Source organism: Bacteroidota bacterium (assembly GCA_020161395.1).
Classification (GTDB): Bacteria; Bacteroidota; Ignavibacteria; order Ignavibacteriales; family Ignavibacteriaceae; genus UTCHB3.
In genome coordinates, this window is sequence record JAIUOE010000002.1 from 1 (window position 1) to 57671 (window position 57671).

42 protein-coding genes, 2 tRNA genes and 1 pseudogene (1 of these 45 running past the window's edge) are annotated in these 57671 nt (G+C 42.6%); 20 read left to right on the plus strand and 25 right to left on the minus strand.

The genetic code is table 11. From position 1 onward, the window contains the following. Nucleotides 1–382: 382 nt before the first annotated feature. From LCH52_02625 to LCH52_02635, 3 genes are all read right to left on the minus strand, one after another. Nucleotides 383–1813: a T9SS type A sorting domain-containing protein gene (locus LCH52_02625; GenBank protein MCA0387371.1), complete on the minus strand. Its 1431-nt coding sequence runs from the start codon at nucleotides 1811–1813 to the stop codon at nucleotides 383–385. A 260-nt stretch (nucleotides 1814–2073) separates the two neighbouring features. Further along, nucleotides 2074–2268, minus strand: a complete 195-nt coding sequence (locus tag LCH52_02630; protein ID MCA0387372.1) for a hypothetical protein — start codon at nucleotides 2266–2268, stop codon at nucleotides 2074–2076. Nucleotides 2269–2283: 15 nt separating this feature from the next. Continuing rightward, nucleotides 2284–5502 carry a T9SS type A sorting domain-containing protein gene (locus tag LCH52_02635; protein ID MCA0387373.1) on the minus strand — a complete coding sequence of 1073 codons (3219 nt, stop codon included), beginning with the start codon at nucleotides 5500–5502 and terminating at the stop codon, nucleotides 2284–2286. A 329-nt stretch (nucleotides 5503–5831) separates the two neighbouring features. On the opposite strand from LCH52_02635, the gene LCH52_02640 reads away from it, so the two are divergent. Further along, entirely contained in the window at nucleotides 5832–6116 is a 285-nt protein-coding gene (locus LCH52_02640; GenBank protein MCA0387374.1) for a hypothetical protein, read from the plus strand. Here LCH52_02640 and LCH52_02645 read toward each other — a convergent pair whose 3' ends face one another. Further along, nucleotides 6117–6491 carry a GxxExxY protein gene (locus LCH52_02645; protein MCA0387375.1) on the minus strand — a complete coding sequence of 125 codons (375 nt, stop codon included), beginning with the start codon at nucleotides 6489–6491 and terminating at the stop codon, nucleotides 6117–6119. It abuts the gene before it with no gap. A 101-nt stretch (nucleotides 6492–6592) separates the two neighbouring features. Between LCH52_02645 and LCH52_02650 the strand changes: the two genes are divergently transcribed. Next, nucleotides 6593–6754, plus strand: a complete 162-nt coding sequence (locus LCH52_02650; GenBank protein ID MCA0387376.1) for a hypothetical protein — start codon at nucleotides 6593–6595, stop codon at nucleotides 6752–6754. A 210-nt stretch (nucleotides 6755–6964) separates the two neighbouring features. Beyond that, a pseudogene (locus LCH52_02655) lies at nucleotides 6965–8191 on the plus strand (IS256 family transposase). Nucleotides 8192–8422: 231 nt separating this feature from the next. Here the strand turns inward: LCH52_02655 and LCH52_02660 are convergent. The 4 genes from LCH52_02660 to LCH52_02675 all read right to left on the minus strand — a co-directional run bounded on the left by LCH52_02660 (nucleotide 8423) and on the right by LCH52_02675 (nucleotide 16397). Further along, nucleotides 8423–8614, minus strand: coding sequence for a hypothetical protein (locus tag LCH52_02660; protein MCA0387377.1), 192 nt, complete (start codon nucleotides 8612–8614; stop codon nucleotides 8423–8425). Between the two features lie 26 nt (nucleotides 8615–8640). Further along, nucleotides 8641–10980 carry a T9SS type A sorting domain-containing protein gene (locus LCH52_02665; GenBank protein MCA0387378.1) on the minus strand — a complete coding sequence of 780 codons (2340 nt, stop codon included), beginning with the start codon at nucleotides 10978–10980 and terminating at the stop codon, nucleotides 8641–8643. A 705-nt stretch (nucleotides 10981–11685) separates the two neighbouring features. Beyond that, nucleotides 11686–13044 carry a T9SS type A sorting domain-containing protein gene (locus LCH52_02670; GenBank protein ID MCA0387379.1) on the minus strand — a complete coding sequence of 453 codons (1359 nt, stop codon included), beginning with the start codon at nucleotides 13042–13044 and terminating at the stop codon, nucleotides 11686–11688. Nucleotides 13045–13553: 509 nt separating this feature from the next. Beyond that, on the minus strand, nucleotides 13554–16397 hold the full coding sequence (locus LCH52_02675; protein ID MCA0387380.1) for a T9SS type A sorting domain-containing protein: 2844 nt from the start codon (nucleotides 16395–16397) through the stop codon (nucleotides 13554–13556). A gap of 141 nt (nucleotides 16398–16538) precedes the next feature. On the opposite strand from LCH52_02675, the gene LCH52_02680 reads away from it, so the two are divergent. Further along, nucleotides 16539–17741 (plus strand): M24 family metallopeptidase, encoded by a 1203-nt coding sequence (locus LCH52_02680; GenBank protein ID MCA0387381.1) that lies wholly within the window; start codon nucleotides 16539–16541, stop codon nucleotides 17739–17741. Here the strand turns inward: LCH52_02680 and LCH52_02685 are convergent. Together LCH52_02685 and LCH52_02690 are read right to left on the minus strand one after the other, a co-directional pair. Further along, nucleotides 17722–18450 (minus strand): HAMP domain-containing histidine kinase, encoded by a 729-nt coding sequence (locus LCH52_02685; GenBank protein MCA0387382.1) that lies wholly within the window; start codon nucleotides 18448–18450, stop codon nucleotides 17722–17724. The genes LCH52_02680 and LCH52_02685 overlap by 20 nt on opposite strands. Before the next feature lie 11 nt (nucleotides 18451–18461). After that, nucleotides 18462–21533, minus strand: coding sequence for a putative Ig domain-containing protein (locus tag LCH52_02690; GenBank protein MCA0387383.1), 3072 nt, complete (start codon nucleotides 21531–21533; stop codon nucleotides 18462–18464). 202 nt (nucleotides 21534–21735) lie between these two features. Here LCH52_02690 and LCH52_02695 point away from each other — a divergent pair, with 202 nt between their 5' ends. Further along, a complete protein-coding gene (locus LCH52_02695) occupies nucleotides 21736–22350 on the plus strand; it encodes a hypothetical protein (GenBank protein ID MCA0387384.1) in 615 nt (204 codons plus the stop codon). An 85-nt stretch (nucleotides 22351–22435) separates the two neighbouring features. Then, a tRNA-Thr gene (locus LCH52_02700) sits at nucleotides 22436–22508 on the plus strand. Nucleotides 22509–22565: 57 nt separating this feature from the next. Here LCH52_02700 and menC read toward each other — a convergent pair. Both menC and LCH52_02710 read right to left on the minus strand, forming a co-directional pair. Next, nucleotides 22566–23765, minus strand: coding sequence for an o-succinylbenzoate synthase (gene menC / locus LCH52_02705; GenBank protein ID MCA0387385.1), 1200 nt, complete (start codon nucleotides 23763–23765; stop codon nucleotides 22566–22568). After that, complete coding sequence (locus LCH52_02710; GenBank protein MCA0387386.1) at nucleotides 23762–25117, minus strand: MFS transporter; 1356 nt, start codon at nucleotides 25115–25117, stop codon at nucleotides 23762–23764. The genes menC and LCH52_02710 overlap by 4 nt, the downstream gene beginning before the upstream one ends. A gap of 256 nt (nucleotides 25118–25373) precedes the next feature. Between LCH52_02710 and LCH52_02715 the strand changes: the two genes are divergently transcribed. From LCH52_02715 to LCH52_02725, 3 genes are all read left to right on the plus strand, one after another. Then, nucleotides 25374–27389: a histidine kinase gene (locus LCH52_02715; protein MCA0387387.1), complete on the plus strand. Its 2016-nt coding sequence runs from the start codon at nucleotides 25374–25376 to the stop codon at nucleotides 27387–27389. Between the two features lie 71 nt (nucleotides 27390–27460). Continuing rightward, nucleotides 27461–28093, plus strand: coding sequence for a response regulator transcription factor (locus tag LCH52_02720; protein MCA0387388.1), 633 nt, complete (start codon nucleotides 27461–27463; stop codon nucleotides 28091–28093). A gap of 93 nt (nucleotides 28094–28186) precedes the next feature. Beyond that, nucleotides 28187–28552 carry a response regulator gene (locus tag LCH52_02725; protein MCA0387389.1) on the plus strand — a complete coding sequence of 122 codons (366 nt, stop codon included), beginning with the start codon at nucleotides 28187–28189 and terminating at the stop codon, nucleotides 28550–28552. 436 nt (nucleotides 28553–28988) lie between these two features. Here LCH52_02725 and LCH52_02730 read toward each other — a convergent pair whose 3' ends face one another. After that, nucleotides 28989–31337 (minus strand): M28 family peptidase, encoded by a 2349-nt coding sequence (locus LCH52_02730; GenBank protein MCA0387390.1) that lies wholly within the window; start codon nucleotides 31335–31337, stop codon nucleotides 28989–28991. A gap of 203 nt (nucleotides 31338–31540) precedes the next feature. Here LCH52_02730 and LCH52_02735 point away from each other — a divergent pair. The 3 genes from LCH52_02735 to LCH52_02745 all read left to right on the plus strand — a co-directional run bounded on the left by LCH52_02735 (nucleotide 31541) and on the right by LCH52_02745 (nucleotide 33675). Then, nucleotides 31541–31614: transfer RNA gene (locus LCH52_02735), tRNA-Arg, on the plus strand. A 28-nt stretch (nucleotides 31615–31642) separates the two neighbouring features. Further along, nucleotides 31643–32935, plus strand: coding sequence for a phosphopyruvate hydratase (gene eno / locus LCH52_02740; GenBank protein MCA0387391.1), 1293 nt, complete (start codon nucleotides 31643–31645; stop codon nucleotides 32933–32935). A 221-nt stretch (nucleotides 32936–33156) separates the two neighbouring features. Further along, a complete protein-coding gene (locus LCH52_02745; protein MCA0387392.1) occupies nucleotides 33157–33675 on the plus strand; it encodes a hypothetical protein in 519 nt (172 codons plus the stop codon). 24 nt (nucleotides 33676–33699) lie between these two features. Here the strand turns inward: LCH52_02745 and uvrA are convergent, their stop codons facing one another. Beyond that, on the minus strand, nucleotides 33700–36507 hold the full coding sequence (gene uvrA, locus LCH52_02750) for an excinuclease ABC subunit UvrA (GenBank protein MCA0387393.1): 2808 nt from the start codon (nucleotides 36505–36507) through the stop codon (nucleotides 33700–33702). 19 nt (nucleotides 36508–36526) lie between these two features. Here uvrA and LCH52_02755 point away from each other — a divergent pair, with 19 nt between their 5' ends. Beyond that, on the plus strand, nucleotides 36527–37207 hold the full coding sequence (locus LCH52_02755; protein MCA0387394.1) for a YigZ family protein: 681 nt from the start codon (nucleotides 36527–36529) through the stop codon (nucleotides 37205–37207). 91 nt (nucleotides 37208–37298) lie between these two features. Here the strand turns inward: LCH52_02755 and LCH52_02760 are convergent, their stop codons facing one another. After that, nucleotides 37299–37886 (minus strand): hypothetical protein, encoded by a 588-nt coding sequence (locus LCH52_02760; GenBank protein ID MCA0387395.1) that lies wholly within the window; start codon nucleotides 37884–37886, stop codon nucleotides 37299–37301. Between the two features lie 102 nt (nucleotides 37887–37988). Between LCH52_02760 and LCH52_02765 the strand changes: the two genes are divergently transcribed. After that, nucleotides 37989–39542, plus strand: a complete 1554-nt coding sequence (locus tag LCH52_02765; protein ID MCA0387396.1) for a tetratricopeptide repeat protein — start codon at nucleotides 37989–37991, stop codon at nucleotides 39540–39542. 1 nt (nucleotide 39543) lies between these two features. On the opposite strand, the gene LCH52_02770 is transcribed toward LCH52_02765, so the two are convergent. From LCH52_02770 to gap, 4 genes are all read right to left on the minus strand, one after another. Next, a complete protein-coding gene (locus LCH52_02770; GenBank protein ID MCA0387397.1) occupies nucleotides 39544–39867 on the minus strand; it encodes a DUF4296 domain-containing protein in 324 nt (107 codons plus the stop codon). Nucleotides 39868–39880: 13 nt separating this feature from the next. Beyond that, entirely contained in the window at nucleotides 39881–40840 is a 960-nt protein-coding gene (locus LCH52_02775; GenBank protein MCA0387398.1) for a rhomboid family intramembrane serine protease, read from the minus strand. Between the two features lie 56 nt (nucleotides 40841–40896). Continuing rightward, the gene (locus LCH52_02780) at nucleotides 40897–42093 is read right to left on the minus strand and encodes a phosphoglycerate kinase (GenBank protein ID MCA0387399.1); all 1197 of its coding nucleotides are present in this window, start codon (nucleotides 42091–42093) and stop codon (nucleotides 40897–40899) included. Nucleotides 42094–42168: 75 nt separating this feature from the next. Beyond that, nucleotides 42169–43161, minus strand: coding sequence for a type I glyceraldehyde-3-phosphate dehydrogenase (gene gap, locus LCH52_02785; protein ID MCA0387400.1), 993 nt, complete (start codon nucleotides 43159–43161; stop codon nucleotides 42169–42171). 215 nt (nucleotides 43162–43376) lie between these two features. Between gap and LCH52_02790 the strand changes: the two genes are divergently transcribed. The 4 genes from LCH52_02790 (at nucleotide 43377) to LCH52_02805 (ending at nucleotide 47690) form a co-directional block, all read left to right on the plus strand. Further along, nucleotides 43377–44057, plus strand: coding sequence for a Crp/Fnr family transcriptional regulator (locus LCH52_02790; protein MCA0387401.1), 681 nt, complete (start codon nucleotides 43377–43379; stop codon nucleotides 44055–44057). Between the two features lie 3 nt (nucleotides 44058–44060). Continuing rightward, complete coding sequence (locus LCH52_02795) at nucleotides 44061–44882, plus strand: PHP domain-containing protein (GenBank protein MCA0387402.1); 822 nt, start codon at nucleotides 44061–44063, stop codon at nucleotides 44880–44882. Between the two features lie 71 nt (nucleotides 44883–44953). Next, the gene (ribE, locus tag LCH52_02800; protein ID MCA0387403.1) at nucleotides 44954–45421 is read left to right on the plus strand and encodes a 6,7-dimethyl-8-ribityllumazine synthase; all 468 of its coding nucleotides are present in this window, start codon (nucleotides 44954–44956) and stop codon (nucleotides 45419–45421) included. Between the two features lie 13 nt (nucleotides 45422–45434). Continuing rightward, nucleotides 45435–47690, plus strand: coding sequence for a hypothetical protein (locus tag LCH52_02805; protein MCA0387404.1), 2256 nt, complete (start codon nucleotides 45435–45437; stop codon nucleotides 47688–47690). Nucleotide 47691: 1 nt separating this feature from the next. On the opposite strand, the gene LCH52_02810 is transcribed toward LCH52_02805, so the two are convergent. The 6 genes from LCH52_02810 to LCH52_02835 all read right to left on the minus strand — a co-directional run bounded on the left by LCH52_02810 (nucleotide 47692) and on the right by LCH52_02835 (nucleotide 55759). Then, the gene (locus tag LCH52_02810; GenBank protein ID MCA0387405.1) at nucleotides 47692–48264 is read right to left on the minus strand and encodes a PepSY-associated TM helix domain-containing protein; all 573 of its coding nucleotides are present in this window, start codon (nucleotides 48262–48264) and stop codon (nucleotides 47692–47694) included. Between the two features lie 77 nt (nucleotides 48265–48341). Further along, on the minus strand, nucleotides 48342–48806 hold the full coding sequence (locus LCH52_02815; GenBank protein ID MCA0387406.1) for a DUF4920 domain-containing protein: 465 nt from the start codon (nucleotides 48804–48806) through the stop codon (nucleotides 48342–48344). Between the two features lie 104 nt (nucleotides 48807–48910). Next, nucleotides 48911–51838, minus strand: coding sequence for a PAS domain S-box protein (locus LCH52_02820; protein ID MCA0387407.1), 2928 nt, complete (start codon nucleotides 51836–51838; stop codon nucleotides 48911–48913). Then, entirely contained in the window at nucleotides 51768–52190 is a 423-nt protein-coding gene (locus LCH52_02825) for a hypothetical protein (protein ID MCA0387408.1), read from the minus strand. Before LCH52_02825 ends, LCH52_02820 begins: the two co-directional genes overlap by 71 nt. 606 nt (nucleotides 52191–52796) lie before the next feature. Beyond that, the gene (locus LCH52_02830; protein ID MCA0387409.1) at nucleotides 52797–54317 is read right to left on the minus strand and encodes a NapC/NirT family cytochrome c; all 1521 of its coding nucleotides are present in this window, start codon (nucleotides 54315–54317) and stop codon (nucleotides 52797–52799) included. Between the two features lie 17 nt (nucleotides 54318–54334). After that, nucleotides 54335–55759: a cytochrome c3 family protein gene (locus LCH52_02835; protein ID MCA0387410.1), complete on the minus strand. Its 1425-nt coding sequence runs from the start codon at nucleotides 55757–55759 to the stop codon at nucleotides 54335–54337. A gap of 334 nt (nucleotides 55760–56093) precedes the next feature. Here LCH52_02835 and LCH52_02840 point away from each other — a divergent pair, with 334 nt between their 5' ends. Together LCH52_02840 and LCH52_02845 are read left to right on the plus strand one after the other, a co-directional pair. After that, the gene (locus tag LCH52_02840; GenBank protein MCA0387411.1) at nucleotides 56094–57188 is read left to right on the plus strand and encodes a guanosine monophosphate reductase; all 1095 of its coding nucleotides are present in this window, start codon (nucleotides 56094–56096) and stop codon (nucleotides 57186–57188) included. 368 nt (nucleotides 57189–57556) lie between these two features. Next, nucleotides 57557–57671, plus strand: the start of a protein-coding gene (locus tag LCH52_02845) for a cytochrome c3 family protein (GenBank protein ID MCA0387412.1). It continues 2525 nt past the right edge of the window; 115 of the gene's 2640 nt are visible here — the first part of the coding sequence; the start codon lies at nucleotides 57557–57559; its stop codon lies beyond the right edge, outside the window.

The following is a 57671-nucleotide window of genomic DNA, read 5'->3' on the forward strand; positions in this document are numbered from 1 at the left end:
CTTGACACCCTCATGGAGATTCTATGTCCACCCTTTCGGTAACTAAGAGGACAAAGCGAATATATAAACGAAATTTGTGCAGAAAATGAAGAAAACTTGGGTGCTCCTATTGCTTTTTAACATAACAGTTATGAGTTATGAGTTTGAGACTTTTTGAGGTTCGAGGTTTAAAATTTGAGTCGTTAAAACCTTTATTTTTGGAAAAGGAGCGACAATCGTCCTCGATTGTCGAACCGCAAAAGCTCTTTTTTAAAACAGAACACGGATAATCCGGAAAATCCGTTTTATCCGTGTTCTGTTAAATTTCCCGGCACCCAACTCCGGTCAGTCTTTTCCCCCACCTTTATAAGGAGGGGGATCAAGGGGGCGGTACGGGCGGTACCTATTTCAACAACAACATCTTCCGGCTCGAAGTAAAATCACCGGCTTTAATCTCATATATATAAAGTCCGCTGTTCAACTTTGCAGCATTAAACTCAACCGAATGGTTACCCGCAGGCATCACACCGTTTACAAGTTCAGCAACTTTTTCACCAAGAGTGTTATACACTCTTAACGAAACATTTGAAGAAGAAGGCAATGAAAAACATATCACAGTTGATGGATTGAATGGATTTGGATAATTCTGTGAAAGATTAAATTCTACAGGAGTCATATCCACTTCAACCGACTGTGAGTACGAGGAAGTGCCGTCAAAATCAATCTGTTTCAATCTGTAAGCAATTTTACCCGAAACTGGGTTTTCATCTGCGAAGGAATACGATTTTGGAGCAGTTGTGGTACCGTTTCCTGCTACACTTCCTATTGTTCTCCAGGCTCCGTTATCTTTTCTCTCCACTTCAAATGCACGATTGTTCACTTCCGTTGCAGTCGACCATGAAAGGATAACCTTGCTTCCTGAAGTGGTGGCAGAAAATGAAGTCAGTTCAACCGGAAGTGGTGCGAGTTCCGAGGGAATCATCATCGCAGTAAGCCCGGCAGTTGGATTTACGGTGTTTACACTTCCCCAAACACCATCTGCATCGGTTGCAGCATTGGGATAGGCTGTTCCGTCCATCATTCTGGCTTCAATTCTTCTTACTCCCAACGGATTGGTATTGGGTATAATCACGCCCCATGATCCGGTGATTGCATTTACGCTGTCGCTGTAAAAGGGTGCGTATGAATTGGCGGTTGTGTTTGCCGTACCGTCATTTTCAACAAAAGTGGCGGCAAGGGGTCTTCCTGTTCCGGCTTCGTTGTCATAGAGCACAACAAAACTTTTCGCAGGAGCTGTAGATCTGCTCCAGAGTCCGGAACCTGCATTTGTTGGAGCAGTATCAAATTTTATTACCTGTGTCGAATCCGTTGATGTCAGTCTTGTGACAACAGTTGTTCCGTTCGCACCATCATTTATATTGATTCGCAGGAACACATAATTACCCGGGATAAAACGGGTTGCATTTCCTGTAGGTTCGTTTACAAACCAGCCGGTGTAGTTGCCGGTAGCATCGGTTGTGAATGTACCATAGTTGCCATAAGTGGCTAATGAAGGTCCCGAAGTTCTTACAAAATCACTGTCGGATCTTACAAAAATCACATTACCTGCTCCATTCGCCGTTGGCAGATCGGTTGAAATGACAAACTGATTGAAATATCTGTAGGTGGCATTTGGGGTAAGTCCTGATAGAGTCGCAAAATATGCAAAAGGCATTCTGGCAGCGTTTGTACCGTTTATACCCTCAATAAATTTTGGCTGGATGGTTACATTCAAGGTCTGACCGAACACCAAACCCGAAAACAACAAAAACAAAGGAAAAATCTTTTTTAACATTTTATGTCCATTTTTTTATAAATAACCGGGTCCCTTGCCGGAAATCGTTTATTTATCTTCGGCATAAAACCCAAAATTAAGTCCTTCAAACTTACGATTAACCTGCCTTACTAACAAGTCAATTAGAACGATAATAATTATTTAACAAACAATGACTTTGTGAATTGGCAAATAATTCAATTGAACCTTTGTCCTGACAGAAAATACAAACCCCCTCCGTTTTTGTCAGAGGGGGCAGTAGATGTGAGGTTAAAAACAATCTATTTTAAGGCAGCGTATGCCAGAATTTTCATAAAAACAAGCAAAGAAACTGACGCTGCACCGAACCACGAGAGAGCACGAACAATCCTGTCCCGCTTCAACCCGCGATGGTACAGCTTGTCATAATCGCCGTTTTTTCTGATATAGTCGCCTTTTTGCACATTCCATTTGTAATACGAATTTTCACTCATCATAATATAAACTCCTCCTTATTTCATTAAAATCATTTTTTTAATTGAACTGAAATCTCCTGTCTTTATCTCATAGAAATAAAGCCCGCTGGGGAGATTCTTTGCATCAAACGACACTTCGTGGTAACCTGCTTCCATCTGTCCGTTAAAAAGTGTAGCCACCTTTTCACCGAGAGTATTGAATACATTCAAAGCAACAGTTCCACTTACAGGCATCGAAAAACGAATCATTGTTGATGGATTAAATGGATTCGGATAATTCTGATACAGAGCAAAATTAGTCGGATTCAACTCCACTTCAACAACAGATGAGTACTCGGTGGTGCCATCATTGTCAATCTGTTTCAATCTGTACTGAACCCTGTTCCCGATCGCACCATTATCAACGAAACTGTAATACTTCGGTGAATTAGCCGTTCCGTGTCCCTCCACAAAACCGATCTTCTGCCAGTTGCCGTTAGTACTTCTCTCAACCTCAAACCCGTTATTGTCAACCTCAGTCTTCGTCTCCCAATTAAGAGTGACGGTGGTGCCGGAAGATTTTGCAGTGAAGGAGGTGAGTTCCACGGGGAGGGGGGCATCACTACTGTTTGGGATGAATGCAATATTAGCCGCCAAAGTATGAGAATATTGTGTGTTGGAAGTATTGTAATCATTTCTTACATATGTAGTTCCCGATGGAGTCAGACTAATCATTCCATCCCCTGACCATGTGGCTGCATCTGTCATTCCGGCAACATAAGAAGTGATTGTTCCCCAAGCGACAGCATATAAAATATTTGATGGGGTGGATGCCTGCCTCAGTTGCAACTGTCCGGAAGTTCCCATTCCACTTGTAAAACTTTTATCCCTGGTTACAGCCACACTCCCAACAGTTACAGTAGCATTGGATGCCAAAAGATAGTATTTTCTTGAGGGAATGATCGTGGAAGTAGCGAAAGGGATATTTAGACCCGTCCCACCCGATGCAGCGAAATACTGTAATTCATATCCATTCAGGTCGAAATCGGAGTTCGTATTGTTGAAAAGTACTATAAATTCATCGGAAGCAGCACCATAATCTACAGAAAGATGAGAAATCATTACCTGGACAGGTTGTTTGATGTAACTAAATGCTGTGCCAACATTTGTTGTTCCATTATCAAGTTGCACTTGTACACTTATTCCATCATTTGCATCAACGATTGAAGGTAGTGCTATAGTGAAAGTTGCAACTCCACTGATGTCTGTAACCGTAGTTAAATTGATGTCAGTTACAGTGACAGTTCTTGCAGTCCCGTCGATGGTATAACTTTCATCTGTTGTCGCAGTTGCATCTGTTATTGTTGCATCGTACTTGAATGTATATCCGGATACCAGGTTATTATATTGGTCCTTCGCCGTAACGGTTACGGTTCTGGTTGTGTTCAATCCCAGTGCTGCAGATATTGTTGCGGTCGAATTGCTTGTTGGAGCACCAGCATTTATCTGCTGAGTGACAGATGCTGTTGTATAACCTGTGGCTTCAACAGTCACTAATTTGCTGCCCTCGGTGGTTAGAAGTGAATTGCCTCCCGATGGCTTTAATGTGATCATGCCATTTATCACTTCATAATCGGTCGTTACAGTCAAACCTGTCCCACCAATTTTTACTGCGGTGATTGCTGCTGTCCATGCTGCATTTGCAGAGAAAGCAATATCAATATTATTATCAACAGTGTTTGAAGAATTATCAGCAGTCAGTGTGGGAGGGCTCTTGTAAAATGTATGAGTGCTTCCAGCTGTAAAACTTGATCCAGAATTTGTCACTGTGACACTAAAAGTGAAATCTGCTGCTCCAGGAGTATCAGTACTGATTGTTCTTAAGGTTGTCGCTGCAGCATCAACATCTGCTGTTAAAAACAAGTAAGCGGAGCCAACAGCAAAGTCGCGAGAGAAACCTGTAAAAAGCAATAAATCTCCGGCTGTACCATCACTCAGAGAGGAGATGCTTCCGAGCTCGATATCACCAATATCCAAAGTGGCATCTGTAGAATAATAAAGCTTGAATCCCCCGCTTTGAATATCAGAAGCTGTGTAATTTCCTGATGTTGTAAACCCGGCATCTGTCATTGTCACATCTGCCCCTGTAACCGAGAGTTGAGTCCTGTAAATAATATTTTTGGTTGTTCCAACCACGATTTGTGCCGAACCCGGGTCCGTACCTGTGAATGAAACATTAGGATCCGGACCAGAACCCACCGTTGTCTCATTTCCCACTAATTTTGATGATGTCAAATAATCCAAAGACGCACTATTATATTCATAGATCGCAACATGATAAGTAGTTCCAGCCGTTAAACCGGTTACTTCAACAGAATTCCCGGTTCCATTAAAAACAACAAAATTATTTGCTGAAGTAGTACCTCCTGATCCAAAAATTGAATTTGCTGTATAAGCACTTCCATCAACAGGATCTCCATTAACAGCTGATCCGGATTTCATCACTACAAGTCTTTTCTCTCCGTTTCCATTAGTCCAATTTAATGTCATGGAGATACTACTAAAGGGTGAGATAGAAAGTCCTGTTGCGGCTGAAGTTGGTTCATTCACAGAAGAATTTGCCGTCCAACCAGCCACTGGTGATAGTATTGTGTTCATCAATGTATTATTTAAATCTCTAATCTCAATTCTCTTAACATTTGAAGTGCCATCACATACAAGACTGAAGTTACCCGAAGTTAGCTCTGTTGATGTTGCGGATAAAAGAGTACCCCCGGAGATGGCACTATAGCCTAACACAACATATCGATTTGTTAATGTATATCCCCCGATGGTACTTACATTCCCAGAAAGTGTAAATGGTGATGAGATTGAAGTAGCTGCAGGTAATACAACGGTTTGGTAGTTTGTACTATAACTTGGTCCCAATCTGTCTCTATATGAAGCAGAGGTAGTAGTGTTGTTTCCTCTTTGGTAAATTATCCAGAATGTTGAACTACTACTTGGTGTACCGGGAACAGAAGGTCCAGCAGAATATGTACTTGAAGAGACAAATGTCGTACCATTCCAGCAGTTATATTGATTTGTACTAAACAATCGATATTTCGCATCATTAGAGGAATAACTCGAGAGCGTCATTAATACCGCACTATATGATGTGGGGGAGCTTAAATCCACAAAAGATGGACGAAGAGTAACTGTCGCACTTTGCCCCCATCCGTCAAAGACGAGGAGCGCCGTTAAAATAATTAATGAAGAAAAGAACTTGTTAAACATGATTTTCCTTTTGCTTGTTCTTGAAAAAACCTAACCAAACCAGTGATTGAATAAGAGACATCAAAATCGCATCCAAAAAAGAATGGAAGATGACAAATCAGATTCTGAAGAATATTGCCGGTTTATGAGCTAAAAAGAAAGTTTCTAAGCAGGAAAATTGTGTGAGAGGGTCCTGTTTTGGGACCTCATTTGTGTAGTGTTGTGTTTTTCAACGCAATTGGGAAAAGGCGTTATTCAAATATATAAAATTCCGGACTTATTGCAAGTGATATTTTCGATATCTTAAAATTAAATTATTGTGACCTGGATGGGAACACGATGGGAACACGATGGACAAGATATTACACGATGGACAGGACAGTGCCCCCGGGAATTGTCGGTTTAACTCAAAACTCTGGACAGTCTCCCTAAAATCTCACAGAATGGAGCTCACCAAAATTATGGGGACAACCCCAAAACACAGAAGCGGTATCTTGTCTATCCTGTTTTATCCAGTCTATCCTGTTTTATCGTGCCCATCGTGTTCCAATCCTGTCTATCCTGTAATATCGTGTCCATCGTGTTCCAATCCTGTCTATCCTGTAATATCGTGTCCATCGTGTTCCCAGCCTTAGTCACAAATGATTTTTATTAAAGAGACGGTGGTATTCCATTTTTGGGGTACCGAAATTTATAATCAGTCCATCTTTTGCATTGTATGCTTCCAGATAATTAATTGCCTGAGCCAGGTGGACAGGTTCGGTAACTGATGTAGCTTTCAATTCAACCATTACTGCATCCTCAACGAAGAAATCAACCCTTCGCTCACCAATCACCTCACCTTTGTAATGAATTGGCATGGTAAATTCACGGATGAATGATATACCGGCATTCTTTAATTCAATCGCCAAAGCACGCTGATAGATTATCTCCCGAAATCCACTGCCGAGCGTTTTGTGTACACTAAGGGCACACCCGATAACCTTGTAAGTAATTTGATCAATAGTCATATTTTACCAAATGATAGTAGATTATCCCTGAAAATAACAAATGTGACAATAATACACAAGACGGGAACAAGACGGGAACAAGATAGACAAGATATTTCACGATGGACAAGATGGGAACAGGATACACAAGATATTTCACGATGGACAAGATATTTCACGATGGACAAGATATTTACATGATGGACAAGATGGGAACACGATGGACAAGATGGGAACACGATAGACAAGATATTTACATGATGGACAAGATGGGAACACGATAGACTACATATTTCACGATAGACTAGATATTTCACGATGGACAAGATAATGCCCACAAAAGGGAGTGTCAGTAGTTTTGTGTAATTGGTAGAAATGTATAGTTTGGGAAGGAGCCCAGTTCCACCCCCGAGGGGGTGGAAATGGGGGCGAAAAAGTACCCTGTTTTCCTTTCCCCTTTTTTATCCATTTTATCAATTAATTTCGGAGAATTTATGAAGCTCACAAAAGAAGCTATTGACCAACTGCAAAAAGACCTCGCCGGTGCTAAAACATATGAGGATCTCATGGGGAAGAACGGTGCCATCAAGAACCTCATGAAGCATGCCCTCGAATCAATGCTCGATGCCGAACTCTCAGATCACCTCGGCTACGAAAAGCACTCCCCCGATGGTGATAACTCAGGTAACTCCCGCAACGGGAAATCCAGGAAGACAGTCAAGAATGATCAGGGCAAGATCGAGATCGAAGTTCCTAGGGACAGGAATGGATTGTTTGATCCAGTCGTTGTCAAAAAGTACCAGACAACCGTCGGTCCGATAGAAGACAAGATCATCTCGATGTACGCCAAGGGGATGACCGTCAGGGATATCCAATCCCACCTGGAGGAAATTTACGGGCTCGATGTCTCACCTTCTTTTATCTCAACCGTTACCGACAAAGTTGTCGAATCGGCTAAGACCTGGCAAACCAGACCCCTGCAAAAAGCCTATGTCTTTGTCTTCTTCGATGCAATCCACTACAAGGTCAAGGAAGACGGTAAAGTCCTCACAAAAGCCGCTTATACGGCTCTGGGAGTCAATCCTGAAGGAAATAAGGAACTTCTCGGGATTTGGATCGGTGATTCTGAATCAGCCTCCTACTGGCTCTCAGTATTCAATGAGATCAAGACAAGGGGTGTCGAGGATATCTTTGTCGCCTCAGTGGACGGGCTCAAAGGGCTGGTTGATGCCATCAATATTGTCTACCCGGAATGCAGGGTGCAAAGGTGTATTATCCATCAGATCAGGTACTCCACAAGGTTCATTCCGGAGAAGTTTAGAAAAGAGTTCCTTAAAGATCTTAAATCAATTTACAATGCCGTCAATGAAAAGTCTGCTCAGGCTGCTCTCGGTGAGCTTGAACAAAAATGGGGACAGAAGTACTCTCAGACTCTTAAGTCCTGGAGGGCGAACTGGGACTCTCTTTCAGTGATGTTCGAGTTTCCTCAGGAAATCCGGAAGGTTATCTACACTACCAATGCTGTGGAGGCTCTGCACAGGTAATTCAGGAAGGTTACTAAATCGAGTACCATTTTCCCTAACGATGATGCTTTACTGAAAATGTTGTATCTTGCCTATCGTGACATGTCGAAAAAGTGGACTATGATACTTAGAGACTGGAAAACAATTATCTCTCAACTCTGTATTATCTTTGGAGAGAGATTTGAAAAATATCTGTGATTGCGCACAGGGTGCGCAATCAGTTGGTTCTACTCATTTACACAAAACTCTGGACAGTCTCCCACAAAACTTGGGGGTTTACCTCAAAATTCGGGTGCCGTATCCTGTCCATCTTGTTTTATCGTGCCCATCGTGTTCCAATCCTGTCTATCCTGTTCCAATCCTGTCTATCCTGTCTAAAAAAGCCCGCAAATCTTTCGAAGTGCGGGTTCAATCTTTTTTCAGGAGTTGTCAGTTCCAGGCGGCGTACGACAATATCTTGATGAAAACCAGAAGCGATACCGAGGCAACACCCAACCATGTGAGTTTGCGTACCAGTTTCTCTCTTTTTCTGTTTTTCAGATAAAGTTTATCGTATTCTGAATTGTCGGCGATGTAATCACCGCTCTTGACATCCCAGTTGTAATATTGATTTTGTTTCAAATCTGTCCTTTTAGCATTTATTAAAATCACTTTATTAAAATCATTTTTTTTATCGAACTGAAATCTCCAGCCTTTATCTCGTAGAAATAAAGTCCGCTGGGGAGATTCTTAGCGTCGAACGACACTTCATGGTAACCGGCTTCCATTTGTCCGTTAAGAAGTGAAGCCACTTTTTCCCCTAGCGTGTTGAAAACATTCAGAACTACATTTCCATTTACCGGCATCGAGAAACGGATTATCGTCGATGGATTAAATGGATTGGGATAGTTCTGATACAACGCAAATGTTGTGGGATTAAGTTCCACTTCCACTTCAGGTGAGTACTCAAATGTACCATCATTGTCGATCTGTTTCAGTCTGTACTGAATTTTATTCCCGATCGCACCATTGTCCACAAAACTGTAATACTTCGGAGAGTTCGCAGTTCCGTGTCCCTCAACAAATCCTATCTTGTCCCAGTTTCCTGAGACATTCCGTTCAACCTCAAAACCGTTGTTGTCAACTTCGGTCTTCGTCTCCCAGTTAAGGGTGACAGTCGAACCTTTAGCAGAAGCTGTGAAAGAGGTAAGTTCGACGGGAAGGGCGGTAGGCTCTCCACCTGTAAAATCAGAGAAAGAGGTCAGACCTGATGCAGTTAAAAAGTTTGATGTTGTATTGACAGTGCTGGCAGGTTGACTCCAACCGGTTCCGGCAGAAAACTTTCCAAGTTTTAAGTTCGCCTCATTAGCAGGTTCAGAAACATCAGCGTCAACATAATAGAATTCCACATCATAATTTGGCGAAGTTATGCCGGAGGGAGTCAGAGTCCAGTATCTGTTTAAGAAAAGTGTACCGGGTCCTTTTTCCGGATGAGAGGTGTTCTTAACTTTCACACCGACATAAGCGGATGAAAATGTTCCCGAATTTATAAGTAAAGTTACTGGAGAATATTCAACTGTGCCTGAGTTATCTCCCACAGGGAAAGTAAAAATGTCGGGAGCGGTAAATACTTTCCGTAATTCGCCTCCACCACTAGCTATTATCATCTTGGTAGCCGAGGGTGAAGTAATGCTGAGACTGGTTAGTGTAAGATTGTTTGACCCAAGGTCCAAATTTCCCAAGGTCATATCAACCGTTGTTGCCGTAGTTGATTGGCTTAAAGTCACACCGGATGAATTGTTAATCTTTAATGTACCTGAAATGTTCGTCGGCAATGATGGGCCAGTTACCTGAGCACTAACCCCACTATACTCATAAATCCCACCAAAATTGTAAGTTCTGGTTCCTGTAACTTGAATATTTCCCGTGGAAGGAACATTAGATATACCATCAGGTGAACCTATTTTAAGGGTAGCTCCAGATGCTAAAGAAAAGGCTCCTGCACCGGTTACGGTATCTGTACCACAATCAAGCGTCCCATTCACTGTCAAGGTACGACTAGTTGCAATAGGTAAATTGTTGTTTAATGTTAATGATTTCGAAGTGTTAACAGCCCAATTAATTCGAGTATTGGTTAATGTGCCAGAAGAAAATGTAAACTGTGACGAGGCACCATTAAAATTAATAGTACTCACGGTTGAATTCGCCAACAATGTTCCGCCACTAATAGTCAAATTACCACCTATATTTAGGGTGCCAGCACCCGTAGAATTTGCAAGATCCAGAGTTCCTCCCGAGAGGAGTACATTTCCGGTTACTGCCATATCCACTGTTGAAGAGCCACTCGAAAAATAAAATAAGCCACCCTCCACGGCCAGATTACCTCCTACAGTCACAGACTTGTTACCTGCTGAAGCTACAAGAGCATGTCTAAAAGATCCACCACCCGTGGCTTTCACTGTAAGATTTCCTTGGACAGCAGTTAGGTTACCACCCCATCCAAAACTAGCGGCTGCACTTCCAACATTGATAATGAGATTGCCATAACCACTCCCACCAGGTGCTGAAGTTCCGGAAGGGTTAGCCTTTAACTCTATTGTACTACCGGAAGAGAAACTCTCTGTTCCTTGAAATAAAGTGGAACCAAGATTAACCGCTATATTAACAACACAGTTACTTCCATTATCCATCTGAAAAGTTGTGGCAGCAGCAAGTGTCACCGTGTGACCTATAGTCAGCGTCCCCCCATCTTCGATCCAAAGTTTGCTATTAGTTCCGGAGATCGTCCAGGTATTGGATGTCGTCATATTATGACCGTTCTGAATCACAAAAACATCACCGCTAGTGAAATTACCGGGAGTTGTTGGGCTGCCTAAACCATCTCGTGTCGATTTCCAGTTTGCGAGTGTGTTGGGAGCTACACTTCCCTGTGAATAATATGTAGCTGTCCACCCCTCAAAAGCGAGCAAAGATGTTATAAAAAGAAGTAAAGTAATATGTCTAAACATATCTCTCCATTGTTTATTTGTGGATAAATATTTAAAATTTACATGAAAAGGTAACATCGGCTGTTTTAAGCAAATGTTAAGAAATGGTGTTTATGCCTGAAGAAAGAAGGAAAAAGAATAATTTGCAGGTTAAAACCAAGGTTCGCGAAATTCTCCGTGACCGATGAACAGTAGAACTATAGTTTTGGGGGAAATGGGAGGGTAAATACCTCGTGCAGCGGCAACTATAACTGTCGGTCGTGTTTGGGAAAAAGCTCTTGGTAAAAATACCCATTTTTTTAGTAGTATACAAAATTTATTTAATAGAAGTCGAATTTATTTCGTATAAAATTTGGCAATCTTTATACAAACAAGGGATATTGATTTTCTACCCATATGTCGCCACAAGGGCAATGGAGTATTGCAGACCTTTTTTTCTACGAACATGTCACACGCCCGGGTGTGTTGATTTGGAAATTGATTTTTCTATCGTATGAAAGTTAAATCAATAGCATGGGGTTTTAACCCCATGAAAATAAAAAAAACCCATAGAATTAGAAAATTTCCCTGCAGCACAATCGGGACAATTGTCGCTCCTTTTCCGAAATCTTAACAGAATACAGCTACAGTTTGTAGATAATAGCATGAGCTTTTTTTTATTAACAGACCACCCCTCAGAGATTAGCTAACTAACAATTCATAAATCATAACTGAATCCATCTAAAATCACTTCATTAAAAGCAATTTTCTGATCGCGATGAACTCTCCTGCACTGATCCTGTAGAAATATGGGCCGCTCGGAAGGGCTGCAGCATCGAAGGAGACTTCGTGAAAGCCGGCTTCCATCTGTCCGTTTAGTAGAGTTGAGACCTTCTCACCCAATGAGCTGAAGACATCGATCGTCACCAAACCGGCAACGGGTAGTGCGTAACGGATAACGGTTGCGGGATTGAACGGATTTGGATAATTCTGATATAACGCAAATGTTGTGGGTTTCAGTTCCACTTCCACCACAGGCGAGTACTCAAATGTACCGTCATTGTCAATCTGACGGAGTCTGTACTGAATTTTATTCCCGATTGCACTATTGTCCACAAAACTGTAGTACTTCGGCGAGTTCGCAGTACCGTGTCCCTCAACAAATCCGATCTTGTCCCAGTAACCGTTTGTGCTTCTCTCCACCTCAAATCCGTTGTTGTCAACTTCGGTCTTTGTCTCCCAGTTCAGGGTGACAGTAGATCCCTTCGCGGATGCTGTGAAGGAGGTCAATTCAACAGGCAGGATGCTTGTGGCTGTATTCGAATACACAAAATCGTCAAGAAAAATATTTGCAACATTACCTGTACTTGACTCACCGTAGAACATAAACGAATCCATATTCGCATTATTACCGATTCCCGCTTTTGCTAACTCATTTCCGACAAGTACTCCGTTAACCCATAGATCATATTTATTTGCTGCGACGGTACCCGTACCGTAATCCATTGTTACAGCCGAGTTATTGGCAACTATATCAACTAAATAGTTATTTCCTTGCGCAAATGGGGTGCCAGTTATACCGGTTGTTACCCAATTGCTACCAGTCCTTGTATTTGTGGTGATCGCACCACTTGCGCCAAATGTAAATCTCAATCCGACAAAAGTCTGAGTTCCGTCAAAAGAGGCAGTACTACTAAAAGTAGTTCCATCACCTAAAAAGAAAAACCAAATGCCACTTGCAGGTTCAGAATTGCCACTCGAATTACCAAATCGCACTCTAAAGTTAAGCGTTGCAAATTTACCGGGTGTATAGTCGTAAATCGCAAATTTGTTTACAGACCCTGATGAAGAAGCTACACCTCTAAGACATGACCCTGTGCTAAACCCGCTAATGGTTGCTTGTGAATTAAAACTACCAGCAGCGGCGCCAATACGAATGTACCTGCTGCCACCACCTGTTTGCGGTGCCGGGGGGAATGTGGTATTGGTTCCAGCAGTGGTAATGCTCCAAACTTCAGTTCCAAAATTATAACTCCACGGTTGCCCCAACCCGTCAAATTCGAGGAAGGTCGTTATAAAAAGCATAAAGCCAATATGTTTAAACATATCTCTCCTTTGATTTTTTGTGGATAAATAATTAAAATTCATATAAAAAAATAACAGTTGCAGTTTTTGCAATTGTTAGGAATGGGTGTTTTGCCCGCAGAAGATGGGAATAGAATAATTTACAGATTAAACCAAGGTTCGCGAAATTCTCCGTGACCGATGAACAGTAGAACTATAGTTTTGGGGGAAACGGGAGGGGAAATACCTCGTGCAGCGGCAACTATAACTGTCGGTCATGTTCAGGAAAAAACTCTACACAAAGATAATTTTTTTTTCGTATTATACAAAATTAATTATTGTAAATACATAATCAATTCGAATAATTTTCGCTGTGCTCGCAATGACCCGGAAATTTCCCTGCAGGACAATCGGGACGATTGTCGCTCCTTTTCCGAAATCATAACTGAATTCAAACCACATATCACTTGACAGAGGTAGGATAACTAATAAATCATAAATCATAAATCCTAATTAATTCCAGCTCATAGATCATAGTTCATCGTTCGTAGCTACTTGAGAAGGATCATCTTCTTCATCATCCTGAAATCGCCGGATTTCATCTCGTAGAAATAGACGCCGCTGTTCAGACCTGAAGCATCAAATTCAACTTTGTGGTCGCCTTGAGCCATGTAGCCGTTAACGAGTTGTGCAACTTTCTCCCCGAGGATGTTATAGATATTCAGGGTTACAGTTCCCGCTGACGGGATGCTGAAGCGAATCATGGTGTTAGGATTGAAAGGATTGGGATAGTTGTCATACAATTTGTAATCGGTTATCAGGGTATTCAGTCCGTCATTTCCGATGGAATTAATCACACCCGGATAATATGCAGAAGAGACAATCCCCACAAGTCCAGTTGAACCAACGAGTGTACCTGTTCCGTTGTTCTTGCTTATTGCATACAAGTTTGCAGTTTCGGAGAGCATTCCTGTAAAGCCGAAAAGATTACCTGTTTCATCGAAAAAGATGTCGCGCACGAGTTTGTTTGTACCGGTAAAACCAACTTTGACTGTATCACCCGTCCCGATGTTTACCTTTACAATCTGATCTTTACCGGAACCCAATGGCTTGTAGACAGCGGCGAAAAGCTGGTTGGTGAAAGGATCAAAAGCCATTGCATTGAGCGATGTCTTTACAGAATCGACCCGTATTGCACTGTTTTGGGGTTCATCGTACCTGTAGAGCAGATTACGCTTTGAGAGCAGAAAGAGATTCCCGGAGGTGTCGAAAGCACAACTGAAAACCTCGGAAAGGTCAATCGTAGTTTTCGGATAAAGTTTCCCAGAATTTGCATCCATTTTGTGGAGAACTGTCCCCGCTCCCGAAGGCATTAAACCGTAAATCACACCCGTTTTAGGATGTGCAGCGATCGCAGTAAACGAAATGGCTCCGGATGTACCAAGAAGTGTTGCCTCCCCTGTCGATTTATTTATCGAGAATGTATTTCCGCTGTTGGTTGAATTGGTGACGACAAATATCTTTTGTTGTTCAGCCGGATTCAGATAATACGACTCAACCACGAGTGGAATCCTGTTGTCAGCGGGGTCATTATCAAGAATTACGAGCGTGTCTTTTAATATTCCCGCAACCTGAGGATCACAGACCACTTTTAGTTCCAGACTGTCGAATGAGGCAACTGTTGCAGGATATGTAGCGGGACCGAGCAGGGTAAAATTGGAATTTGATTTGTTAATTCCCGAGATCACCAATGGTTGTACACCCAGATTGATGAGTTGCACAGTAAGTGTATCCTTCTGAACCGCTCTCTCCATTGTGGCAAAATTGAGCGATGGTCTGTCGGTAAGAAGAGAAGCACCGGGCACCGGCATCATACGCACTTCCCCTATCCTGTTGCTCCAGGAATTTGAGGAAGAAACATATTCACTCATCATCCAAAAGGTCTCTCCCGAAGGGTCAAGTGACATACCGAGATAATCACCCCACCTGTTCCTTCCGCTGCCGTAGTCTTTTTGATACTGTCCCACGCCCGCCTGCAAACAGTATGCCTGAGTAAAGGAATTGGAGCCCGATTGTTTTCCGACATAATAAGCACTGACATACTCCGACTGGCTGGATCTGCTGACGGTAAAAACGATATTCCCGCTCTTGTCGGTCATAATTGCCGGATAAAAATACCAGGTGTTCGCCGTCCCAAATGTCAGTTGTTCCACTGGTGTGGCAGTGGAGGGATTCAATTTACACACTCTGACAGCAGAAAATGCACCGCTCGAAGGGTTGCGCGTGGAATGAGTCAACCAGATAAAACCATCCCTGTACACAGGTTCGTTGGTCAGCTCGGGACCACTCGATTCGAGCAGAGCTCCACCGGGTTGCGATGCCTGTGGCGGATCACTGAATGCTGTGACCGGGACTGCACTTCCCGTAAGTGAGGGAACACCCTGCTGATCGTATGTAATTTTATACAGAGCATAGGCATTAGACGAATAATATGGCACATGGACGAGATATGCCGTGTCCGCATTGTTGAAGTGAATAACCGGACGGATGTTGAAAACCCTCTGGCTGCTTCCGGGATACTTTACATCCCAGAAATCGTACCACTTGCAGGTATCGGTCGGATTATTGTAAATCTGATCTTTCTTTATCACTCTGATCTTTGCATAATCGAAATATCCACCAAAATTAAACTGATTTGAGGTAACATAAAAATTCACCGCATCGTATCCCACTCCCTGATAGTCACCCCAGTTGCTTGTAGTTGTATTCCCGTTCATATTCGATGGTAAAATCCAGTTTCTCCATGTACCGAGCGGATTTGAATCGTCGGAAACTGATATAAGAATTGAACCCGATTGTGGCAGATCCCTCTGATCGAGCCAGACCATAACCCACCTCTGAGCAAAATGATCGTAGACCACTTTCGGATCGAACGGATCAACCAAAAATGCAGAGAACCATGTGTTGGCACTGATCCTTTTCAAAAGATTTCCTTTTTTATCCCAAATACCAAAATCGGAATTAACTGTCCCCACGATATGATCGGGTCCGACAGCTACATGCGGATCGGGAGGAATTGAATTCGACTCGGTGTTTCCCTCAAAACTCTTAAGCAGGGCTACACCTCCCGCCTCTGCAGGATTTCCCCCTTCCCTGTAAATTTCCTTCTCCCCCGGAAGTTTTGCATCGGTAACAATCGACCAAGGCTCACCTTTGTATCTGATCTTGTTGCGAACAGTCTCAAATTTGGGTGAACGGACCACCGGCTGGTTCGTAAAAGAATTGGTACTTACATACACACCGCTTGCGTATGATCCAACTGCGGGACCCTGTGCGGTCTGTGAATAAACGGTCGAAAATGCACAAAACAGCATAAAGAGGAGAAAATTCCTCATATTACCTCGAATATTAAATGTAATTGAAATTGGGGGAAAGAGTAAATTTAAATTTAACTATTTTAGTCTATATAATTTTGATTAATTTTAACTGACTTTTGAGTCAAAACGACCAACAACGATCATTAACCGGGATACAACATGGATCAACATAAAATTGAAAAACTGCAACAACTTATCAAGAAAAACAACCTCGACGGCTGGCTCTTTTACGATTTCAGAGGATCAAACGACCTCGCTCTAAGTGTACTCGAAATCCCTGCAAAAGCACATCTTACAAGAAGATTTTTCTATTTCGTCCCGGCAGAGGGTGAACCGCAAAAAGTGGCAATGGCAATCGAACTTCACAACCTCGCCCATCTTCCTGGCAGGATGCATCCCTACAGCAGTTATGAATCACTGAACTGCATCATCGGAGAGATACTTAAAGGAGTGAAAAAAGTTGCCATGGAATATTCACCAATGAATGCAATTCCCTATCTCTCCAAACTGGATGCAGGCACTTACGAGTTCCTGAAAACTTTTGGCATCGAAATCGTCTCGAGCGGCGACCTCCTCACCGAATTTACCGCCGTATGGACAAAAGAGCAGTATGATGATAACATCCCTGTCGCACATGCACTCACCGACATCGTAAAACTGTGCTGGAAATTTATTAGAGAAAAAATTGAGACCACCGGCGAAACCACCGAGTATGAAGTTCAAAAACTCATTATGGACGAGATCGAAAAAAGAGGATTTGAAACCGATCATGAAGTTATTGTTGGTGTAAATGGAAATGGTGCCAATCCACACTATTCCCCCACCCCCGAAGTATGGGAAAAAATTAAGAAGGATGATTTTGTTCTCATCGACCTTTGGGCAAAACCAAAGAAAGACAATGGAGTCTGGGCGGATATTACATGGACAGGATATGTGGGTACCGAAGTTCCCGAACGATATGTAAAAGTATTCGAAATTGTAAAGGATGCCCGTGAAGCTGCTCTGAATCTCGTTACAGAGAGATTCGCCAAAGGTGAAACCGTCCGCGGCTGGGAAGTGGATGCAGCCTCCCGAAAAGTGATTGTGGATACCGGTTACGGCGAGTATTTTGTTCACAGGACGGGACATTCAATAACTACCAATCTTCACGGCACAGGACCTCATAACGATAACTTCGAGACAAAAGATATGAGAATCATCCTTCCGGGCACATCATTCTCAATCGAACCCGGCATTTACCTCAAAGGCGATTTCGGTGTTCGCTCCGAAATAGATGTTTACATCCACCCCGACGGCAAAGTCGAGCAAACAGGAGGGCCCAGACAGTTTCAAGTCATACCGATTATGAAGACTGAAGTGTGAGGCTCACCACCGTCCCCGCTTCTTTTTGCGATTGAATGTTTAGATCGATTTTGTTGAGGTCGCAGAAACCTTTGACTAAGAGGAGGCCGAGCCCCATCCCGTCAAAATTACGGGAGTAGCCGTTTGACTCCTGAGAAAAAGGTGTGAAGATTTCATTGAGATATTCGGGATTCATACCTATCCCGGTATCGATGATGGAGACAGAGAGAGTCTGGTCGGGGTTTCTGTGGATATCTATTTCAATAACGCCTTTTTCGGTGTAGTTGATAGCGTTGTCGATAATATTTGAGAAAATCTGAGTGACAGAATACCTGTCAGCTCTCACCTCACAGTTGAGGGTTGTGGAATTGATGATAAACCGCAGCCCTTTTGCCTCCGCTTTTGGTTTGTAATCAGAGACAATCCTGGCGAGCACTTCGTGGAAGAGATCGAATTTCTCAAATTTTGGTTTGTAGTTTCCTGTTCTCACCAGTGAGGTATTAACGAGAAGGTCGATGGTCCTTCCCAGTCTTTCGCTGTCCTCAACCATGATGGTAGTAAGCCTTGAAATATCACGGTTATTAAAGAAACTGAGATCGTGCTCCAGTTGTTTTGCCGCCTGCTGCAGCGCATTTACCGGGGTACGAATTTCATGCGAAATCCGGGAAAGGAAATCGTTTATAAGATCGGCAGATTTATCCTGCATAAGGGGTGCCTTATCTTCTTTCACTATTGGTGCCTTTACTTGACGAGCATCATTTTACGAACTTCTGAAAATTTTGGTGTTACAAGTTGATAGAAATATATACCGCTCGAAAACTGTGACATATCAGCATTTACCGCCCAGGTTCCCGCAGCTCTCTCCTCATCCAGAAGAGTCATTAATTCCCTGCCCAATACATCATAAATCCTTAGCTGAACAACACTTCTCTCGGGAAGTGAAAATTGTATCCTCGTTGAAGGATTAAAGGGATTCGGGAAATTCTGAGCGAGTGAAAATTCTTTCGGAAGTGTCTCTCCGGGAATTTCCTTTATGTCTGAAATAAAGAGCGTAGGATCGGGAATTCCGTCATTGTTCCTGTCCGGTTCAACCAAAGCAAGGTTTATGAGGGAGTCGGGTCCGGCGTTTCCGTTTACATCTGGATTGTCAGGTGCTGAATCACCTGCACCATAGTTGAGTCCGCCTGCAATAAGAGCGACCATTTTCAACTTCACACCCGGAGGGATAAGACCCACACCGAGACCGTAGAGATCGTTCCATGCGACCGCCACTTCGGCACCAAAGGCATTTTGTCCCCGCCTGCCGTTTATCTTGTTAGTCATGTTTGAACTTGTGCTGTCGACAATTTTATACATCCCGGGAGCAGTCTGATTGTATGCCGGGATGAAAAAATCGATGGCGTCTGCAGGGCGGAACCTGAAATTTTTGGCATAATCACCGTAATATCCCTGCTGTCCGTTGAAATTTGTCTCTCCGCCCGGTATTCCGGCATCGATATAAACCATCATTGTGTTGTAGGTATCGTTCAATTTGTAGTCTATGCCGATGTAAAGCGAATCTGCATCCCAGGTGGAATAGATGCCGAGCAATTCATTATTTAGAGTGTCAACCGGTCGCCAGTAACTGTCAGTATCCGAATCTGCAACAATAAGCCACTCCGGTCGCCAGTCTGAAGTTCCTTTGATAATATTTCCGTCAATCACCGGTTTGCCATAGGTGGCAATAACAGTGTCAAGATTGGCTTTTACCCGAAGGTTGTAGTTTGCCGAGCCATATGCACCTTTTCCATCAGTTACTTTAAGCTGTATTGCGTAGTAACCCGTATCAGAAAGCGAAGGAGTGCCGACAATTTTTCCTGTAATCTGATCTACATTCAGGAAATTCGGCGCCTGCGCAAAAAAGAATCTCAAACTGTCTGAATCAGGGTCTGATGCTGTCGGCTGACACTCATATCTTACAGTAGCTTTTATTGCTGTATCAGGAATCGCAGCTATTGCAGGAGGCAGATTCTTATAAACTGAAATTGCAAAGGTATCTTTCTCAGAGGCTCCTCCCGGGTCGGAAACAGTAACAATAACATTCGTTCTTCCTGTGTCGGCAAAAACAGGAGTGCCTGTCAGAAGTCCTTTGTTGCTGACGGTCAGCCATCCGGGATTTCCCTGCAGACTGTAAACCAGTGCAGTGTCATTCGCATCAGAAGCTTTCACCTGATAGGTAAATAATGAATTGGTATAGGCAGTCTGATCCGCTACAGGCAGAAGCGCCGGCGGATTGTTCAGTCTTTTTGTTGTGTCGGGAACATATATTGTATAGCTTCTCGGTGGTGCCCAAAGTTTTATTCTGTTAGGTGGATTGCCGCCAATTCCGGAAACAACCTGTTTGTTTGCATCTCTGCCTGTGTAATCCTTGTACCAGGTTCCGACCGGTTTGTCGGTATCAACCCATACATCTATCCATTGAGTCGGGTTGTCATTCATCACGATATAACCACCGGGCTGATTTCCATAACCGTTTCTTTTCGCGACATAGATATCGTTGGAGAGTTCGCCCTGGTTTGTGTTACCATCCTGCCGTATGTAGTATGGATTTAAGCCGGCTCTTTTTGTGGTTCCGCCGCCGAGGAAATTCTGCCTGATCCAGATAAGAGTGTCAATTTTTCCACCAACTCCATAGTCAATGTAATCTTTGAAAAACACGGAGGGTCTTCCCTCGGAGAATAGAATATAGGCATAGCCGAGAGCCTTGTCGTAAATAACAGGATCATGACCTGTGTCGATTTGCCCGTCCCAGCCTTTTCTGTCAAAATCGTGATTCTCGAGAAATGTCGAAACATCAAAACCGGAAAAACCGGAATTAATAAGCCCTGCCCCGTCAAGGTTGTTCATGTTAAATCCACCGTTTGTGGTGTTACACATGTCTCTCAGGTTATACCTCAAGGGAAAATCGAACATCGAAACATTTGCACCATTCTGATACTTGGCGACCTGCAACCAGTTACCTATCTCGGAAGTGCTGCCCCAAAGTTCAGCAACGGCATAACCGCCCGGATTTGATCCATTTAACCATTGTGCCATAAACGCAGGGTTTATCGATTTTACGGCATCCAGTCTGAAACCGTCATAACCGAGTTCCTGACGAAGGTACCTTCCCCATGCTATCAGGCTGTCTTTCACGCTCTGCTTGTTGTGATCAAGCCATTCACCAAAACGAAAGATGGGATCTGTCTGCACAAAGAGAGGATCAACCCAGCAATTCTGGGAATTGGGGTAGAATGATGCTGCAGTCTTCCTGAATCTTCCGGGACCCGAGGGGTACTGAAACAACATGTAGGCAGAGTCGGGAACAATGTAATTACCATTGTTCAAAGGGCGACACTCATAAGGTATCTTCTGCTCGCCACCCATCATGTGCCTTACGACAGCGTCTGCAAAAACCTGCATCCCGACGCTGTGAAAGGCGTTTATCGCATTCTTTAGCTCGGCTTTGCTTCCAAACCGGGTCTCGAGGCTCCCCTTCTGATTGTAATCTCCAAAATCATAATGGTCATAAGGATCGTATCCCATCGACATCCCTCCACCGGCTCCTTTTGAGGATGATGGCAACCAGATTGCACTGAAACCGGCAGATGCAAGTCTTGTTGAGAGTATTGCAAGTGAATCCCACCAGATTCCCCCCGGAGGAGAGTTCCAGTAAAATCCCTGCATAAACACATCAGATTTTGGGGTTGTAAGAAGAGCACTTTTATCCTGCGCAGTAAGATTTGTCACGAAAATAAATGCCAAAACAGCGCATAATTTCATACGATTAGACATGGAGCGATCCGAATTTTTTCCGGTTAGTGAATGGTTTTACCAAAATTAAAATAACAATTAGGAATTTAAATAATTTGCGGAAATTATTAAAGATTATTTTAAGAGCAGTTTTAAGGGCAACTGCCTTCGGGAGTACATTTATTATAAAATTTTCATAAATTGAAAATCAGATAAAAGAATTTTATTAAACTGTGGAGATTCAATGAATACCAAAAAACTATACCTCACACTTGTAATCGGATTCACTCTTGTGTTTGCAGGTTGCAATATTATCCAAAGCTTTGTAAATCTTTCCAGACTGCAATTTAAACTTCACGGTGTTACTTCCATTTCTGTGGCAGGAGTTTCACTGACCGGTAAAAAATCACTTTCAGATCTGAATGTCTTCGAAATTGCAAAAGTAACTGAATCATTCTTTAAAGGATCACTGCCTCTTACATTCACTCTCGATCTTGCTGCGGTTAATCCCAATACAGGAAGTGGTGGCTATGCAAGAACCGATGCGCAACTCAAATCTCTCCCGTTTCGTCTTGTGGTTGACAGCAGAGAGCTCGTAACCGGCAATATTAAAAATCCGGTCAGTATACCCGGAACAGGTGAAACCGAGCATCTGCCGATAGACCTGACCATCGATCTCGCTAAAGTGATAAAAGACCAGGGTTATGAGAGTTTGCTAAACCTTGCACTTCAGGTAAGTGGAGTGGGATCAGGGTCGAGTAATGTTTCGTTATACGCACGACCTGTCGTTTCCACGGTGCTCGGTGACATCACCTATCCCGACGAAATACGGATAGTCGATGCCACTTTTTCCAAATAATTTTAACGAAAAGATATTTTTTTCGATCAGCATATTGCATAATATTCAGAAAACTCCTATATTTGTGATCTAAATTTTATTGATTGCTGGTGTAGCTCAGCTGGTAGAGCAGCTGATTTGTAATCAGCCGGTCGGGGGTTCAAATCCCTTCACCAGCTCAATAGTTTGAACCGGTTCTTCACAGAGCCGGTTTTTTTATTTTAAAACTCTCGTTGTCACAAACTAAAATTCTTCAACCCCCAACCAATTCCCTCCGGAACAGTAATCACCCCGTCTTCATATTCAGGAGAATCAGCAACATTTACCTTGAAATAGGGTGCCTGCGAAATATGATCACCCGGAAGGTTCACTTCTTCGCGTGAACAGAAGTGGATATTTGAGGTTTTCCCAAGTGCAGTTTCATACATTCCCCCGCACCAGACAGATACACCGTTCTCATGACACATTTTCGCAATTCTGATCGACTCAAGGAATCCGCCAACCCGTGGAGGCTTTATGTTGATTATCAGCTTATTTGTGTCAGAATTCTGCCGCCACAGCTCAATCGCCTGCCTTGTATGCATCTCATTCAGAATGCTCTCATCGAGGCATACGGGTGTTTTGAGGGCTGATAACTGTCTCGAATGATCGAGAATATCATCATTTCTTCCGGGTTGTTCAATCATTAAAAGGTTGTAATTGTCAAATTCCTTAAGTATCGCCACATGCACCGGGTTAAAAAGATCGTAACAGGCATTTGCATCCACCTGTAGTTTAATGTCGGGATATTTTCTTCTGACTGCCTCAATATATGTGACATCCTTCCCCGGTTTAACCTTTACTTTAACTCTTGATACATTTAACTCACCAATCGCAATATCGATTTTCCTGATAAATGCTTCAATCGTTGGTTCAAGACCCACACTTGTACCCGCCGAAACACTTTTTCTCGTTCCACCCCACAGTTTGGAAACAGAAACACTGTGAATCTGTGCCACAGCATCCCAGTAGGCTCCTTCGACACCTGACTTTGCCATGTTGTGCCCTACGATCCATTTGAAACGGTCCAGAAAAGAAATTATATCGGTAAATGGAGGCAAACCCCTCACCGGCAGTCCGTCAATTTCTTCAACAGGCTTACCGGTTAGAGCCGAGATGATATAGCTCAGGGCAATCCCGACGCTCCTGTGGCATTCGTAATCGTACCACGGCGCACTAAGGGGTGAACACTCTCCTCTGCCTGTTACAAGATCACCCGATTCAGTTCTGAATGTGATTTCCGGGAAAAGTCGGATCAGAGAGTCGAATCTGGCAAATGAGGTCTCAAAAGGAAAACTTAAATCAAATCTCCGTGTATGAATTTTTATTTGTTCGATATAGAGAGGAACCTGGTTTTCAAACACATTGAGGTATGAGAGTTCTTGTGAAGCATTCATTTTCTTAAGTCCGGAATTTTTCTTAAATGTTTGGGATTTAATAACATGGCAAAACCAGCAGTGGCGATGATTGCGAAAAACCAGTAGCTGATCTGTGTGGCAATCAACATTTCATCAAAGTTTTCCTTTTGAATTTTTGCTTCTTTGCCGACGAGAAAAAGAAAAGCAAGTCCGCAGATGATAATTCCTGTCTGCATTCCGACACTGAGCATCACATAATTTGATGCAACAGCACTCCCCTGTCTGCTTTCAGGAACTGAGCCGAGCATAATCGAAGTGTTTGGTGCTGAGAAAAGAGCGATTCCCGATCCTGTCAAAATCATTGCAAAGTAGATGAGATACATCGGAGTGGTTTCTCCGAGATTTGCCAGAATAACAAGCGAAAGAGCTATCAATCCCATCCCTGCGGCTGAGACTTTCCCGGGGGAGGTCTTGTCAGCCACATACCCCGCAAGAGGTGAAACCAAAAGTTGAAGTACGGGTTGTATAAGTATTACAATACCTGATTTTACGGGCGACATCTCCCTGTTACACTGAAGGTAAAGTCCGAGCAGATACTGCGATGCATATGTGGTTAAAAATGTTATAAATACTAAAATATTGGTAACTGCATACACAGAATTCGATCTGAACAGTTTGATGTCATAGATCGGTTCAGCACTCTTGTACTGGGAAAAAATAAACGATGCAAGACCTGCGGCAAATCCGGCAAATAAAACCCACCCCAGAGGTTCATTCAGTCTGTTGGCGCTCCCCTGTAGGAAAATCAGTGTGAGTGCATAAAATACGATGCCCGGAAGATCAAATTTCCTTGAGGCCTCTTTGTCAACTTCACGATCGGGTACCACAAATTTAATAATCATTAATGCAATACCCCCTGCAATTGCTGCAGAGATGAATATACTCCTCCATCCGAAAGACTGGGTCAGGAATCCACCGATAAAATTGCCTGCAGTGGTACCGGAATAAACGAGCCCCGATAAAATTCCAAGTGCGGTTGTTCTGTATTTCGCAGGAATTGTTGTCGTTATAATTGGTGTATTTGAAACAACAAGGGATGAAGCGGCAATTCCCTGAATAGTTCTGAAAATAAGAAGTGAAAGGAAACTGTGTGCAAAAAAGATAACAAGCAGGTTGGATATAATGAAAAATGAGGCACCAAAAAGAAGTGTTTTCTTTGGCCCAAGTATATCGGATACCTTCCCCAAAGGAACGATACAGATGCTCGAAAGAAGGAGATAAACCGAATTTATCAGACCGAGGTCGGCAGGATTCACCACAAACTCCTCCCCAATCACCTTCAGCGCAAGGTTTACTGAGGCAAGAAGATACATTGACAGGAATGATGTGATTCCGGTGGCAACAATTATCAGAATATGTTTTGGTTTCAGAGTGGCAAACCTCGTACGGGCATTGAGAAAATCCTGAATTCAACTTAATAAATGAGGACGATATAGTCAACAGAATCAATCAATTTTTCCGATTAATTGTCGATTTGTCAACAAAACCGTTCTTTTTCTTTGTAATTCTTGAACAAAATGTTAGTTTGCATCATGGTATAATCCTTTATCCTTACTTAGCTATCCATTTCATCGGAACGAGACTAAAATGATCGATCAAGAAATCGAAACCGGTAAAAACTATCATACGGTCACCATAATATTCGTTCTTCTCATCGTGATTGTGACTGTCACCAGTTTTTACTATTACAGTCAGACAAAACAAAACCTGATGACAGAAAAGTTTGATGAAGTGAAAGCCATCGCAGGGCAAAAATCAGAAAGAGTGTCAAACTGGATTGGTGAAAGAAAAGCCGAAGGCAAATACCTCGCCACAAATTCTGTCTTGACGGAAGCAATTTCAAATAACTCATTTTTGATTGATCCAGACAGCAAACACAGAATAACGGATCTCTTCGAACAACTGAGGGTTAATCACGACTATTCTACAATTTCACTAATCGACCTGAACGGAAATTTTCTTGTCCGGACGGGTGATTCGATTCATCAGGTTAACCTGTCTAATGAATTTAGCGCTTCAGATACCGGCAGATTCGCAAGCATTTCGACAAAGGGGTTATCCGATTCAATCCCCTCTTTGGCTTTTCTGACCCCGGTTTTCAGTCCCGCAAATATTAAGACAGGATATGTTTTCCAAAAAATCGATATAAGAGTCGATGCAAAACTGATATTTGAAAGCATTACACCGGATAATGACCCCTACCTGATGAGGCTGTTCTATTTTAATGAAGGAAAGATTTACTCCCTGCTCGATTCATCCCGATCAGGCTCTCTTCATTCCGGTGAGTCAGAAAAAATCTTTCCTGATGAAATCCTTGAAACCGGAAGTACCGGCAAAAGTGGCAGAATCCAGGCAAGCGGATTCAATGATCTGTATACACTTGGTTATCTGAAAAGACTTTCAAATTTTGACATATTTGTCTATTGCGGAGTGAGTGGTGATCAACTCGAACAACCTCTGAAACCGATTTTTTTGCTCCTTACTATCATCATTGTCATTACCATTGTGCTCTCTGCGCTGGCAATATCGCTCGTAATCAAACGGCAGGAGGTAACTTACTCCAAGAAAATTGCCGAATCAAGAGCCTTTCTCGAGAGCATCAGAGAGGGGATGTCAGATGGTTTTGCAGTTTTCGATTCAGACTTGAGATTCATAGCTGTCAATTCCAGAGCCATTTCGGTAATCGGGAAAACCAAAAGTGAGATCATCGGGAAATCAGCTTTCGAAGTGTTGCCCGATCTTAAAAACTCAGGTTTCTACTACAGTTTTGAAGAAGTAAAAAAAACCGGAAAACCTTATACAAGCATCGATTACTACCCGGCATGGGATGTCTATTTTCAGAATAAACTTTTCCCGGTGACGGGAGGCTTTGCTGTCTTTTTCTCGGATATTACAGGTGAAATAAAACTAAAAGAACAGCTTAGCGAAACATATAAACAACTTGAAGGACTGACTCTCCACATGCAGGTCGTTGCAGAGAACGACAGAGAGTCAATAGCGAGAGAAATTCATGACGAATTGGGGCAGGTGCTCACCTCCCTTAAAATGAACCTCGCCATGATGAAGAATGCCATTAAGACCGGCAGCCAGGGCGATCATTGTGAATTCCTCCTTGAGGAAATAAATACCATGGGCAAACAGATAGATGCAACCGTAAAAAGAATACGGCGGATAATCACAGAACTCCGGCCTGAAGTGCTCGATCATCTTGGTTTTGTTGCTGCCATCGAATGGCTCGTTGAGGAATCTCCCGCCAAAAACCTGATCGATTACAGATTCTCATCAAATGTGGAACATCTTGATCTGGATAAAACCACCGCCACTTCTCTCTTCAGAATTGTGCAGGAAGCCTGTACCAACATAAACAGACACTCGGGTGCAAAAAATGCTTCGATTAAAATTGAAAAACAAACCGATAAACTTCTAGTAACCATCTCCGACGACGGAAAAGGGTTTTTCGTCAATGATCTCAAAGGTGTCTCTACCTTTGGTTTGCTCGGAATGAGGGAGAGGGCAAAATTGATAAATGCCGAACTTGGCATCGAATCAGCGGAAAACACGGGAACCACAATTTCAATCAGCGTAGAACTAAAAAATAATTAATCTTTTCTTGCTTCACAGTAAAAAAATGATTATTATTCAGTCAGGTTATCTTTTTTTAATTGAAATGTTAAATGATTAAAATATTCCTCGCCGATGATCATATTCTCATTCGTGAAGGTCTGAAACGAATAATTAATATCGAGCCCGACATACGGGTGACAGGTGAATCTGATGATCCTGTTGAGATTCTTAGAGCCACCAAAGAAAAAGAATACGATATTCTGGTACTCGATATTACACTGCCCAAAAAGAGCGGTTTGGAAATCCTGAAGGAAGTGCGTGCCATCGACCCCTCCGCACGGGTACTTATTCTGAGCATGCATCCCGAGGACCGCTTTGCCATCAGGTCTTTGAAAGCCGGCGCGTATGGTTACCTGACAAAGGAAAGTGCGGGTGACGACATTATTCTCGCCATTAAAAAAATAGCATCTGGTAGAAGATATTTAAGTGAAACTCTCGCTGAGACTCTTGCCGGTGGATTGGATATCGACAAGAAAAAACTGCCTCACGAAGTCCTCTCCGACAGGGAATTTGAAATATTGAGGTTTATTGCACAGGGAAAATCCCTTACCGACATTGGCAACGAATTGTCCATTAGCGTTAGTACAGTCGGTACCTACAGAGGCAGGATTCTTGAAAAATTGAAACTTACAAACAATGCTGAATTAATCCTGTATGTTCTTGAGAACCATCTTATTGATTAAGTCGTAATTTTACGACAACAACTATCCGCCTTTTCCTATATAGTCACCTCTTAATCCAACTTATCTTTCGGACATCATTTTTTAGAAGTCGTAATGGATATATTGATTATTGACGATGCCGACAGTGTAAGACACAATATTATTCGGATGATACAGCAGAAAACCCCTGATTTTGTCATCCATCAGGCATCCACCTGCACCGAAGCAATCCAAAAAATTGAGCGAAAAGTACACGATGTTGTCATTGTCGACATAAAACTGCCTGACGGGAGCGGGTTTGACATAATGGAACGAATCAAAGTTCTGTCCCCTTCCCCTTTAGTCATATTTCTGTCAAACTTTAGCAACTCAAAATTTAAGGAGAAAGCCCTCTCACTGGGAGCTTCCTACTTTTTTGATAAAACAGAGGAATTTGACCAGCTCATGAGGCTGGTACAAAACGATTTCAGATCGTTGTAGAATTAATTCGACTCTAAAATCAGCTATTTTCTATATTAACAGTTTTACACATTAGGTATTTTTCTAATGTAAATTATATTTTACTTGTCTTTTTCAGTTTTTAAGGTGTAAAAAGAAAAAGACAACCGTCGAGGATTTTGCATGTTATAATCAGATAAATTTCAGGTCTTGCAGGATTTTCAGATATTCCGGATATTATCACGATGTTCTTCACTATTTGAAATTTTTCCAATGAGATTTAAAATTTATCTGATTTTTTATTCTTCCGCCTCTGTGAACAACAGCGGAAACGAAACCGAAAGTTACAATTGTTATTTTATAACTCTTTGGTACTAAGTAATTGATGATGATGAGATCCAGATAATGGTTTGTATCTCCCCGATACATAAAAGGCTGCCCGATCCACGAGCAGCCTTTCTCATTTTAAAGAGGAGATTTATTTAAGAAGTATAATCTTCCTGACCGCAGAAAACCTTCCCGATGTCATCCTGACCATGTAGGTACCCGATGAAAGATTCTCTCCACTGATCGAACAGAAATGTTTTCCGGCGGGCAAAGTCTCATTTACGAGATTTCTGACTTTATTGCCCTGGATGTCAAAAAGGTCGATAACAACACTTCCGGCTTCAGCCAGTGAAAACTGCATTTTTGATACCGGATTAAACGGATTAGGATAATTCTGCTCAAGTCCGTAATCAAAAACCGGCGACACCTCAACTTCAATTGCATTAAAATATGTTGCAGTCCCGTCGAGATCAACCTGTTTCAACCTGTAGGCATAGGTTCCTGCCTGCAGGTTTTCATCCGTAAACGAGTATGCTCTCGATGAGGTCGAGTTGCCATTTCCTTTAACGAATCCGACAGTCGTGAAATTACCCGAAGCATTTCTTCTTTCAACATTAAAGCCGTAATTGTTTGTTTCGGTAGCTGTCGTCCATTCAAGCTTAACCGCATCATTTAAAGGTGTGGCTGAGAATGAGACAAGCTCAACAGGGACAACCGAGTATTTGAATATCTTTATGTCATCTACATAAAAACCATCTGCGTTTAAAGATCCGTCTGATCTGAAAAGGAACCTGATCATCACATTTTGACCGACATACGATGACAAATCAATCGACTCATTCAACCAGGAACCACGGGTTCCGTTGTAGAGGGGCTGTCCGGCGGGTTGGAAGCTTCCGGCACCGGTTATCATTCCTGAAGCTCTGAGCGGTGTCCAGACACCACCATTGTTGGTTGAGATGAGAACCTGAACATAGTCATATCCCGATTCCAAATCCCACTGGGCTGAATAGCTCAATCCGGCTCCGAGTATGCCGTTCAAATTAATGCTTGCGGTTTGTGTCATGGTTGCAGTTATATTTGAGCCGTAGTTTCCTGTCGGTGATTCAGAAAAAGATGTTGGGGGAGAAACCGATTTTACAGTCGACAATCCCCAGTTGTTTGAGATTACCCAACCGCTTGTTGTGTTCGCGCTGTCGTTCATCACCACATCAGATTGAGCAACATAGAATCTGTAGAAGGATGACGGTGGGGTGGTTCCCGGTGGATTTACACCCGAACCGCCTGCCGGAGCAGTAACAATAACATTACCCGGTGCATCCTGTGCTGCAATGTAATATTCCACAATCGTACCCATCTGTTGAGCAGGGATATTAAATGTGTAGTCACCACCCGCTCTGCTGGATGCTGATCCCGTTACGAATGAAAATTGTGAAAAGCCGCCACTTCCTGTTGCTGTTCTGTAGTACAGCCGGGGCGCAGCAGTTCCCGTGCCCACATCCAGACCAGTCTGAAGTGAAGCTACAGCAGGAATTGCCTGACTGTAAGCAGCAGAGGCTACCGGTGTATGTGCAATCTTCAAATTCAGATTTAATGCAAAACTTGAAAATGTTGCAATGGCAAGTTTCGCCATCTTGTGAAAGTATGGCTGGTTGAAGTACGCTACTTTATCGTTCGTAGTGTGATAGTAGGCGTTAAAATCGTTGTCATCATCCTCTATCAAAAGCATTGCACTGTAACCTTTGCTCCAGAATGATGCATGATCGCTTGCTGTCGTACCAGGAGTTTTTTGAACGGGTACAATACCTAAATTAAGGCTGGAATTCAATGCGACCATTTTGTTAAAAAGATCCATCGATTGGGCGGTTGCCCTGACATGAAGATTTGCCTTTCCGTCATTATTTGCATCATAGGCTATCATGTCCATGTTAATCACTCCAAGAATCGAATCTCCGGCTGTGGCTGCCTGATTTGCATAGTAAGCTGATCCGACAAGTCCCTGTTCCTCCTCATCCCAAAGTGCAAACACCAGGGTAAAGGGGAATTGATATTGAGACAGGATTCGGGCAGCTTCCATCACACCTGCGGTACCGCTTCCGTTGTCGTCCGAGCCGGGTGCTGTAGTGCCTGAAGGCATATCATCGAAATGGGCACAGATTATATATTTTTGATTGGGAAACTGGGTACCTGTTTTTACACCGATAACATTCTTGCCCGTTGTGCTGAAGCTCTGCTGAGTTGCGGTTATCCCGTAACCCTGGAGCTTTTCCTGAATATACTGTGTAGCTTTGTCGTTGGATGCATTGTTTTTATGCCGTGATACTATGGTGTATGGCTGGCCTCCAATAGTTACAGGAACATTACCCGAAAGTTCATTAACGAATTTCATTAAGGTATCGAGACTTACCTGATTTACTATGGTTTGAACGCTCGTTTGAGGAAATATTGCAGTGGATAAGAAAAAAACTGCCAAAACCGAAATTGAGTATATCTTACGCATTTAGTGCCTTATTTAAAGCGGAATTGAAAACAAATTAAATTATTGATCAACAGTAAAATACGGAAAAATATTATTTTAATCTCCCAAAATCTCTCTGTTTTTTCCATCTTGCCATAATTGCTGCTTCACATTCTTTACAGGTAATTCTAATTTCATATATTTGTAGATGTGTTTTGGAAAATTCCGGAACAATTTAATGGTATGCCCCCGTAGCTCAGGTGGATAGAGCAGCAGTTTCCTAAACTGTTTGTCGGGTGTTCGAGTCGCCCCGGGGGCACCCACTCTTACTTTAATGGAGAATAATAATGACTGAAATAATAGATATCATTGCCCGCGAAATCCTCGATTCCAGAGGTAACCCCACTCTCGAAGCCGAAGTTCTGCTCGAAGGCGGAGCAATCGGAAGAGCTGCAGTACCAAGCGGCGCCTCCACCGGTTCCAACGAAGCCTGCGAACTCAGAGATGGTGATTCTGCCCGTTACTTGGGAAAAGGCGTTGAAAAAGCAGTTGATTTTGTTAACAATGAACTCGCTGAAGAACTTATCGGATGGGACGCAACTGACCAGGTCGGTATTGATGAATATATGATCGAACTGGATGGAACCCCAAACAAATCAAAATATGGAGCAAATGCCATACTCGGAATTTCACTTGCGGTTGCAAAAGCTTCAGCAGAAGCTTTCGGACTCCCCCTCTATCGCTACATCGGCGGAACAAATGCAAAAGTAATTCCAACCCCGATGATGAATATCCTGAATGGTGGAAAACATGCTGACAACAATGTCGACTTCCAGGAATTTATGGTTATGCCTGTTGGTGCCCCGACATTCAGAGAAGGTTTAAGATATGGCGTGGAAGTTTTCCATACACTGAAAAGTGTACTGAAGAAAAAAGGTTACAACACAGCAGTTGGTGATGAAGGCGGTTTTGCCCCCTCACTCAAATCAAACGATGAAGCTATTGAAGTAATCCTCGAAGCAATCACCAAAGCCGGATACACACCCGGAAAGGAAATTTTCATCGCTCTCGATCCTGCTTCAACTGAAATGTGGAATCCTGAAAGAAAAACCTACAAATTCTTCAAATCGACCCAAAAAGAGATCAGTTCAGATGAAATGATTGCATATTGGGAAAACTGGGCAAAACAATATCCAATCGTATCGCTCGAAGACGGTCTCGCTGAAGATGACTGGGAAGGCTGGAAAAAGATAACCCAAAGTCTTGGTGGAAAAATCCAGTTGGTTGGTGATGATTTGTTTGTAACCAATACAAGCATTCTCTCAAAAGGCATCGAACTTGGTTGCGCCAATTCAATCCTTATCAAAGTAAACCAGATCGGTACGCTTACAGAAACTTTGAATGCAATTGAAATGGCAAGAAACGCCGGTTACACTGCAGTTATTTCCCACAGAAGTGGTGAGACTGAAGATGTGACTATCGCTGACATCGCCGTGGCAACCAATGCCGGACAGATCAAAACCGGTTCAGCCTGCAGAACTGACAGAATCGCCAAATATAACCAGCTCCTCAGAATTGAAGAAGAACTGGATACCAATGCGATTTACAAGGGTCTCGCTTCCCTGAATTACAAAGGTTAATACCCTCTGATTTTAAGGTATGAAGGTTGACGGCATATGCCCTCGACCTCATACCTTTCTTATTTTAAACCGTTTCTGTCCCATTTTACCCTAAAATTGTAACCAAAATCACAGTTGAGAAAAATTTTCTTCTCAAAAATCCATATTTAAAGACTTTTTGTTTTGTTTAATAATTAAAATTGTTATTTTAACAGAGCATTTTCATTAATTCAAGAGACAAAATGAAAAGTATAATCGTGTTTTTATTCGTTGCAATGATCGTTTTTGTAGCTTTTAACGGATGCAAAAAAGATGATGCAACAACCAACCCGACAACCCCGACTACGAAAACAATGACGCTTGCTCATTTTGGCGTGGATTTTTCAGAGGGTAAGGTCGGAGATCCTGCAACACCACTTGCGAACGAAAAAATTGACGGTGAAACAATTGCGTGGTGTCCTAATGGAAGTGGTGGTGGATGGATGACGGGAATCTGGTACCGGTCGAGAGATGATAAAATTTACCGGATTGGTCCCGGCGATCTTGCCACTATAACATCCATTGATACAACAAAATGGTCATCTAATGTTTGCGGTACAGCTCTGAAGAATGGAGACATCTGGGCAGCAAAGGCACTTGATGGTTATGTTGTTTTCAAAGTGACCAATGTAGCCGCTGATTCGGCTTCCATCGCTAATGGAGCGGCAAACTGGCCTGCTACTGTGGAATACAAATTCTCTACAACTACTAAATTTAACTAAATTGAGGCTGCTTCGGCAGCCTTTTTATAAAAACTTCCCTGTTACACTCTTCCTGTTTTTAGCGATCTCCTCAGGTGTTCCCTCGGCAACTATTCTCCCTCCGGCTTCACCTCCACCGGGACCGAGATCAATAACATTATCGGCAGCCTTGACTACATCAAGATTGTGCTCGACCACAACAACTGTGTTCCCTTTATCGACGAGTTTGTTTATGACTTTTAAGAGTACATTAACATCCTCAAAATGGAGCCCGGTTGTTGGTTCATCCATAAAATAGATTGTTTTACCGGTTGAGATTTTACTCAGTTCGGTTGCCAGTTTCACCCTTTGAGCCTCCCCGCCTGACAGAGTGGTAGCCTGTTGACCCAGTCTGATATAACCCAGCCCAACATCGTATATCGATTGAATTTTTCTGCTGATTCTTGGCATATCAGCAAAAAAATCGAGTGCTTCGGTTACCGTCATCTCGAGAACATCATCTATCGATTTCTTTTTGTAGAGTACCTCGAGAGTTTCTCTGTTATACCGCCGTCCGTTGCAGACATCACATTTCACATATACATCGGGCAGGAAGTTCATCTCTATCTTCTTTAGTCCGTCTCCCCCGCAGGCTTCACATCTTCCACCTGCAACATTAAAACTGAATCTGCCCGGTGCATAACCCCTCATTTTCGATTCAGGAAGTTGTGCGAATAAATCTCTGATATATGTAAATAATCCTGTATATGTCGCAGGATTGGAACGGGGTGTTCTCCCGATCGGTGACTGATCAACTTCAATCACTTTATCAAGATGCTCCAAACCGCTGACGCTGTCGTATGGAAGTGGTACATCTTTTGTATTGTAAACATCTTTCATCAGAATTTTTACAAGCGTTTCATTTACCAGCGTTGATTTCCCCGATCCACTGACGCCTGTGATTGCGGTAAATGTTCCAAGTGGAATCGATATTTCGACCGATTTGAGGTTGTTCCCTCTGGCTCCCTTTACCGTCAAAAAATTACCGTTTCCCTTTCGCCGGATTTCAGGAATGCCGACACTCTTTCTGTTGTGCAGATAATCAAGAGTCAACGAACCCTTAATCGAGTTTCTCTTCATCAGTGTAGTTGTGTCACCCATTGCCACCACTTCACCCCCGTGCTCTCCGGCAGCGGGTCCGAGATCTATCAAATAATCTGAACTCTCGATTGTCTCTTTGTCATGCTCGACGACTATTATGGTGTTGTTCAGATCCCTTAGCATCTTGAGGGAATTGATTAATTTGATATTATCCCTCTGGTGAAGCCCGATCGACGGTTCATCAAGTACATACAGCACCCCTGCCAGTTGTGTCCCTATCTGTGTTGCCAGCCTGATTCGTTGAGATTCCCCCCCCGACAAAGTTCTGGCACTGCGAGACAGGGTCAGATAATCCAGACCGACATTCAAAAGGAATTCGAGCCTCGATCGTATCTCCTTTAAAATCGGCTTTGCAATTATCTCATCTCTTCCCACCAGGATGCTGCTGTCAAAGAATTTTTTGCAGTCTGCAATTGAAAGTGCTGTCACCTCGCTGATATTTTTTCCGGCGAAACTGACCGCAAGCGATTCCTTTTTTAGCCTTCCTCCTTCACACGATTTACATCTGCCAATATTCATGAACGATTCGACCCATTCACGGATTTTTGCCGAGGAAGTGGAGGTAAAATAATTTTGCAGATATCCGATCACCCCGCTAAATCTGTGCTTGTATGCAACTTCCCTCTTCCCGCCATAACTGTAGAAGAACTCATACTTTTCCGTCGATCCATTCAGAATAAGGTCAATGGATTCTTTTTTAATATCCTTGAGAGGTGTGTCGAAATCAAATCCGAATTTCTTTGCGAGGGTTTCGAGCTGATTGAAGATGTAGATTGATCTCGGTTTTCCGAGGGCGGCAATTCCTTCCTGATTGATTGTTTTATTCCAGTCAGGAATAATCAAATTCAAATCGAATTCCTTTTTCTCTCCAAGTCCGTCACACTCGGGACAGGCACCAAAAGCCGAATTGAAGGAAAATGAATTTGGGGCGAGCTCCTGATAATCTATTCCGCAATTAGGGCAGCTAAGGTGACGACTGAACAGATGGTCCTCTTTTCCGTCATCAACCATCATTACTCCGTTTCCATAGTTGAGCGCGACATCAACCGATGATTCAAGGCGGGAGTGAATTTCAGGCTTTACAACAAATTTGTCAATAAGTATGTCGATATTATGAATCTTGTACCTGTCAACCTGAAATCCTTTTTCAATCTCTTTTATTTCACCGTCAACTCTAACCTTAATAAAACCGTCCTTCGCAATTTCTTCGAAGAGCTCCCGATAGTGTCCCTTCCTGCCCCTTATAACCGGCGCAAAGAGAGAAATTTTCTTCCCCTCATACTCCCTTCCGATTCTTTCAAGAATCTGACCGGGATTCTGCTTCTGAACCTGAGTGCCGCAGTTGTAGCAATTGATTACGCCGAGCCGCGCATAAAGCAAGCGAAGATAGTCATATATCTCGGTTACAGTTCCGACAGTGGATCTTGGGTTTCCCGAAGTCACCTTCTGTTCTATTGAAATTGCAGGGCTCAGTCCTTCAATTAAATCCACATCGGGTTTTTCCAGCATATCAAGAAACTGCCTAGCATAGGCGGAAAGGCATTCGATGTAACGGCGCTGACCTTCTGCATAGATGGTATCAAAAGCGAGGGATGATTTACCCGACCCCGAGAGGCCTGTAATTACAGTAAATGAATTTCTTGGTATCTCTACATCGATGTTTTTTAGGTTGTGGACGCGCGCGCCTTTTACAATAATCTTGTCTTGGAACAATTTCTTTCCGGTTTGAACGATGAAAACTATATATTTAAAACAATCTTTTCCTGAAATAAATTTCAATATGCCCGAGAAAATTCAAGCTTATTCCACTATAAAATCAAAAGCAGACTCGAAATATAAAGAGAAGGGATCAATCTTTCTCGCATTCGCTCATCCCATATATTCCCTCACGGAATTCGAGGAACTTCTTGCCCGCTACAGAAAAGAATATTACGATGCGGTGCATCATTGTTCCGCTTTTCGGCTGATTAACGGCACAATGAAATATTCGGACGATGGAGAACCTTCCGGGACTGCCGGTCTGCGAATCATGAATGCAATAGAACATCAGAACCTGAATAATGTGTGTCTGATTGTTGTTCGTTATTTTGGCGGTGTAAAACTCGGAGTAGGTCCCCTCGGAAAAGCCTACTACGAAACTTCTCTTGCTGCACTGATGGCGGGAGAGAAGATAACCATGCAGAGGTTCGTCAGATATCTGTTTTCAGCTCCCTATGAGCTGTCATCATTTATGTTCAGACATCTAAGCGGGGACAATGTAAAAATTAACTCCACGGATTATGCAGCCGGATTAACATTGGATTGTTTTATTAAATCGGATTCTGTCGATGTTATTCTCGAGAACATCCTTACTTCAGCAAACGGTGAAGTGGAAGTGATAGACGGAAAAGAGGAAAAATATTTTGAAATTTGAAGTTTGAGGTTTGAAGTTTGAAGTTTGAAATGTTGAAGGCTGAGGGCTGAATTTCTGAAAACCAATAGCCCGGGAATTCATTCCCGGGAGCTCAAAATTCATTCATCATTAGAGTTTCCTGAAGCAGATTTTTGATTTTATATTCCACTTCCCTCCCGTCAGGAGGAAGTTTCCCGTATGACCACTTGTTTTCAAATGGACTATAAGAAAACCTGATTGCCAGATCTCTTACGATATCGTAATGATAAACATTTATCCATCGTAGTTTAGCTAATGATGTGAATCCGAGTATTATCGGTTCCACTTCTGAGAGCATAACAAATCTCTCTTTTCCGTGTTTTGATTTATTCAACAGTATCGACTTGATAACCGGATGAAGCGGCAACTCGACGAGTTTCAAAGCTGTATGTTTGCAGGTATATCGAATTTCAAGAGTGGACCGAAATTTCTCTCTTTGCGTAAGATAATCACCACACCAGCAATCCATTTTTTCAATTTTATTGACTGTTGCAAAATCGAGCTGTTTGGAATCATTAATCTTCGGCTGAAAGTAAAATCGTGAATTATGCTCTTCCATGCTCATTACTGCATCACGAAGATCGTCAAATTCACGAATCCCCTTCTTCACGGGTCTTTTGGTTTTAGTCTCGGAGATTCTGTACTTTTGAGGATTTTTCACAGGGATTTATTTTTTAACCGTCTAAATTACGATTTTTTTTCGTGGTGGCAACCCCGTCTAAGTTTATTATTTTACACTTTGAAAAAATAAAGTTTTTGCAAAATGACCCATTCAGAAGCATGTGACATTCTCGGAATCAGAGAAGGAGCCGAACCTGATATTGTGACCAAAGCTTTTAACAAGCTAAACAGTGATATCACCCGGCAGATTGAATCCGCAGGTTCAAAATTTCTCCGAGAAACATTGATAAAGAACCGAAAGGCACTAACCGAAGCCTACCATTTTTTAATCAAAGGATCCGAGACCGAAGGATCACTCTCCTTTTCTGATGCGTATAAAATGCTTTTAAATGACGAATCTGATTCAATCCAGATCATTGAAGACCGGTTTATTAAATTAAAAAGCGAATATGAGTTTGGTTTAAGGGCTCCAAACAAAAAGATAAGGGAAATCGCCACTGCTGATATTAAAATAATCTCTGATGTCTTTGAGCATATCATCAGCAATGTAAAAAGTCCGGCAGCAGACGAAATTCCCCGGGCTTATCTTGAGTCGATTCGTGATGATGAAAGAAAAAAACTGGAGCTCGAATTTGAGCGGAAATATGACTCCCTGAAAAGAAGTTTTGATGAGTCGAATGAGAGATTCGAGGACAAAATCTCTGCACTTTCATCTGAAAAAACCCGCATATTAAACGACTTGACAAAACTGATTGAGCTGATTGCCACTGAACAATTTTCTGAAGCCACTCAATTGTCTCTCAAACTTGAAAGCAAGTATTCACTGAACTTCAGAACCTCGGAACTTCAGAACCTCAGAACCTCGGAACCTCAGACTTCTGAGTTCAAACCTCAGACTTCAGATTTCAAACCTCAAACTTCTGACTTCAAACCTCAAACTTCAGATTTCAAACCTCAAACTTCTGATTTCAAACCTCAAACCTCAGATTTCAAACCTCTTCCCGGTGACTCGGGCTTTGGGATAGAAAATGTCTCGTTTGATTTTGCGGATGACCACATAGACAGGATGTTGCTCGACCAGAGCAAAAAACTCAGTCCCAAAATCGAAACACCTCCCGCTGTCAATGGTGATAATCTTGATTCCCGTACAGTTGCCGAAAAACTTTTCAGCGAGGGTAGATTTCAGGATGCCCTTTTCTACTTTAAAGAAGCAAAGGGCGATCAGCCCGAAGACTACTCGCTTGATGTTTATATTCAGGAACTCGAACACCTCGTCACACAGGAAAACGAAGAGTCGGGCAACAAACAAAAAACACAGGAGAATTACGAAAAAGAGGCGTATGAGGAAGTGTTAAAGGAGGCAAATACACTCCGTGCGGCAAAGAATTTTTCGGATGCACTTGAAATTTACAACTCACTTTTATTAAGCGATCCTGACAATCCTTATTTATTATATTGCAAAACTGAATGTGAAGACGAGTTGAAGAGACACCGGGAAACCGGAATCAGTTCGGGGCTTGCGACGAAACCGACTCAGACTGAACTCCTTTCACTGAAAAGGAACGGGGATGATCTTATGAACAAGAAAAATTTCGCGGGTGCTCTTGAACTTTACAAGAAGGCACTTAAGATCAATCCCAAAGACATTTATCTTCAGATTGTTATCGATCAATGTACGAGGGAAATTGCCAGGTAGGTTATTGTTTTTTTAGTGTATCAACCTGCATTTCGGAAACTTCAGCATCAACTTCAAGCATAAACTCTTTGAATTCCTTAGGATTTCTCATATAAAAATCCACGGTTTTGTCATAAAAAGCTTTTGTTACACCATGTTTCTTCAATATCCCCTCTAATGCAGGTTTTACAAACATGGTTGAAGTGCCGACAGTATCCTGCGCCTTGATCAGATCAAGATATATGGCAACAAATTTATCGTTGGGGATTATCTCCTCTTTTTCCGAACAACCGGTGAGGAGCAGACCCGAAATCGACAGAAAAACCAATACAAAGGTATTCTTCAACAAAGGGAAACCCTTACTCACGCTTTTTATTCATCCGCTTGCTGGCTTCAAAAAGGATGTCTTTTTCCTTGGCAGTGAGATTTGTGTAACCTGATACACTGATCTTATCTAAAATTCTGTCTATCTCATCCTGATCAATATCACTGTCTGAAACATCTTTAAATTTTGCATCAACTACCTGATCAGTCGATTTTTTTGTCTTAAAACTGAAATTGAAACCGCCACGGCTGCTGCTAGTTCTGTCACCGTAAATGGAAGGTCCCTCATCCTCATCATCTGCAAAAGGGTTGGAACGCCCGGAAAAGCCCGATGGTCCGCCCCCCTTAAGTTTTCTCTTAAGCGGAAAAAATACCGATTTATCGAAAAACAGGAAGAGAAATCCGGTAATAGCCCCTCCGATATGAGCAAGATGAGCCACATTGGAACCGGGGTTCTTGAACATAAAAAGATCAAGAAGGATCATAAATCCGATCAAGTATTTTGCTTTCACGGGTAAAAGAAAATAAATATAGATATATCTGTCGGGATTGAAGAGAGCGAATGCTATCATGACACCATATAGTGAACCTGAAGCGCCGATTGTTGGACCTGCTGCTATCCCGAAAAGCGGAGTAAGAAGGTGAAGCAATCCGGCTCCTACACCTGAAGCGAGATAGAAAATTAAAAATTTCTTTGAACCAAGAGTGTATTCTACTTCAGTTCCGAACATCCAAAGGGCAAAAAGGTTGAAAAATATGTGTGAGAAATCTGCATGCATAAACTGATAGGAAAAAAGCTGCCACGGTCCGAACCCGCCTCCCAATGGAAACAGGGCGAAGAGCTCAGTAAAATAGTAACCAAGAGGTGTTCCACCGGACACTATTCCGCTTAACATCATTTCCAGGAAGAAAACTACAACATTGGCAATTAAAAGAGATTTTATAACCGGAGAGATGTATGAAAATCCGGCGGGACGGTAATTTCCGTTCGACATTTTTTTCCTTTATTTAATTGCAGGGCTGTGTTGTAAACAGCCCCGCAGTTCAAACATTATGCATTATTAAGTACATCCACACCCGGGAGCACTTTTCCCTCGAGGAATTCGAGAGAGGCTCCGCCACCTGTGGAGACATGACTGACCTTTTCTTTCAATCCGGCTTTCGCTATCGCGGCTGCTGAATCACCACCACCTACTACGGTAATTGTACCGAGTGCGGTTGCGTCAACGAGTGCCTGAGCTACTGCATTCGTGCCGGTTGCAAAATTGTCAAATTCAAAAACTCCCATTGGACCGTTCCAAACAACTGTTTTTGAATTTTTAATTGCTTCAGAAAACAATTTAACTGTTTCAGGTCCAATATCCAATCCCATCTTGTCAGCCGGTATTTTATCAGTTTTAACGGCTTCTGAAGGTGATTCGTTACTGAACTCAGCTGCAACCATAACATCAACAGGAAGCAAAAAGTTTAATTTTTTAGTTTTTATTGTTTCAAGCAACTGACCGGCAAGTTCCACTTTTTCAGCCTCGAGCAGTGAGGTACCGATTTCGTATCCCATTGCCTTGAAGAAAGTGTATGCCATACCACCACCGATGATAAGTGTATCCACTTTATCGAGGATGTTGTTGATGACATCGATCTTGCCCGAGATTTTAGCTCCGCCAAGAATGGCACAGTATGGTCTTACAGGCTCATTCAATGCACCACCCAAATAATCGAGTTCTTTTTGCATTAAATAACCTGATACGGCAATTTTAATGAATTTCGTTACACCCTCGGTTGAAGCATGTGCTCTGTGAGCAGATCCGAATGCATCATTTACATAAAGGTCAGCAACTTCAGATAATTTTTTCGCAAAAACGGGATCATTTGCTTCCTCTTCAGCATAAAAACGAAGATTTTCAAGCAACATTACCTCGCCGGGTTTTAAATCGTCTGCCATTGCTTTTACCGATTCACCGATACAGTCAGTTGCAAATTTCACTTCCATGCCCAGGAGCTCCGAAAGTCTGTCAGCTACAGGTTGCAGGCTGTACTTCGGATTTACTTTTCCTTTCGGTCTGCCGAGGTGGCTCATAAGGATGGCTTTTCCACCCTCTGCAATTATCTTTTTGATTGTTGGTAACGATTCAACGATACGGTTGTCATCAGTCACCTTAAGGTTCTCATCGAGCGGGACATTAAAATCCACTCTAACGAGAACTTTTTTGCCTTTTAAATCGACACTGTCAATTGTAAGTTTTTTCATATAACTGTCGCTTTTGTAATCTATAATAAAAAAAAGACGCAGCCGAAACTGCGTCACTAATCTTTAATCAGTTAATTATGCAATCTTTTTGAGAAGATCGATAACTCTGCATGAATAACCCCACTCGTTGTCGTACCATCCGACCACTTTCACGAGATTACCGTTAACCATTGTCGAAAGCGCATCGAAGATACATGAATGGTCGTTGTGTACGATGTCGGAGGAAACGATAGGATCTTCCGTATATTCCAGAACACCTTTCATTGGTCCTTCAGCAGCTTTTTTCATTGCAGCATTGATTTCTTCCACAGTGGTTTCTCTCGAAAGAATACCGACAAAATCAGTAATTGAACCGTCAGGTGTTGGCACACGAAGTGAAAATCCATCGAGTTTACCTTTCAATTCTGGAATTACTTTACCAACGGTCTTTGCAGCTCCGGTTGTGGTAGGGATGATATTTGTAGCTGCAGTTCTTGCTCTTCTAAGATCTTTGTGAGGGAAATCGAGAACTCTCTGATCATTTGTGTATGAGTGAACTGTAGTCATGTAACCTTTTTCCAGACCGAAAGTTTCATGAAGAACTTTTGCCATTGGAGCGAGGCAGTTGGTTGTACATGATGCATTTGAAATAACAACTTCTTCACCTGTAAGGATATTGTCATTTACACCCATCACGATGGTTGCATCGATATCGCCTTTTGCAGGAACGGTAAGGATAACCTTCTTTGCACCGGCAGCGATATGTGGCAAACATTTGTCTTTGGAAGCGAATACTCCGGTTGCCTCGATTACATAGTCCACACCGAATTCTTTCCATTTAAGATTTGCAGGATCTTTTTCTGCGGTAATCTCAATTTTCTTTCCGTTTACAACAATGGCGTTTCCGTCAACTGTTACGGTACCGTTAAATTTGCCGTGTACTGAATCATACTTCAACAAGTGAGCCAGTGTAACTGCGTCTGTAAGGTCATTTATTGCTACTATATCAATACCGCCCACATCAAGGGCTCTTCTAAATACTAATCTACCGATTCTTCCGAATCCGTTTATTCCAACTTTTAGTGACATTTTTTTCTCCTCTTCGAAAAAGAATTATTTAGACTTCCAAATTTACCTACATTTCAGCTATTTATCAATGCAATATTTTATATTTATATACTATTATCCTCTATCTGTTTTACTGTTTTCAAAGGCAGCTTAAAAAAATAATGGTCAAATTTCAAGATTTATATTTGATATTGTGATAAATATCACTAAATTACAGAAAAAAAAAGGAACTTTTAATGGACGAGCTGGATTTTCCAAAATTCGTACCTTTATTTGAAAATCTTGACGACGAAACTATTCATAAGATTTCTGATCTCGGTAAAAGAAAAATGTTTCCGAAGGACACCGTTGTGCTCATGGAACACGAAACCGGGAACGCCCTTTTTGTGATAATGTCGGGCAAAGTCAAAGTGAGTCGCGAGAGCGATGACGGCAGAGAAGTCATACTTACCTACCTGAATCCCAACGACTTCTTCGGCGAAATGGCGCTGCTTGATGGTCTCGCCCGCTCAGCCACTGTTACTTCCATCGAAGAAACTGAGCTCTTCATTATAGAAAGGGCTGATTTCCTCGACCTCCTCTACAATCACCCCGAAGTATCGATCAGTCTCTTGCAGGAACTTACTAAAAGACTTCGCGGAGCAGACATGAAAATTAAATCCCTCTCCCTCAAGGATGCCGAAGGAAAGGTTGCTACTGTTATCCTTCAGATTGCCGACGAAATCGGCAAAATCCGGCAGGGTGTTGTTGAGATTGAAAAACTCCCCTTCCAGCACGATCTGGCAAACATGGCAGGCACTTCGCGCGAAACGATTTCGAGAACCTTGCACAGTTTTGTAAAGAAAGGACTTATCGAACTCGATGGTAACAAATTGCGCATCCCAAATTATGAGGAGTTCAGGAAGTTCTTTTCGTAATTGATGAATTTTAAAGCGGATTTACATACTCATACTACCCATTCAGACGGCTGGCTCTCAGTAGAGAGCCTGCTGCGTAGAGCCATACTCCAAAAGCTGGATGTGCTCGCCATTACCGACCACGATACTGTTTCCGGTTATATTGAAGCACTCGATAAAAACAAAAAATACGGGATAAAACTTGTACCCGGAATAGAACTGAGTGCACAGTACGAAAATTACGAAGTTCATGTACTCGGTTACTGGTTCGATCCCTCAAACCCTGATCTCAATGCCTACAGCGAAACATTGAAACTCGACCGCTATCAAAGGTGCGAGCGAATTGTCGAAAATTTGCGAAATGCAGGTCACGACATCTCAATGGATGATGTCAAATATGAGTGCAAAGGTGATTTCTTCGGAAGACCACACATAGCAAAGGCTTTGATCAGAAAAAAAATAGCGCGTAACTTCACCCATGCCTTTAAGGAATTTCTCGGCAATAATTCAACTTCCTATGAAAAAAAATTCTTCATCACTCCTGCAGATGCGATTGCTCTGATCCACAAAGCCGGAGGTATAGCCGTGCTTGCCCATCCCGGGTATCTGAATGATACTTCGCTGGATATAATCCTCCAGGAAAAATTTGATGCCATCGAGGCAATTCACCCGTCGCACACACTTCCGCAGCAACAAAAACTGATTGGAATAGCCAAACAACTGGGCATCCCCTGGTCCGGTGGATCGGATTTCCATGGCGGCACTTCAACAGAGAGAGGGTATATCGGCTCATATTACCTCTCCCGTGAAGAATTTGCTGCAGTCGAATCTCTCAAAAAGATGTAAATTATTCAGTTTTTTTATATTTACCCATTCTTTATGTTTCGGTACTTTATTTTTCCGATTTAAGGACAACCATGAAAGAAATTAACGGATTTTTACAGGCTGACGGCTTAAAATTTGCAATTGTAGTAAGCCGCTTCAATGACTTCATTACAAATAAACTTCTTGACGGCGCTGTTGACTGCCTCCTTCGCCATGGTGCTGATGACAACAATATCACTGTTGTCAGAGTACCGGGTGCGTTTGAAATTCCATTCGTGGCGAAAGCTGTCGCAGAAAAAAGGGAATACGATGTTGTGATTTGTCTTGGTGCAGTTATCAGAGGTGCCACTCCTCACTTCGATTTCGTAGCCTCCGAATCTGCAAAAGGTGTCGCCAATGCTTCCCTCGCCACGGGTGTTCCCCTCATCTACGGTATTCTTACCACCGATACAATTGAACAGGCGGTTGAAAGAGCAGGAACAAAAGCCGGGAACAAGGGCTGGGACGCTGCCCTTACAGCCATTGAAACAGCCAACCTGTTAAGTGAATTAAAAAAGTAACCACCCGCACCCTATGCCTAAATTTATCTTCACTCTACTTTTCTTTGCCTCATTACAGTTTCTTTTTGCACAGGAAGCTTCAAACTGGAAGATTTACTCGAACAAGAGTAATCTCTCCTCGGCTGTTTACGACGGTAGGATGATTTGGGCAGGTTCCGATGGCGGCGCCTGGTCTTTTTCAATCAACGATTCTGCATTTTCAGAATTTACAAAAGCCAATGGACTAAACGGCTCCCCGGTAACCGCTGTTGTCATCGACAATTTCAAAAAGGTCTGGTTAGGAAGCAAAAACGGTACGATCGATGTTTACGACCCGGCTTCTGGCACATTCAAACGGGTGATGTCTATCGCATCTTCAGGTAAACCACAAAGAGGAATCAACGATTTAGTACTCTCCGGTGATACGGTCATCGCGTGTACAGATTTTGGCATTTCGCTGATCAACAGCAAAACACTGGATTTCTACGATACCTACATAAAATTCGGAAGTATCGCAGCAAATTCGAAAGTTTATTCTGTCTACCGCGATAATCTCTTTTATGTGGCAACACAGGGAGGTCTGGCTGTTCAAAAACCGGGCACAGTGAATCTTAATGATCCAAACGCCTGGGATATTTATACAAACATTCCCGGTTCAGGGACTACCGTTTTTCAAATGGTCACCTTCGATAATGGCTCCTGCCTTGTCGGGACAAACAAAGGATTATTCAAATTTACTTCCGGTGCTTTCACTTCATACAGTCAGGAACTCGACAATAAATCGGTGAAAAAACTGAGAAAACAGGGCGCAAGAACCTGGATCGTAGCCGATTATCCTGTTGCAGGCGGAACAAGGACCGGATTTTACGCTTTCGAAAACGGGGCTCTTGCATCCTCAATCACCGATCTCCCTGTAATGTACGATTTGATCACTTCCGTCGATGGTTACCTTTATGCCCCCGGTATCGAAGGACTCTATCGCTACCGTTTCGGAACAGGTGGTCTGGTTATCTTCCCAAACTCCCCTTCCGCCAATCTCTTCAGTGGTATCACAGTCGATGCAAAAGGGAATATCTTCTCGGGAAGCGGCAGGGATTTAACAGGTAAAGGCTTTTATAAATATGACGGGAGCAAGTGGACAAATTATAACGCGACCAACACACCCGTCCTCCCGACAAATTCATATTTTTGCTCCTACACAGCTACAGACGGAAATGTCTATATCGGCAGTTATGGAAAAGGTTTTGTCAGAATAAAAGCCGATGGTCAGATTATTCCCTTTACAAATAAAAACACACCACTTGTCGGTATCAGCTCCGATCCAAATTTCCTCGTTGTTTCTGCATTTAAAAATGATTCCAAAGGAAATCTTTGGGTCTTGAACTTCGATGCAGGCGACAGAAAGACTCTTAATCTGCTCACCCCCGACAGTACATGGTATGGTTTTGAAAACCCCCTCGGCACCGGGCTGACCAATTACTCATATCTCGAAGTTGATCAGAATGATACCAAGTGGTTCTCCAGTCCGTTGAGGAATTCGATTTACTACTTTAATGAAAAGAATACTCCCTCCAATACTTCTGATGACATTTCGGGCCAGTTAAACGAGGCGGGTGGATTAAACGGACAGAAAATAAATGCCCTGGCAATCGACAAAAGGGGTGATCTCTGGGTCGGCACCGACCTTGGTGTTCAGATTGTCACATCCCTTAGCACCGTTCTGCAAAACAGTTCAACCGCTAAACCGAGAGTTTCCACGGTTTTTTCTCTAAGACAGCAAAAAATTAATTCGATAGTAGTAGATCCGGTTAACAGAAAATGGGTGGGAACAGATGCAGGTCTCTTTTTAGTGTCTGCTGACGGTACCAGCCTGATTGCATTCTATGATGCATCAAACAGCCCTTTGCTCACGAACGAAATTACTATCATGGGAATTGATTCCAAATCAGGCAGAATATTCGCAGGACAAACAGGCGGACTTATTTCGTTTACCACAAGTACTCCTGCACCCAACGCTGACTACTCCGCTCTTACTGTTTATCCAAGCCCCTTTAAACCCGGAAAAGGTATCAATCTTACTATTGACGGCTTAATCAAAGATTCCGATATAAGCATCCTTGATATCTCCGGAAACAAGATTACATCGTTTTCATCACCGGGTGGAAGAATCGCCTCGTGGGACGGAAAAGACAAATCCGGCAACTTGGTAGCTACCGGAGTCTATATAATTGTTGTTTCCGATAAGGAAGGCAACACCGTCTCAAAAACAAAAACGGCTGTCATCCGGTAGATCAGTTCAGATACAGTATCCAAAAGACCACCGGAACAAGGATACCTGCAGCCAGTATCCACTTCCCTCTCCCCTGAAGACCGTTTTTTCCTTTTACCATTATAACTCCTGATATAGCGAGGAACGCAAGCAGGACGGCAAAAACATCCGCAACCCATGTCCAGATTTTCTTCGGTTTGTTCAAATGCAGAAAATTTACTTCCTTCAAAACCGGTTTTCCACTCGTTGTTTCAATCGACAGTTCACCCGTCGCCATGTTAAAATCGATCACTTTTCCCTCAAAAAAGAGTTTGATCTTTTCATCGGATTCAGAGAAAGTCTCCATCGGTTTCTCTTTTATTTTCAGATGTGCAAGCACTATGCTGTCTATCTTCTCAGAAGCCCAATAAACACGAGGAAGTGTATCAGCCTTTAAGACCTCGGTTGTGATGCTGTAGCTTGGGTTCCAGTCATCGATATGATTTACCGCAACCCCTGAAATTGCATAAATAATTGTCAGCCCCGCAATAAAATAACCGATATCCCTGTGCCATTTTCGTAAAAATATCCTTATTTTCTTCTCTCCCTCACTCATATTCTTCTCCGGAAATTAAAAAAAAAGTCTTACACCCTTTTAGAGTGCAAGACCTTAAAGAAAGGCAGTTAAGCCTCTTAAAATATTTTGGCGCCGATGCCTTTGATTCTGTAAACAGTTTTACCCGATTTGATGGTGGAAGGGTCAAATTTTGTCCCCTGTTCTTCAGCTTTGTGCTGCTCTGCTTCAATCAACTCCTCTTTTGTATAGACGAGTTCTTCCACTTCACCTTCGACCAAAGCTTTATGTCCCTTTTTGCTTACCGGGAACACAATAACGCCATCTTCAACTTTGATTTTGATTTTCTGACCTTTTTTATCACCGGAGATTTCCATCCAACAGCCTCTTTTTTCACATACATCTAGTATAGTGCCTTCCACGAGGACTTTTTTACCTATATATTTTTTAGGAGAATCGAGAATTGTCGAAATCTTTGTTTTTGTTTTAAGAGTTGTTCCTTTTCCGTAAACATCACCTTTTTGTGAATAAGCAACTCCGGAAAGAATGCATAATGCTAAAATGAAGCTAAATACAGCTTTCATGTTTAATCCTTTTTTTAATGATTGATTGTTCAAATATAATCTAAAATTTTTGTTTCTCATTTCCCTTTTGACATCAGCTTTTGAAGAATGGTTTAACCAGGATATCAGCCTGTATCTTCTGCGACCAGCAATTCCTGAATGAATGTTGTAAACTTTACCATATCCAGGGGTTTCGTGTGGAAAAAGTCGAAACCTTCATCAATAATCCTCATTTTATCGTTATTCAATGCATACCCTGTCACTGCGATAAACGGAATATGTTCGTATCCGGGGAGACTTCTTATCCTCTTCATTGTATCCACCCCGTCTATGCCCTCTCCAAGGTTGATATCCATGATGACTACCGAATATTTTTTCTCTGTTGCCATCCTGACAGCAGCTTCCCCGCTCCTTACGGTATCAACGGTGCAAATCCGTCTCAGGTACAGAGCTATCACATCAGAATTTATTTTGCTGTCCTCGACAAGAAGTATTTCGTTCATATTCGATTTTTGCAATTGCCTGTTAAACTGCTTTATCAGTTCCTTGTCACCGGAGTCATCATTCGGCACGCCGTCGGGTTGCAGAACAATAGTTAGTGAAGTTCTTTTACCAGGTACACTTTCGATTTTTATTGTACCACCCAGCTTCTTCAGAATCTCTTTTGTTATCTTTAGTCCAAATCCACCGGCAGGCATTGCTTTGGAAATGTCGGCAGTGAAAGACCCCGCCTCCCTGAAAATTGAATCGATTATCTCTTTTTTGATTCCGGGACCGGTATCTGTCACCCTGATTAGAAGTTCATCCGACTCACCAGGTGTTCTCATCACTTCCACTCTTATCGAGCCTTCTGTTGTAAACCTGACGGCATTGTCGAGAAGATTGCCCGTGGCTTTTGCTATTAATCCGGCATCAGTTACTATTTTTATCCCCTCCTGCACATAAGTATCAAACCGAAGACCTTTGTCCTCTGCCGTCTCTTTGTAATAGGCAAATATTTCCTGAAGTGCTGCTCCGATATCTGTAAGCCTCAAATCCACCCGCCATGAATCCTTTTCCATATCGAGGATATTGGCAACCGAGTCAAGTTTTTTGATCACCCTGTCCGCAGAGTGCTTTATTGATTTCAACAATTTTCGCTGATTGTAATCAGTAACTTCAGATATCAGTACATCAAGAAATCCTGTAATCCCGTTCAGAGGATCCCTGATTTCCAGACCCAGATTTTCGAGAATCGCCACTTTCTCCCTGTGGAGCAGATCAAAATTATCCCGTTGCTTCCTGATGTCACTTTCAAGTTTTTTACGCGAAGTCACATCCTGCTTATATGCAACAAGTTTATCAATAGCTCCGCTTCTGTCTTTTATTGCAGAAATGGAGGCAGAATCCCAATAGTGGCTGCCGTCTTTCTTTTTGTTGATTATGTCACCCTGCCAAATTTCACCCGAAAGAACAACTTTCCACAGATTTTCATAGAACTGTGGCGGTAAAACACCCGATTTAAGTATCGAAGGTTTCTGTCCCAGCATCTCCTCCGGCAAGTAACCTGTGATATCGGCAATTCGCTTATTGATATATTTGATGATGCCTGAAGGGTCGGTTACGACAATTCCGACAGGTGCCTGTTCAATAATTTCACGGAAGAAATCCGATTTTGTAAGTTCTTCATAATGCCAGGTCAGATCATGTGCCACACCGGTAATCATCGCAGGATTACCTGCCTTGTCGAAATTCACCTCAACCACCGACCTGATATATCTGATTTTCTTTGTTTCAGGATCAATTATTCTGTAATCAACCGAGTAGCCTTTGAAATCATTAATCAATGATGTGGCTGCTTTTTCAACTTTTTCCCTGTCTTCAACGGCAATCAACTCATTCATCTTCGTCTGAAGGAATTTCAGTTCCTCAGGGTCGTCACGCATAACTCTTCGAATCCCGAAAAGATCGAAAATGTCATCGCTGATCCACACTTTCCCCTGATTCAGATCAATTTCCCAGTTTCCCGACAGAGTCAGTTTATTTAAGCGTGACATTCTTTCATAATTAACCCGGTCCTCTATAAATTCTTTCTGCACCTCTCCCGGATAACGAAGAAGCAATATCCACCCGATGTGTCGTTCATCCTCTGCCTTTACAGGAGATATTACTCCCGTGATCGAACTTTCACGAACTCCGAATTTTAGCCGGGCGGTATTCCCGAGTCGGAAGTTTAAGCCCGACACCCTCACCTGTTCAAGAATTGATTTAAGATTCTGCCCCGTGTCAAGGTCGTCAATTTGTACTATGTCAGTCAGCTTTTTGTTCACAAACTGGTCATACGACAGATCAAGCGTCACTTCTGCACTATAGTTAAGATAGGTTACAACTCCGCTTTTATCTACCATGATCAGCGGGTCACCGACAGCAGCTATGGCAGAACCCAGATCCTTGTTCGATTTAGTCAGGCTGTCGATTTCGGAGTATCGAAGTGAAAAATCCCTCTGACTAGCGAAACACCCAAGAAGGAGCCCGTTGTTATCGTAAATGTTTACAAACTCGGTCTCAATCCAGATCTGCATCCCGGGAGAAATCTCCTCCGAAGTTTCGAGGTGCAGCCAGCCGGTCTTCAAAAGTTTTCTCCAGGCAGACTTCCCGCTCTTTACATCATAATAGAAATATCTCTCGGGCGAAACACCCATAAGATTTCCGTGGAAACCGGGATTTAATTCCGTAGCCCGTTTGTTGAAAATGGTGATCTGTTGAGTTTTGAAGATATGTTCGAAGAGCTGGGGATCCTCATTTTCGGGGTCCCATTCGACAGGTTGATTCAGCATCATGGCAAAAAAGCCGTCGGGTGATGCTTCAAAAAGAAGTCTTAAGATATAATTGGTGTAGGGTTCTGTATGAACAGAACTGATTTTAGGCAGTATTCCGTCAGAATTTTTGGCAGGGTTTATCACTGTTGCCCTTCTTGACCTCGCTTCGTCCATAAAACCGCCTCTATTCCTTAATGTAAATGGAAGTGAAACCAATTCCCTGCGATTCAGGGTTATGTGACCAGCTTTTGTCATTTCCGGTACTGATAAAGTATATTCCCGGTTTTAATTTAATGTCAGGCTCCACTTCCCATAAAGCGGACGCTACACTATTCCGCCCGGGCTTTCCCTCAGCCTGCCACTTCCCGATCACTTTTCCCGGTCTGTCGGTCAGAATTATCTCACCCGCAGGGGCTCCCTTTCCGTCATTCCAGTGGAAAGTTCTGATTTTTGCTATCTCAATCTCCGAATACACTTCAAACTGAAAAGGCATCGCTGCCCCCTGAGTTACAGGAGAATTATTCTCATTAGAATAAGCCTTTTTCACATTCGAAGAACAGCCCGCAAGCAAAAGAGGCAAAAGGAAAACAAACACTTTATATTTCATTAATGGCATACCGCTAAAATTCATACAATCCGAAAAGATAATTTACTTCATTTAACTGAAATAATTAAATTATTTTTAGACCGGTGCGGAATAGGTCACAATATTGAAGTTTGAGGTTTGAGGTTTGAATCCTGAATTTTGTTTCTACCAACATGTAACCCCGCTCCGGGGGTAATTAAGGATGGGTGGATTCCCTTCTACCAACATGTAACCCCGCTCCGGGGGTAATTAAGGATGGGTGGATTCCCTTCTACCAACATGTAACCCCGCTCCGGGGGTAATTAAGGATGGGTGGATTACCTTCTACCAACATGTAACCCCGCTCCGGGGGAAATATCCTTCGCATCCTTATTGATCTTGATTATCGTGTTCAATGAAGATGTCGCCGCAAGGGTGTCATTGGTCGGCAGGACAATCGAGACGATTGTCGCTCCTTTTCCGAAATCAAAGCTTTTCTCTTATCCGTGAGATCTGTGATAAATCCGTGGAACCATTAACCATCCGTGGAACCTTCCTCCTCTGCGAAATTCCGTCTAATCTGCGTGTACCGTGCCCGCCGTGGTGGGTCTGCGTCCCAAAAACAGCTAATAGTTCATAGTTCATAGATCATAGCTGTTTCTTCTCCAGCGTCTTGTTCCCTACCCCGTGGCAAGCGCTGCACTTCTGGGTTTTGAAGGAAACTTCTATACCACCGGGATGGGTGAATTCAAGACCCTGCATTGATATTTGTGATCCTTTTTGCGGAGTGGTTTGAGCAAGAAGGACATGACAACTGTTGCAGTCGTTTGTCAGGACTTTCCCGTCGTCGGTGACATGATTGCCGTCGTGGCAGCGGAAGCAGCCATCGTAGTTCATGTGTCCGAGGTTGTTGGGATAATGTCTCCAGCTTACCCGCATTTCTGGGAAGTAGTTACGGGAATATATTTTTTGCACTTCTTTTATCGCGATGGCTATTTTTTGTCCGTTTTTCTTTGCGATTTCCGGATAGTTGTTTTTATAGAAGTTTGTGATTGTGGAGGCAATTTTCGATTGTGCCTCGTCCTTTGTCTGGTAGGTGGCATCAAGTGCCTGAGTGGTTACACTTTTGATGTATGGAAGTGTGGAGTCAATAACGCCGCGGGACATCGAGATGTTAATTATGCGGCTTGGCTCGTTATAGATGTGTGCCGGTCTGTTGTGGCAGTCGATACAATCCATTTTCCTTATTTCTTCACTTCCTTCTGTGGCTTTTTTGGACTTACCTCTCACCTTGTAAATCGTTTCCTTGCCCGTTTCTTTGTTCACGGCTTTTACCCAGTCAATTGTCTGACGGGTATGATCTGTAGCCGTGTAGTAAATGTCATTGGCTATGTCCATGTGCCAGTGGATACCGTTTCTGTTGCCAAGTTCGGTGTTTCCCCCACCGACTCTCATGAGGAGAGTAAGCGAAGATTTTGTGTTTTTTTCGTCTGAAAGATAGTAGTCGAGATCAACTTTCTTTTCGCTGAAGAAGTGTTTGGGCCAGTGGCACTGTTCACATGTTTCCTGAGCGGGACGCAAATTCTCGATCGGAGTCGGAATTGGTCTTGAATATTTATTGAAAGTAACCGAGTAAAGCTGATAGGAACCCGATATTTTGGCTCTTACAAACCAGCCCGCTCCCTCGCCTATGTGACACTTCACGCATCCTACTTTGGAGTGGGGCGAATTTTTGTAGGCTGTGTATTCCGGTTCCATTACCGTGTGGCAGACAGTACCGCAAAATTCATCTGAGTCGGTGTATTCATACGCCTTAAAACTTCCAAAAGCGGAAAAGAGAAGCAGGAAGATGGTGCCAACCGAGAAAAAGATTGTGGCGGTCAGTTGCTTTGGATCGTTCAAATCAATTTTTGGGAATTTCCTCGCTTTGAAATCGATTTGTTTCGACCGCTTGTGTTCCCTGTACCATCCGTAGGCGATGATGATCAGTCCGGTTATAAGAAAAACAGGTAAAATCACGAAAGCGATGATGCCCATGTAGGGTTTATGAACCTCGCTGAATGACTCAATAATCATGAGGAAAATGATCAATCCAAAACTTATCCCTGCGAGAACAGCTCCGCCGATCGAGATTGGATTGTAAACTGAGGTTGGAAATATCTTTTTCATCCTGGCTCTTTCAAATTTTATTTATCGTTCCGTGAAGTGTCTGTTTTCTTTTTTCTGCGGATAAAAATGAATCCGGCGATCAAAGCGATTCCCATCAGAATAAAAGCAACCATTAGAAATGTGCTTCCTTTATCCGAAGTTGGGGTTTCCTCTTTTTTCTCAACCGTTTTCACCGGTTTATCAGCAACTTTGTGAATCGTGCCGGAGATGAAATCGGTTTCTGCTCCAGGGTGACACTTCCCGCAGGTTGCTTGTAGATTTTTCTTGTTTACTGATGAACCGGCATCTTTTGAATTGATAATCTTGTGTGGTCCGTGACAACTTGCACAGTTCGATACAGTAACCTTGTTGTCTTTTACTTCTATGCCGTGATAATTATTTTTCGAAACTTTGGTTTTGTTGTTCGAGAGGGCATAATCAGGAGAAATCTCGACTGGCTGATGGCAACCGGCACAGACTTTTTCGGTCTTCACTTTGGCTGTTTCATGTTCATTATGACATGAGGAACAAACGGGAGCATCCTTCACTTTTTTATTAAAAGCATCAAAATGGACGCTTGAAGAATAATCCGCCTTGATATCTTTATGGCAGGCACCACATGTATTAGGTATGTTGCCGGCAAATACATTCGAAGCCTGATCCTCTTTGCCCTTTACTTTGTGGCTTCCATGACAATCGACACATGAAGCAGCTTCCCCGTTACCTCCCTTTATAAGTTTTGAGTGGGTGCTTGAATCAGCGTTCGAGATAAACTTTTTATTGAAAGCAAATCTTGAAGTTACGGCAGTTACATTATTGTGACAGGAGAGACACAAATTCTGCTGAGCGGATTTGAGTCTGACCTTATCAGTCCCGTAACTTCCTGTTGTAATCTGTTCCTTGTGGCAGGTAATGCAACCCGGCTTTTCATTGGCACCGGTTCCGTATCCATGGATACTGTAGTAAAAATCCCCGTTTTGAACAGTGTGGCACTTGGCGCAAACTGCAATTGAATTGGTTCTACCGATATTTTTGAAAGGCTTTGCATCATGAGTGCCGTGACACGACTTGCAACTTACATCTTTCCCCTCTGCCAGCGGTTTTGCATAGAACATTTGAGGATGGAAAAGGTGTCTTATTTTGGCATCTTTATGGCAGGTCATACAATCGATTGGCTGGATGTTCTCCTTGTGAGGCATTTCTTCAGGATTAAATCCCGCATGACATGAAACGCATTCAAGTTTTTTGTGGGGTGAAGCAGCCAGAATCTTCTCATCAACGAACAGTGATCTCTGTTTTCCGTTGCGCTCCATCGTCAGGGTGTTGTCTGAATGGCAGGCAAGACAGTCATCATTTGATGAAGTGGAAAACTTTCCTTTGTTGTCGGCAATCAGATTGATCTGAAAAAAGAGTATGATCAGGAAAAACGATGCAGACAAGTAAAGATGTTTGAAGTTTGTCATAGTTGATCTTTAGTTTTATTTAAGAAAACGATTCGATTGTTATCTGCTTTATGAAATATGAAACAACTTGTTCCGCAATAATTATGCCAAATTAAATCGCCTAAAATTACATTGTTTTGGCACCTGCGGATGAATGACATCTCACTTTTAAGAAAAAAGAAGACTTTAAATTCTTATTTGAAAGAATGACCGGTTTTTCCTTCACTTTCTAAGAGATTAAATAATGGGAATTTTGGGTAAAGAGGAATTTTATCTTTTGCAGAAAAGATATTTTATGTATAAATTACGCTCTGAAATCAACAATATCATTAAACGCTTTTCCGGAGCAAACAGAATGCACAAAACCTATCTAACATTTGATGACATAAGCATTATCCCGAGAGTAAAATCGACAATCAACAGCAGAAGTGAGGTGGATCTGAGTGTCTCTCCGGTCGCCGATACACTCTTGGATGCCCCAATTGTTGCCTCTCCCATGGATACTGTTTGTAACGGAAACATGGCAGCGAAGATGAATCAGTTTGGCCTGGTCGGACTTATTCATCGGTTTCAGCCGATCGAAAGTCAGAAAATCGAACTAAAAAACGCCATCGATATTGTTGTCGACTCGGAACTGAACAGTCGTGATCATGTAAATCTCGGAGTTGCCACAGGAGTTTCAGGTGATTATCAGGAACGACTGGGAGAGCTTGACTCCATCATGAGAAACTACCGGCTGAAGGAGAGAAAGGCAAAATTTTCGTTCTGGATCTGCTTTGATACCGCGAACGGTTTCTCCTCTCTCATGGAGAATGCCGTAAAATGGTACAATTCCGTTTATTCCGGCTACATCACCGTTGCCGGCAATGTCGCAAGCAAGGAAGGATACCTCTTTCTCAGTGATCTTGGAATCAATGTTGTACGAGTGGGAATTGGTGGCGGATCAGCCTGCAGCACTTCCATAGCCACAGGAATTGGCGGCGGTCTTATCTCGATTCTTGAAGAAATAAGGGGAGTGAAACAGGAACACTGCCTCGTGATGGCTGACGGTGGCATCAGGTATTCAGGTGATGTGGTGAAGTCGCTTGCTCTGGGAGCAGATCTCTGCATGCTCGGTCGACTTTTCGCAGGATTTGATGAATCACCCGGGGCAATTATTAAAGCAATTGACGGTAAAAAATACAAACTCTTTAGAGGACTTGCGTCAAAATCCGCTTCGGAAATTCTCGGTCAGCAGAAAAAAGCAGTGGAAGGTATCGAGACGCTTGTGGAATACAAAGGTAGTATCGATGAGTTTGTTCAGGAATTTTTATACGGCATCAGGTCCGGCTTGAGTTACTGTGACTGCCGAAGTATTGGCGAGTTCAGAAATTATGTGGATACCACTGAGGATGTTATCGTGGTCAATTCCCAGAATGCATTTATTGAGAGAGTGCCAAAACTGGTTTAATGCAGTAATCCAATAATGCAGTAATCCAATAATCCAATAATCCAATAATTCAGTAATATGGATTTCCGGCTGGATTTCCGGACTAATTTCTTTTTTCATTTGTGAGAAAAAAAGTGTTGAAAATCTAAATAATGAGATTTTTTTACTGTTGAATTATTAAACAGTACCTGATTATCTCGGCTGATTTTGGATAAAAGAGCACTTCGTCCCCATAATATTTATTTATACCGGCTTTTAATCGACATTTTTTAACTTCCCTTGAAAGAAGGTTCTCTCCGGTTAATTTTTTTGATCCTTTGAAAGACGATGGCACAATTTTTGCTTATTTAATGCAAATTCAATTAATGCACTTTAATTCCGTTTGAACCATGAAAAAAATATCTCTACTGCTCTTTATAATTTTCATCTCCACAGTTCACATTTATGCACAAAAATCGAATGATGACTGCCTTGCATGTCACAGTGATGAATCGCTGAGTACAA

Coding starts and splice junctions, on each gene's coding strand:
- LCH52_02625 (MCA0387371.1), bottom strand. CDS start 1,813: ATGTTAAAAAAGATTTTTCCTTTGTTTTTGTTGTTTTCGGGTTTGGTG.
- LCH52_02790 (MCA0387401.1), top strand. CDS start 43,377: ATGGACGAGCTGGATTTTCCAAAATTCGTACCTTTATTTGAAAATCTT.
- LCH52_02665 (MCA0387378.1), bottom strand. CDS start 10,980: ATGTTTAGACATATTACTTTACTTCTTTTTATAACATCTTTGCTCGCT.
- LCH52_02825 (MCA0387408.1), bottom strand. CDS start 52,190: ATGAAATATAAAGTGTTTGTTTTCCTTTTGCCTCTTTTGCTTGCGGGC.
- LCH52_02635 (MCA0387373.1), bottom strand. CDS start 5,502: ATGTTTAACAAGTTCTTTTCTTCATTAATTATTTTAACGGCGCTCCTC.
- LCH52_02725 (MCA0387389.1), top strand. CDS start 28,187: ATGGATATATTGATTATTGACGATGCCGACAGTGTAAGACACAATATT.
- LCH52_02765 (MCA0387396.1), top strand. CDS start 37,989: ATGACCCATTCAGAAGCATGTGACATTCTCGGAATCAGAGAAGGAGCC.
- LCH52_02675 (MCA0387380.1), bottom strand. CDS start 16,397: ATGAGGAATTTTCTCCTCTTTATGCTGTTTTGTGCATTTTCGACCGTT.
- LCH52_02630 (MCA0387372.1), bottom strand. CDS start 2,268: ATGATGAGTGAAAATTCGTATTACAAATGGAATGTGCAAAAAGGCGAC.
- LCH52_02715 (MCA0387387.1), top strand. CDS start 25,374: ATGATCGATCAAGAAATCGAAACCGGTAAAAACTATCATACGGTCACC.
- ribE (MCA0387403.1), top strand. CDS start 44,954: ATGAAAGAAATTAACGGATTTTTACAGGCTGACGGCTTAAAATTTGCA.
- LCH52_02810 (MCA0387405.1), bottom strand. CDS start 48,264: ATGAGTGAGGGAGAGAAGAAAATAAGGATATTTTTACGAAAATGGCAC.
- LCH52_02680 (MCA0387381.1), top strand. CDS start 16,539: ATGGATCAACATAAAATTGAAAAACTGCAACAACTTATCAAGAAAAAC.
- LCH52_02780 (MCA0387399.1), bottom strand. CDS start 42,093: ATGAAAAAACTTACAATTGACAGTGTCGATTTAAAAGGCAAAAAAGTT.
- gap (MCA0387400.1), bottom strand. CDS start 43,161: ATGTCACTAAAAGTTGGAATAAACGGATTCGGAAGAATCGGTAGATTA.
- eno (MCA0387391.1), top strand. CDS start 31,643: ATGACTGAAATAATAGATATCATTGCCCGCGAAATCCTCGATTCCAGA.
- LCH52_02670 (MCA0387379.1), bottom strand. CDS start 13,044: ATGTTTAAACATATTGGCTTTATGCTTTTTATAACGACCTTCCTCGAA.
- LCH52_02835 (MCA0387410.1), bottom strand. CDS start 55,759: ATGACAAACTTCAAACATCTTTACTTGTCTGCATCGTTTTTCCTGATC.
- LCH52_02840 (MCA0387411.1), top strand. CDS start 56,094: ATGCACAAAACCTATCTAACATTTGATGACATAAGCATTATCCCGAGA.
- LCH52_02815 (MCA0387406.1), bottom strand. CDS start 48,806: ATGAAAGCTGTATTTAGCTTCATTTTAGCATTATGCATTCTTTCCGGA.
- menC (MCA0387385.1), bottom strand. CDS start 23,765: ATGAATGCTTCACAAGAACTCTCATACCTCAATGTGTTTGAAAACCAG.
- LCH52_02805 (MCA0387404.1), top strand. CDS start 45,435: ATGCCTAAATTTATCTTCACTCTACTTTTCTTTGCCTCATTACAGTTT.
- LCH52_02795 (MCA0387402.1), top strand. CDS start 44,061: ATGAATTTTAAAGCGGATTTACATACTCATACTACCCATTCAGACGGC.
- LCH52_02830 (MCA0387409.1), bottom strand. CDS start 54,317: ATGAAAAAGATATTTCCAACCTCAGTTTACAATCCAATCTCGATCGGC.
- LCH52_02720 (MCA0387388.1), top strand. CDS start 27,461: ATGATTAAAATATTCCTCGCCGATGATCATATTCTCATTCGTGAAGGT.
- LCH52_02695 (MCA0387384.1), top strand. CDS start 21,736: ATGAATACCAAAAAACTATACCTCACACTTGTAATCGGATTCACTCTT.
- LCH52_02690 (MCA0387383.1), bottom strand. CDS start 21,533: ATGTCTAATCGTATGAAATTATGCGCTGTTTTGGCATTTATTTTCGTG.
- LCH52_02650 (MCA0387376.1), top strand. CDS start 6,593: ATGGACAAGATGGGAACAGGATACACAAGATATTTCACGATGGACAAG.
- LCH52_02645 (MCA0387375.1), bottom strand. CDS start 6,491: ATGACTATTGATCAAATTACTTACAAGGTTATCGGGTGTGCCCTTAGT.
- LCH52_02820 (MCA0387407.1), bottom strand. CDS start 51,838: ATGACAAAAGCTGGTCACATAACCCTGAATCGCAGGGAATTGGTTTCA.
- LCH52_02640 (MCA0387374.1), top strand. CDS start 5,832: ATGGACAAGATATTACACGATGGACAGGACAGTGCCCCCGGGAATTGT.
- LCH52_02745 (MCA0387392.1), top strand. CDS start 33,157: ATGAAAAGTATAATCGTGTTTTTATTCGTTGCAATGATCGTTTTTGTA.
- LCH52_02755 (MCA0387394.1), top strand. CDS start 36,527: ATGAAAACTATATATTTAAAACAATCTTTTCCTGAAATAAATTTCAAT.
- LCH52_02730 (MCA0387390.1), bottom strand. CDS start 31,337: ATGCGTAAGATATACTCAATTTCGGTTTTGGCAGTTTTTTTCTTATCC.
- LCH52_02775 (MCA0387398.1), bottom strand. CDS start 40,840: ATGTCGAACGGAAATTACCGTCCCGCCGGATTTTCATACATCTCTCCG.